Annotated in this window: 21 protein-coding genes (2 of these 21 cut by a window edge); 10 read left to right on the top strand and 11 right to left on the bottom strand. The window is 73.6% G+C overall.

Translation table 11 applies throughout. From position 1 onward, the window contains the following. The 4 genes in view from OO60_RS47705 to OO60_RS08330 are tightly spaced (at most 37 nt apart) and all read right to left on the bottom strand, a layout consistent with a single transcriptional unit that may run on beyond the window. Positions 1 to 10,473: the 5' portion of a type I polyketide synthase gene (locus OO60_RS47705; protein WP_033261138.1), read on the bottom strand. It extends 4,161 nt beyond the left edge of the window; 10,473 of the gene's 14,634 nt are visible here — the first part of the coding sequence; its start codon is at positions 10,471 to 10,473; its stop codon lies beyond the left edge, outside the window. Between the two features lie 20 nt (positions 10,474 to 10,493). After that, entirely contained in the window at positions 10,494 to 29,750 is a 19,257-nt protein-coding gene (locus OO60_RS47700) for a type I polyketide synthase (protein ID WP_033261137.1), read from the bottom strand. 37 nt (positions 29,751 to 29,787) lie between these two features. Beyond that, positions 29,788 to 32,541 carry an acyltransferase domain-containing protein gene (locus OO60_RS08335; RefSeq protein ID WP_051767654.1) on the bottom strand — a complete coding sequence of 918 codons (2,754 nt, stop codon included), beginning with the start codon at positions 32,539 to 32,541 and terminating at the stop codon, positions 29,788 to 29,790. A 23-nt stretch (positions 32,542 to 32,564) separates the two neighbouring features. After that, positions 32,565 to 34,046 carry an FAD-binding oxidoreductase gene (locus OO60_RS08330; RefSeq protein WP_081655779.1) on the bottom strand — a complete coding sequence of 494 codons (1,482 nt, stop codon included), beginning with the start codon at positions 34,044 to 34,046 and terminating at the stop codon, positions 32,565 to 32,567. A gap of 201 nt (positions 34,047 to 34,247) precedes the next feature. Here OO60_RS08330 and OO60_RS08325 point away from each other — a divergent pair, with 201 nt between their 5' ends. Genes OO60_RS08325 through OO60_RS08305 form a run of 5 tightly spaced genes read left to right on the top strand, consistent with a single transcriptional unit; the run spans position 34,248 to position 42,192 of the window. Then, positions 34,248 to 35,039 carry a hypothetical protein gene (locus tag OO60_RS08325; protein ID WP_003069915.1) on the top strand — a complete coding sequence of 264 codons (792 nt, stop codon included), beginning with the start codon at positions 34,248 to 34,250 and terminating at the stop codon, positions 35,037 to 35,039. Positions 35,040 to 35,065: 26 nt separating this feature from the next. Continuing rightward, entirely contained in the window at positions 35,066 to 36,487 is a 1,422-nt protein-coding gene (locus OO60_RS08320; RefSeq protein ID WP_003069912.1) for a methyltransferase, read from the top strand. Then, positions 36,474 to 39,233, top strand: coding sequence for a condensation domain-containing protein (locus OO60_RS08315; protein ID WP_033261136.1), 2,760 nt, complete (start codon positions 36,474 to 36,476; stop codon positions 39,231 to 39,233). Before OO60_RS08320 ends, OO60_RS08315 begins: the two co-directional genes overlap by 14 nt. After that, positions 39,230 to 40,975: a non-ribosomal peptide synthetase gene (locus OO60_RS08310; protein WP_003069903.1), complete on the top strand. Its 1,746-nt coding sequence runs from the start codon at positions 39,230 to 39,232 to the stop codon at positions 40,973 to 40,975. Before OO60_RS08315 ends, OO60_RS08310 begins: the two co-directional genes overlap by 4 nt. Positions 40,976 to 40,986: 11 nt before the next feature. Next, on the top strand, positions 40,987 to 42,192 hold the full coding sequence (locus OO60_RS08305) for a cytochrome P450 (RefSeq protein WP_162146211.1): 1,206 nt from the start codon (positions 40,987 to 40,989) through the stop codon (positions 42,190 to 42,192). Between the two features lie 185 nt (positions 42,193 to 42,377). On the opposite strand, the gene OO60_RS08300 is transcribed toward OO60_RS08305, so the two are convergent. The 3 genes from OO60_RS08300 to OO60_RS08290 form a co-directional block, all read right to left on the bottom strand. Next, the gene (locus tag OO60_RS08300) at positions 42,378 to 44,777 is read right to left on the bottom strand and encodes a beta-glucosidase family protein (protein WP_051767653.1); all 2,400 of its coding nucleotides are present in this window, start codon (positions 44,775 to 44,777) and stop codon (positions 42,378 to 42,380) included. Positions 44,778 to 44,924: 147 nt separating this feature from the next. Further along, complete coding sequence (locus OO60_RS08295; protein WP_155848863.1) at positions 44,925 to 45,233, bottom strand: hypothetical protein; 309 nt, start codon at positions 45,231 to 45,233, stop codon at positions 44,925 to 44,927. A 13-nt stretch (positions 45,234 to 45,246) separates the two neighbouring features. Next, the gene (locus tag OO60_RS08290) at positions 45,247 to 46,560 is read right to left on the bottom strand and encodes a sensor histidine kinase (RefSeq protein ID WP_003069892.1); all 1,314 of its coding nucleotides are present in this window, start codon (positions 46,558 to 46,560) and stop codon (positions 45,247 to 45,249) included. Between the two features lie 300 nt (positions 46,561 to 46,860). On the opposite strand from OO60_RS08290, the gene OO60_RS08285 reads away from it, so the two are divergent. The 5 genes from OO60_RS08285 to OO60_RS08265 all read left to right on the top strand — a co-directional run bounded on the left by OO60_RS08285 (position 46,861) and on the right by OO60_RS08265 (position 51,403). Further along, the gene (locus OO60_RS08285) at positions 46,861 to 47,532 is read left to right on the top strand and encodes a VC0807 family protein (RefSeq protein WP_003069890.1); all 672 of its coding nucleotides are present in this window, start codon (positions 46,861 to 46,863) and stop codon (positions 47,530 to 47,532) included. Positions 47,533 to 47,571: 39 nt separating this feature from the next. After that, positions 47,572 to 48,765, top strand: coding sequence for a macrolide family glycosyltransferase (locus tag OO60_RS08280; protein WP_003069888.1), 1,194 nt, complete (start codon positions 47,572 to 47,574; stop codon positions 48,763 to 48,765). Positions 48,766 to 48,875: 110 nt separating this feature from the next. Then, positions 48,876 to 49,868 carry an ABC transporter ATP-binding protein gene (locus tag OO60_RS08275; protein ID WP_003069885.1) on the top strand — a complete coding sequence of 331 codons (993 nt, stop codon included), beginning with the start codon at positions 48,876 to 48,878 and terminating at the stop codon, positions 49,866 to 49,868. After that, complete coding sequence (locus tag OO60_RS08270; RefSeq protein ID WP_003069882.1) at positions 49,865 to 50,668, top strand: ABC transporter permease; 804 nt, start codon at positions 49,865 to 49,867, stop codon at positions 50,666 to 50,668. Before OO60_RS08275 ends, OO60_RS08270 begins: the two co-directional genes overlap by 4 nt. A gap of 75 nt (positions 50,669 to 50,743) precedes the next feature. After that, on the top strand, positions 50,744 to 51,403 hold the full coding sequence (locus OO60_RS08265; RefSeq protein ID WP_033261134.1) for a response regulator: 660 nt from the start codon (positions 50,744 to 50,746) through the stop codon (positions 51,401 to 51,403). A 67-nt stretch (positions 51,404 to 51,470) separates the two neighbouring features. Here OO60_RS08265 and OO60_RS08260 read toward each other — a convergent pair whose 3' ends face one another. From OO60_RS08260 to OO60_RS08245, 4 genes are all read right to left on the bottom strand, one after another. After that, positions 51,471 to 52,523, bottom strand: a complete 1,053-nt coding sequence (locus OO60_RS08260) for a DegT/DnrJ/EryC1/StrS family aminotransferase (RefSeq protein WP_003069877.1) — start codon at positions 52,521 to 52,523, stop codon at positions 51,471 to 51,473. An 11-nt stretch (positions 52,524 to 52,534) separates the two neighbouring features. Continuing rightward, positions 52,535 to 53,884: a glycosyltransferase gene (locus tag OO60_RS08255; RefSeq protein ID WP_155848862.1), complete on the bottom strand. Its 1,350-nt coding sequence runs from the start codon at positions 53,882 to 53,884 to the stop codon at positions 52,535 to 52,537. Between the two features lie 5 nt (positions 53,885 to 53,889). Further along, on the bottom strand, positions 53,890 to 54,918 hold the full coding sequence (locus tag OO60_RS08250) for a GDP-mannose 4,6-dehydratase (protein ID WP_003069872.1): 1,029 nt from the start codon (positions 54,916 to 54,918) through the stop codon (positions 53,890 to 53,892). 269 nt (positions 54,919 to 55,187) lie between these two features. Next, on the bottom strand, positions 55,188 to 57,671 hold the 3' portion of the coding sequence (locus tag OO60_RS08245) for a helix-turn-helix transcriptional regulator (protein ID WP_003069870.1). It continues 369 nt past the right edge of the window; the window shows 2,484 of its 2,853 coding nt (coding positions 370-2,853); its start codon lies beyond the right edge, outside the window — the gene reads right to left on this strand; the stop codon is at positions 55,188 to 55,190.

Raw genomic sequence — 57,671 nt, 5'->3', positions numbered from 1 at the left:
GCGCGGCGAGATGTCGAACAGCTCCGGGTCGAACCGGCTCGCTTCGGCCACGAACCCGCCGCTGCGGGTGGAGATGCGGCCCGGGGTTCCGGGTTCGGGCGCGTACAGCCCGTCGAGGTCCCAGCCGCGGTCGGCGGGGAACGGCGAAATCGCGTCGCCGCCGTCCGCCACCAGGGACCACAGGTCCTCCGGCGAGGCGACCGAGCCCGGGTAGCGGCAGCTCATCGCGACGATGACGACCGGGTCGTCGCCGGTCGCCACGACCGGGACCACCGGCGCCGCCGGCGTGACGTCGCCGAGGAGCCCGGCCCGCAGGAAAGCCACCAGGGCGGCCGGGGCGGGGTGGTCGAACACGAGCGTCGCGGGGAGCCGGAGGCCGGTTGCGGTGCCGAGGCGGTTGCGCAGCTCGACCGCGGTCAGCGAGTCGAAGCCGAGTTCGGCGAACGAGCGGTCCGGTGCGATGTCGCCGGCGGTGTCGTGGCCGAGCACCGCGGCCACGTGGTCGCGGACCAGGTCCAGGAGACGGCGGTCGCGTTCGGCCGCGGGCAGGGGCCGCAGGCGGGCGGCCAGGTCGCCGTCGCCCGCGGCGACGGCGGCGGTCCGGCGGGTGGTGCGGACGAGCCCGCGCAGCAGCGGCGGCACCGGGCCGTCGGCCGCGGAAAGGTCGAGCCGGGCCGGGATCGCCAGTGTCTCGCCGCGGGCGATGGCCGCGTCGAACAGGGCCAGGCCGTCGGCGTCCGACAGGCCGGACATCCCGCCCCGCGACATCCGGGCCAGGTCGGCGGCGCCGAGGTGGCCGGTCATGCCGCTGGCCTCCGCCCACAGGCCCCAGGCCAGCGACACGCCGGGGAGGCCGAGGGCGCGGCGGTGCGCGGCCAGTGCGTCGAGGGCGGTGTTCGCGGCCGCGTAGTTGCCCTGCCCAGCGGTGCCGAACACGCCCGCGGCGGCCGAGAACAGCACGAACAGCGCCAGATCCGCGTCGCGGGTCAGCTCGTGCAGGGTCATCGCGGCGGCCACCTTGGGCCGCAGCACGTCCGCGAGCTTGGCCGGGTCGAGGCTGGTCAGCAGGCCGTCGTCGAGCACACCGGCAGCGTGCACGACCCCGGTCAGCGACCGGCCGGCCAGCAGCCCGGCCAGCGCGTCGCGGTCGGCGGCGTCGCACGCGGCGATCGTCACCTCGGCGCCCAGCGCGGTCAGGTCCCTGGTCAGGTCCCCGGCGCCGGGCGCGTCCGGGCCGCGGCGGGACAGCAGCAGCAGCCGCCGGACGCCGTGCGCGGTCACCAGGTGCCGCGCGATGCGGGCGCCGAGCGTGCCCGTGCCGCCGGTGACGAGCACGGTGCCGTCCGGGTCGAGGGGCCGCGGCAGGGTGACGACGTTCTTGCCGACGTGCCGGGCCTGGCTGATGAACCGGAACGCCTCCGGCACCTGCCGCACGTCCCAGGTCCGGCGCGGCAGCGGCGTCAGCACGCCGGCCTCGAAGAGCCCGGCGAGTTCGCGCAGGATCTCCTGCAGGCGCCCGGGTCCGGCCTCGATGAGGTCGAACGCGCGGTAATGGACACCCGGGTGCGCGCGGGCGACTTCGGCGGCGTCCCGGACGTCGGCCTTGCCCATCTCGACGAACCGGCCGCCGCGAGGCAGCAGCCGCAGGGAGGCGTCGACGAATTCCCCGGCGAGGGCGTCGAGCACGACGTCGACACCGCGTCCTGCCGTCGCCGTCCGGAAGTGGTCCTCGAAGGACAGTGACCGCGAGTCTCCGATGTGGACGGTGTCCAGGCCCAGCTCTCGGAGCACGTCGTGCTTTCCGGCGCTCGCCGTCGCGAACACTTCGGCGTTCTTCCACCGGGCGAGCTGGACGGCGGCCATGCCGACGCCGCCCGCGGCCGCGTGCACGAGCACGGACTGCCCCGCCTGCAGGCCGCCCAGGTCGAACAGGCCGTAGTAGGCGGTGGCGAACGCGACGGGGACCGACGCGGCTTCGGCGAAGCTCCAGCCGTCGGGCATCGGCGTCACCAGGCGGTGGTCGGTGACCGCGACCGGGCCGAGCGCGCCGGTGAACAGGCCGGTGACGCGGTCGCCGGCGGCGAGCCCGCGCACCCGTGCCCCGGTTTCCAGCACGACCCCGGCGGCCTCGCCGCCCATCAGCGCCTGCCCCGGGTACATACCGAGGGTGATCAGGACGTCCCGGAAGTTCAGCCCGGCCGCCCGGACCCCGACGCGGATCTCGTCCGGGCCGAGCTCGGCCTCGGGAACGGGGAACGCCGCCAGGCCGTCGAGGGTGCCGGTGCCGGTGGTGCCGACGCGCCAGGCGCCGCCTGCGGGCAGCGTCAGCTCGGTCGCCGGGCGGGCCAGCCGCGCGGCGAGCAGCGTCCCGGCGCGGGCCGCGACCTGCGGTTCGCCCGAGGCGAGGGCGGTGCCGATGGCGGCTTCGGAGTCCGCCCGCTCGTCGACGTCCAGGAGCACGAACCGGCCGGGGTGCTCGGACTGGGCCGCGCGGATCAGGCCCCAGACCGGGGCCTGGGCGAGGCCGGGCACCGGGTCGCCGGGCAGCGCGGCGAGCGCGCCGGTGGTGAGCACGACCAGCCGGGACGCGGCGAACCGCTCGTCGGCCACCCACTCCTGAGCGGTCGTGAGGACCTGCTCGACATCGGTCACCGGCAGAACGACGGCGTCCGGCACGACCTCGAGCTCGGCCAGTCGTGAGTGGTAAGGCGGGTTAGAACCCGCCTTACCACTCACGACGGCCGTGGTGAGCGGGACCCACTCCGTGCGGAACAGCGCATCCGGCACTTCGTCCACAGTGGACGACGTCACCTGGAACGCGAGGGCGCCGATGCTCGCCACCGGGTTCCCGGCGGGGTCGGTGGCCGCGACCGACACCGCGTTCGGCCCGGCCGCGGCCAGCCGCACGCGCAGGGCGGTGGCCCCGGCGGCGAACACGGCGACGTCGGTGAAGGCGAACGGGAGCCGCGCGCGGCCGTCGTCGGGGAAGAACCCGCCGAGGCCCAGTGCGTGCAGGGCGGCGTCGAGCAGGGCCGGGTGGACGGCGAACGCGTCGGTGGCGGGCAGGGCCACCTCGGCGAACACCTCGCCGTCGCCGCGCCACGCCGCGCGCAGGCCGCGGAAGGCGGGGCCGTAGTGGTAACCAGCGTCCGCGAGGGCGGTGTAGTGGGCGTCGACGTCGAGGGCTTCGGCGCCGGCGGGCGGCCACTCGGCCGGGGTCGCGGCGGGTTCGGGCGTGCCGGGGGCCAGGACGCCTTGGGCGTGCCGGGTCCAGCGCGCGCCGGGCCGGTCGGGGCGGGCGCTGACGGTGATGCCGCGGCGGCTGTCGTCGCCGGGTTCTTCGACGACGACCTGCAGCTGGACGCCGCCGGTGGCGGGCACGGCCAGTGGCGTGCCGAGGGTGAGCTCTTCGACGGTGCCGCACCCGGCGTGGTCGCCGGCGTGGACGGCGAGTTCGGCGAACGCCGTGCCGGGCAGCAGGGCCGTGCCGAGGATGTCGTGGTCGGCGAGCCAGGGGTGGGTCTGCCGGGCCAGCCGTCCGGTGAGGACGAGCCGGCCGTCGTCGGCGAGGGTGGTCGCGGCGCCGAGCAGCGGGTGGTCGACGGCGCCGAGACCGAGCCCGGCGGCGTCGCCGGTGCGGGCGGCCGGGCGGGGCCAGTACTGCTTGCGCTGGAAGGCGTAGGTGGGGAGGTCGACGGCGCAGGCGTCCGGGAACGCCGGGGTCCAGTCGACGGCGACCCCGGTGACGTGCGCCTCGGCCAGTGCGGCGTGGAAGCGGGTCAGGCCGCCGTCGTCGCGGCGGAGGCTGCCCAGTGCGACGACGTCCTCGCCGAGGGCCATGGTCAGGACGGGGTGGGGCGAGGCCTCGACGAAGGTGCCGAAGCCTTCGCTCTTCAGCCGCTCGATCGCGCGGTCGAGGCGGACCGTGCTGCGGAGGTTGGTGTACCAGTACTCGGCGTCCACCTCCTCGTTCCACTCCCCCGTCACCGTCGAGATGAAGGCGGTTTCGCCGCGGCGGGGCGTGATCGGCGCCAGGACGTCGAGGATTTCGGCGCGCAGCTGCTCGACCTGCGCCGAGTGGGAGGCGTAGTCCACCGGCACCCGCTTTGCGCGGATCCCGTCGGCTTCGCAGGACTTGATCAGCTCGTCCAGAGCGCCGGGTTCGCCGGACACCACGACCGCGGCGGGGCCGTTCACCGCCGCGATCGACAGCCCGCCGGTCAACCGCGCTTCGACCGCGGCCAGGGGCGCGGCCACCGAGACCATCCCGCCGCGGCCGGCCAGCGCCAGGATCGCCTTGCTGCGCAACGCGACCACCCGGGCACCGTCCTCAAGCGACAGTGCACCCGAGACGACCGCCGCGGCGATCTCCCCCTGGGAGTGGCCGACCACCGCGTCCGGCACCACGCCGAAGGAGCGCCACAGCTCCGCCAGCGACACCATCACCGCGAACAACGCAGGCTGCACCACGTCGACCCGGTCCAACGCCGCCGCGTCGGCCAGGACATCGCGGAGCGACCAGTCCACGAAGGACTCCAGGGCGGTCGCGCACTCGTCGAGCCGCGCCGCGAACACCGGCGACGACTCCGCCAGTTCGAGGGCCATTCCCGGCCACTGCGAACCCTGGCCCGGGAACACCAGGGCGACCTTGCCCGGCGCTTCGGCCACGCCGGTGACGACGTTCGCCGCCGGGGTGCCCGCGGCCAGGGCGGTCAGGCCCGCGGCGAGGTCTCCGACCACGACCGCGCGATGCGGGAGGGAAGCCCGCGTGGTGACCAGCGAAAAGCCGATGTCGGCGGCGGAGTCGCTGGGGTCGAGCAGCGCCTGCGCCTGTCCCCGCAGGGCATCGGCCGACCGCGCCGACAGCACCCACGGCACCGGTCCCGTCGCCGCACCCGGCTCGGTCTCGCGCGCGGGAACGGCCTCCAGGACGGTGTGCGCGTTCGTCCCGCTCATGCCGAACGACGAAACCGCGGCCCGCCGCGGCCGGTCGGCGGTCCACTCGCGCGCCTCCGTCAGCAGCTCGACCGCACCCGCCGACCAGTCCACATGGGACGAAGGCGCGTCGACGTGCAAGGTCCGCGGCAGCACGCCGTGCCGCATCGCCATGACCATCTTGATGACGCCCGCCACCCCGGCCGCCGCCTGGGTGTGGCCGATGTTGGACTTCACCGAGCCCAGCCACAGCGGCGTTTCCCGGTCCTGGCCATAAGTCGACAGCAGCGCCTGAGCCTCGATCGGGTCGCCCAGTGTCGTGCCGGTCCCGTGCGCCTCGACCACGTCGACGTCCGCTGTGGACAGACCGGCGTCGGCCAAAGCGGCGCGGATGACCCGCTGCTGGGCCGGGCCGTTGGGGGCGGTCAGGCCGTTGGACGCGCCGTCCTGGTTGACCGCCGAGCCGCGGACGACGGCCAGCACGCGGTGCCCGTTCCGCTGGGCGTCCGACAGCCGCTCCAGCAGCAGCAGGCCCGCGCCTTCGCCCCAGGCCGTGCCGTCCGCGGCGTCCGCGAACGCCTTGCAGCGGCCGTCGGGCGCGAGGCCGCGCTGACGGCTGAACTCGACGAACGTGCCCGGCGTGGCCATCACCGTGACTCCGCCGGCCAAGGCCATCGAGCACTCGCCGAGCCGCAGCGACTGGACGGCCAGGTGCAGCGCCACCAGCGACGACGAGCACGCCGTGTCGACGGAGACGGCCGGGCCCTCCAGCCCGAAGGTGTAGGCCAGCCGGCCCGAGGCGACGCTCGCCGCGTTGCCGGTGGCGAGGTGGCCCTCCAGGACGTCGGCCGAGTTCAGGAGCAGCGTCGTGTAGTCGTGGCTGTTGGTGCCCGCGAACACGCCGGTCCGGCTGCCGCGCACGGTCGCCGGGTCGAGGCCCGCGCGCTCGAACGCCTCCCACGCGAGCTCCAGCAGGAGCCGCTGCTGCGGGTCCATCGCGAGGGCCTCGCGCGGGGAGATGCCGAAGAACCCGGCGTCGAACCCGCCTGCCGCGTCGAGGAACGCGCCCTCGGTGACGGTCACCGAGCCGAGGCGGGCCGGGTCGGCGTCGTAGAGGTTCTCCAGATCCCAGCCGCGGTCCGCCGGGAAGCCCGAGACCGCGTCCGCGCCTTCGGACACCAGGCGCCACAGGTCTTCCGGCGACGCGACCCCGCCCGCGTACCGGCAGCTCATCGCGACGATGGCGATGGGTTCGTCGGCGGCGGTCACCGTCGTGGTGACGCGTTCGGCCGGGTCGCCCAGGACCCCGGCGCGCAGGTGCCCGGCCAGCGCGAGCGGTGTCGGCCAGTCGTAGACGAGCGTCGCGGGCAACGCGAGCCCGGTTTCGGCGCGCAGGGCGTCCCGGAACTCGAGCGCGGTCAAGGAATCGAAGCCGATCTCCTGGAAGGCGCGGTCCGGGGCGACGGCGGCCGCGCTCGGGTGGCCGAGCACCGCGGCGGCCTGGTCGCGGACGAGCTGCAGCAGCACCTCGTCGGCGACGGCCGGGGTCAGGCCGCGCAGCCGGGCGACGAGACCGCCGTCCGCGGGAGCCTCCGGCTCGGGAACGGCTTCGGGGATCGTGGTGAGCAGCGGGCTCGGCCGCCGGGAGGTGAAGGCCGCGGCGAACCGGGCCCAGTCGACGTCGGCGAAGGTGACGTTCGTGTCGCCGCCCGCGGCCCGCAGCAGCGCCGAGACGGCCGCACCCGGGTCCAGCGCGCGCAAACCGCGGCGCAGCAGGTAGTCCTCGGCGTCGTTGTCGGCGGCCATCCCGCCGTCCGCCCACGGTCCCCAGGCCACGGCGGTCGCGGCCAGGCCGCGGGCGCGGCGGGCTTCGGCGAGCGCATCGAGGTAGGCGTTGGCGGCGCCGTAACAGCCCTGCTGCCCGCTGCCCCACACCCCGGCGATCGAGGAGAAGAGGACGAACGCGTCGAGGTCGGTGTCGGCGAGCAGTTCGTCGAGGTGCCGCGCCCCGGTCGCCTTGGCCGCCCACTGCGCGGCGAAGTCGTCCACTTCGGACAGCGGCGCGGACCGGACGATCCCGGCCGTGTGCACGACGGCGGTGAGGCCGGGGCTGACCCGGTCCAGGAGTTCCGCCACGAACGCCCGGTCCGCGACGTCGCCGGCGGCGAACGTCACGCGGGCGCCGAGCTCGGCCAGTTCGGCGCTCAGCTCGGTGGCCCCGGGCGCGTCGGCGCCCCGGCGGGAGACGAGCACGAGGTGGTCGGCGCCTTCGCGGGCGAGGCGGCGGGCGACGTGCGTGCCCAGCGCGCCGGTGCCGCCGGTGACGAGCACGGTGCCACGCGGGGTCCACGCCGGCCCGGCGGGTGGGGCGTGCTCGAGGCGGCGGCCGAAGGATCCTTCCGCGCGCAGCGCAACCTGATCCTCGTCGCCGCCGATCAGGGCTTGGAACTTCACAGGGTCCACAGTGGACGCTACGTCGATCAAACCGCCCCAGCGGTCGGGGTGCTCGAGGGCGGCGACGCGGCCGAGACCCCAGACCGCGGCCTGGTCCGGATCCGGCGCCGGGTCGGTGTCGGTGACCCGCACGGCTCCCGAGGTGACGCACCACAGCGGCGCGTCGATCCCGGCATCGCCGAGGGCTCGGAGGAGGTCGACAGTCCTTTCCGGACCGGCGCCGCTGAGCACGACGACCGGCTCGGTACCGCGGAGGTCGTCGGCAGTGACCGGGCCTTCGAGCCGCACAATCCGCCCGTCCCACCCGGCCAGGGCAGCTTCCAGCTGTGGGGACGGGTCCACAACCAGGCAGTCACCGGACGGCACGGGGGCATCGGCGGGCGCCAGTGGCGTCCACGTGACCCGGTACCGGCCGACGGTCTCGGCACGGCGTTGCCGGACGGCCGCCAAAGCGGGACGCAAGGTCTCTTCGGGGAGGCCGAGTTCGGCAGCGAGGGCGGCCACGTCGAGCGGGCCTTCGCCGGGCGTCGGCCAGAACCGCTCACGCTGGAAGGGGTACGTCGGCAGGTCGGCGCGCGGGCCGGCGGGCAGGGAGGCGGCCCAGTCGACGGCGCCGCCGCGGACCCACACCCCGGCGAGCGCGGTGCGGAGGGTCCGCTCCTCGGGCCGGTCGCGGCGCAGGGCGGGAAGGGCGGCGCTGCCGACCATCGCGCTGAGCACGCCGTCGGGGCCGAGTTCGAGGAAGGTGCGGACCCCTTCGGCTTCGAGGGTGGCGACACCGTCGGCGAACCGGACGGCTTCCCGCACGTGCCGCACCCAGTAATCCGCGGTGAACGGCTCCGCGAGAGCACCGCTCACATTCGAGATCACCGGTATTTCCGCCGGGTGATAGGTCAAGGTTTCCGCGACCGCGCGGAACTCGGCCAGCATCGGGTCCATCAGCGGCGAGTGGAACGCGTGGCTCACCTTGAGGCGCTTGGTCTTCGGGAACTGCGCCGCGATCGCCAGCACCGCGGCCTCATCACCCGAGATGACCACCGACTCCGGGCCGTTCACCGCCGCGATCGAAACACCCTCGGTCAACGTGATGGCCGACTCCGGCGCAGCGATCGACACCATCGCGCCACCCGCGGGCAGCGCCTGCATCAACGACGCCCGCGCCGACACCAACCGGCACGCGTCCTCAAGAGACAGCACCCCGGCCACGTGCGCGGCCGAGATCTCCCCGATCGAATGCCCGGCGACGAAGTCCGGGCGCACGCCGAACGACTCGGCCAGCCGGAACAGGGCGACTTCCAGCGCGAACAACGCGGGCTGGGTGAACTCCGTCCGTTCCAACCGCTCGGCGTCGTCGAAGACCTCGCGCAACTCCGGGCCGAACTGCGCGCACACCTCGTCGAAAGCCGAGGCGTAGACCGGGAAAAGGTCGTACAGCTCCCGGCCCATCCCGGCCCGCTGGGCACCCTGGCCGGTGAACAGCACCGCCAGCCGGGCGTCTTCGCGGACCTCCCCGGTGACCACGTGCGAGCCGAGGACGACCGCGCGGTGCTCGAACGCCGTCCGGGCGGCCAGTGTCCGGGCGACGTCCGCGGGATCGGCCGCCACCGCGGCGAGCTGCGAAAGCTGCGCCCGCAGCGCTTCCGGGGACTTCGCCGACAGCACCCACGGGGTCAGCGTCCCCGTCAGCGCCTCCGCGGGCACCGGCTCGGCGGCCGGAACGGACTCGAGAACGGTGTGCGCATTGGTGCCGCTGACGCCGAACGACGACACCGCGGCCCGCAGCGGGCGATCGGCCGTCCACTCACGCGCCTCGGTCAGCAGTTCGACCGCCCCGGCCGACCAGTCCACGTGGGACGAAGGCGTATCGACGTGCAACGTCTTCGGAAGGACGCCGTGCCGCATCGCCATCACCATCTTGATCACCCCGGCGACGCCCGCCGCAGCCTGGGTGTGCCCGATGTTCGACTTCACCGAACCCAGCCACAGCGGCGTTTCCCGGTCTTGACCGTAGGTGGCAAGGAGCGCCTGGGCCTCGATCGGGTCGCCCAGCGTCGTCCCGGTCCCGTGCGCTTCGACGACGTCGATGTCCGAAGTGGACAACCTGGCGCTGTCCAACGCAGCCCGGATCACCCGCTGCTGGGCCGGGCCGTTGGGTGCGGTCAGGCCGTTGGACGCGCCGTCCTGGTTGACCGCCGAGCCGCGGACGACCGCGAGCACCGGGTGGCCGTTGCGCTGCGCGTCCGACAGCCGCTCCACCAGCAGGACACCGGCGCCTTCGCCCCAGCCGGTGCCGTCGGCCGCCTCGGCGAACGCCTTGACACGGCCGTCCGGGGCGAGCCCGCGCTGGCGGCTGAACTCGACGAACGTCCCGGGCGTGGCCATCACGGTGACCCCGCCGGCCAGCGCGAGGTCGCATTCGCCCTGCCGCAGCGCCTGCGTCGCGAGGTGCAGGGCGACCAGCGACGACGAACACGCCGTGTCGACGGTCAGCGCGGAGCCCTCGAAGCCGAACAGGTACGCCAGCCGCCCCGAGACGACGCTCGCCGCGTTGCCCGTGCCGAGGTAGCCCTCGACGTCGTCGGCCGACGACCGCAGCAGCGTGGCGTAGTCCTGGCCGTTGGAGCCGACGAACACGCCGGTGCGGCTGCCGCGCAGCGACGCCGGGTCGATCCCGGCGCGCTCGAACGCCTCCCACGACGTCTCCAGCAGCAGCCGCTGCTGCGGGTCCATGGCGAGCGCTTCACGCGGGGAAATCCCGAAGAACCCCGCGTCGAAGAGGTCCGCGTCGTGCAGGAAGGCGCCTTCGCGCGCGTACGTCGTGCCCGGACGGCCGGTGTCGTCGAACAGCGACGCCGTGTCCCACCCGCGGTTGGCCGGGAACGCCGAGACGGCGTCCCCGCCGCGGGCCACCAGGTCCCACAGCCCTTCCGGCGAGCGCACGCCGCCGGGGAACCGGCAGGCCATCGCGACGATGGCGATCGGCTCGGTCGCGGCCTCGACGAGCTGCCGGTTCTGCCGCCGCAGCCGCTCGGCCTCCTTGACGGAGGCGCGCAGCGCGTCGAGCACCTTCTCGGGCGTGGCCATGGTTCAGCTCCAGGAGTGGGTCATCGGGAATCGGTACCGTCCAGCGCCAGCCGGACCAGGGCCTCGGCGTCCAGGTCGTCGACGTCGCCGGCGTCGCCGTCCGCCGCGTCGAGCCCGGCCAGTTCCAGCAGGGCCGTCATCAGCCCGGCGTCGCGGAACCGGGCCAGCGGCACGGTGGCCAGCGCCGCCCGGATGCGGGCTTCCTCGGGGTCGGCCGCGGCGCCGGGCCGCAGGAGGCCGAGGAGGTGCGCGGCCAGCGCGGCCGGGGTGGGGTGGTCGAACACGGCCGTCGCGGGCAGCGCCACGCCGGCCGCGGCCGCCAGGCGGTTGCGGAATTCCACCGAGGTCAGGGAATCGAAGCCGAGCTCGGTGAACGGCCGGGCCGCGCCGACGGCGTCGGCCCCGCGGTGTCCCAGCGCGACCGCCGCTTCGGTGCGGACCAGGCCCAGTAGCGTCCGCCGTGCGTCCACTTCGGACAGCTCGGCCAGCTGCCCGCGCAGGTCGGTGCCGGGGATTTCCGCTGCCAGGACCTGCCGTGCGTCCGGGACACCGTGCAGCAGGGCACTCGGACGGGCGGAGGTGAAGGCGGGCACGAACCGCGTCCAGTCGACGTCGGCCAGGGTCAGCGTGGTCTCGTCGCGGCCGACCGCGGCGGCGAGCGCGCGGAGGGCGAGGGCGGGCCGCAGCGGTGTCAGGCCGCGGCGCCGCAGGTAGTCCTCGGCGTCGTGGTCGGCCGCCATGCCGCCGCCGGCCCACGGGCCCCAGGCGAGCGCGGTCGCCGTCCGGCCCGCGGCCCGCCGCCGGTGGGCGAGCGCGTCGAGGTGGGCGTTGGCCGCACCGTAGGCGGACTGGCCGCCGCTGCCCCAGACCCCGGCGATGGACGAGAACAGCACGAAGGCGTCGAGTTCGGTGTCGCCGAGCAGGGCGTCGAGGTTTTCGGCGCCGGTCACCTTGGCGGCCAGGATGTCCGCGAAGGGCCCGAGGTCCGGGTCGGCCAACGGCGTCGCTCCGCCGGTCCCGGCCGCGTGGACGACGGCGGTCAGGTCGTCGCGGATCTCGTCGAGCACCGCGGCGAGGGCGGTCCGGTCGGCGACGTCGCAGGCCGCGATCGTCACCTGGGCGCCCAGGCCGGCCAGTTCGGCTTCGAGGGCGGCCGCGCCCGGCGCCTGCCGGCCGCGGCGGCTGGTGAGGACGATCCGGGCGGCGCCCGCGGTGGCCAGCCAGCGGGCGACGTGGGCACCGAGGGCGCCCGTGCCGCCGGTGACGAGCACGGTGCCTCGCGGCTGCCACGGCCGTCCGGCGGGGACGCCGGTGACCGGGGTGAGCCGCCGGGCGTACCGGCCGTCCGGGCGGAGCGCGACTTGGTCCTCGGCCGGGTCGGCCAGGGCCTGGACCAGGAGTTCGCCGATCCGGTCGGCGAACTCCGCGGGCAGGTCGATCAGGCCGCCCCAGGCGTTCGGCCGGTCGAGGGCAGCTGCGCGGCCGAGCCCCCACACCTGGGCCTGGGCGGCGTCGGCGGCCCGGGTGACTGTCCACACGGGAGTGTCCGGAAGGGACCGCAGCAGGGCGAGGGTCGCCGCCACCGCGGGCGGGACGGCGCCCGTTCCCGGGGTGAGAGCCAGCAGAGAGAGGACAGCGTCGACAGTCCGGCCCGCTTCGGCGAGGGCGCCGTCGGCCGGGTCGTCGAGCCGCGTGACTTCGACTCCGCGTGCGGTGAGGGCCGCTTCGACCTGGTCGCCCAGGCGGGTTTCCGCGGCCGGGACGGCCAGCAGCCAGCGCCCTGACGGCGTCGCGGCGGTTTCGGGGACCGATTCCCAGCCGATCCGGTACCGCCATCCGTCCACGACGGACTCTTCGGTGTGCTGCCGCCGCCAGGACGACAGCGCGGGGAGCAACGCGGTCAGGGACGCGCGCTGGTCGTCGTCGATGGCCAGGGCGCCGGCCAGCTCGCCGACATCCTCGCGCTCGACGGCCGACCAGAACGCGGTGTCCGACGCCGGGGAGGCCGGTTCCAGCCAGTAGTGCTCGTGCTGGAAGGCGTAGGTGGGGAGGTCCACGCGCCCGGCGGGGGCGAAGACCGTGGTCAGGTCGGCGGAGGCACCGTTGGCGAACAGGGTCGCCAGGGCGGTCAGGGCCGCTTCGCCGTCGGGGCGGTCGCGCCGCAGGGACGGCACCACGACAGCGTCTCCGGCCAGGCTGTCGCGGGCCATCGAGCTGAGGACGCCGTCGGGTCCGAGCTCCAGGAAGAACCGGGCGCCGTCGGCCTCCAGGGTTCTGACGCCGTCGGCGAACCGGACGGCTTCCCGGACGTGCCGGACCCAGTAGTCCGCGGTGAACGGCTCGGCGAGAGCACCGCTCACATTCGAGAGCACCGGTATTTCCGCCGGGTGGTAGGTGACCTTGTCGGCGGCCGCGCGGAACTCGTCCAGCATCGGATCGAGGTGCGGGGAGTGGAAGGCGTGGCTGACGCTGAGCCGCCTGGTCTTGACGCCCCGCCCGGCGAATTCCGCGGCGACGGCGAGGACTTCGGATTCGTCGCCGGAGACGACGACCGACGCCGGGCCGTTGATCGCGGCAATCGAGACGCGGTCCCCGAGCCGCGGCCGGACGTCGGCCTCCGGCGCCGCGATCGACACCATCGCGCCGCCCTTCGGCAACGCCTGCATCAGCGCGGCCCGCGCCGACACGAGCAGGCAGGCGTCTTCCAGGGAGAACACTCCGGCGACGTGCGCGGCGGCCAGTTCGCCGATCGAGTGCCCGGCGACGAACGACGGCCGGACGCCCCACGACTCGAACAGCCGGTACAGCGCGACCTCGACGGCGAAGAGGGCGGGCTGGGTGAAGCCGGTCTCGTCCAGGCCGGGCGCTTCGCCGAAGACGACATCGCGGACGGGCACGGTGAACTCGGCGCAGATCCGGTCGAACGCGGCGGCATAGACGGGGAACCGCTCGTAGAGTTCGCGGCCCATGCCGGCCCGCTGCGCGCCTTGGCCGGTGAAGAGGATCGCGAGGCGGCCGGAAGCCGCGGTCCCGCGGACGACACCGGGCGAGGACTCCCCGGCGGCTAGGGAGTGAAGTCCAGCGAGCAGGTCGGCTTGGTTGCCGCCGAGCACGACGGCACGGTCTTCGAACCGCGCGCGGGTGGCGAGCAGAGCCCCGGCGATGCTTGTGGGGGTGGTGGTGGATGCGGCGAAGTCACGCGCCTGCTCTTGCTCGGCCGACAGCACCGCCAAAAGCTTCCGGGCCTGGGCTCGCAACGCCGGTTCACCCTTCGCCGACAGCGCCCAAGCCACCGCCGGCGGCTCCGGCGTCACCACCACCGCAGCCGGGGCCGGCTCCGACGGGAGCTCCAGGATCGCGTGCGCATTGGTGCCGGAGATACCGAACGCCGACACCGCCGCGCGGCGCGGGCGGTCCGCCGTTGGCCACGGGCGTTGCTCGGTGAGCAGCTCGACCGCTCCCGATGTCCAGTCCACCCGGGTCGAGGGGGCGTCCACGTGCAACGTCTTCGGCAGCACGCCGTGGCGCAACGCCTGCACCATCTTGATCACCCCGGCCACCCCGGCGGCCGACTGCGTGTGGCCGATGTTCGACTTCAGCGATCCCAGCCACAGCGGCGTTTCCCGGTCTTGACCGTAGGTGGCAAGGAGCGCCTGGGCCTCGATCGGGTCACCCAGTGTCGTCCCGGTTCCGTGCGCTTCCACCACGTCCACATCGGACGGACGCAGGCCCGCGCTCGCCAGGGCCGCCCGGATCACCCGCTGCTGCGAAGGACCGTTCGGCGCGGTCAGGCCGTTCGACGCGCCGTCGGAATTGACCGCCGAACCGCGCAGGAGCGCCAGGACCTCGTGGCCGTTGCGGCGCGCGTCCGACAGCCGCTCCAGGACCACCATTCCGGCGCCCTCGCTCCAGCCGGTGCCGTCGGCGGCGTCCGCGAACGCCTTGCAGCGGCCGTCCGCGGACAACCCGCGCTGGCGGCTGAACTCGACGAAGATGTCCGGTGTGCCGAGGACCGCGACGCCGCCGGCCAGCGCCAGGTCACATTCGCCCTGCCGCAGCGCCTGCCCGGCCAGGTGCAGCGCGACCAGCGACGACGAACACGCCGTGTCCACCGTGACCGCGGAGCCCTCCAGACCCAGGTGGTAGGCGACCCGCCCGGACAGCACGCTGCCCGCGTTGCCGGTCAGCAGGTGCCCTTCGACGCCGTCCGCGGCCGGTGCGCCCGTCGCGTACCCGGAGTGGGCGGCGCCGACGAACACGCCGGTGTTGCTGCCGCGCAGCGTGCCCGGGTCGATGCCCGCGCGTTCGAAGGCCTCCCACGAGACTTCCAGGAGCAGCCGCTGCTGCGGGTCCATCGCCAGGGCTTCGCGCGGCGAAATCCCGAAGAACGCCGCATCGAACTGCGCGGCACCGGGCAGGAAGCCGCCTCCGGTGGCGTAGAACGTGCCCGGGTGCGCCGGGTCCGGGTGGTACAGCTCGTCGACGGGCCAGCCGCGGTCGGCCGGGAACCCGCCGATCGCGTCGCGGCCTTCGGCCACCAGCCGCCACAGGGCGTCCGGCGAATCGACGTCACCCGGGTAGCGGCAGCTCATCGCGACGATCGCGATCGGATCGTCGCCGGCGGCGCGCGCGGCCGGGACCGCCGGCTCAGCGGCGAATTCGCCGTGCAGGAACCGGGCCAGGACTTCGGGGTTCGGGTAGTCGAAGACGAGCGTCGCCGGCAGCGTGCGGCCGAGCGCGGTGGCCAGCCGGTTGCGCAGCTCCACCGACGTCAGGGAGTCGAAACCGGTGTCCTTGAACGCCTTCGCGGGATCGACGGCCTCGGGGCTCGCGTGCCCCAGCACCGCCGCGACGTGCTTGCGGACCAGCTCCAGCAACCGGTGCCGGGCCTCTTCGGGGGCCAGGCCGGTCCAGCCGTCGTCGATGACGGCGGCGGCCGCGGCCCGGCGAACCGGCGTGCGCACGAGGCCGCGCCACAGCGGGGCGGGGTCGCCGGCCGCGCGCAGGGCGGCGAGATCCAGGTGCAGCGGCACGGCGACCGGCGCGCCGAGCCCGATGGCGGCGTCCATCGCGGCCAGCGCGTCCTCCGTGGACAGTGGACGGATGCCCGAGCGCTCGATGCGGCTGCGGTCGCGGTCGCCGAGCTTCCCGGTCATCGCGCTGCTCAGCGCCCACTGTCCCCAGGCGAGGGAAACCGCGGGCAGCCCTTCGGACCGCCGCCGCACGGCGAGGGCGTCCAGCGCGCTGTTCGCCGCGGCGTACCCGCTCTGGCCGGCCGCGCCGACGATCCCGGCGACCGAGGAGAACAGGACGAACCAGGCCAGGTCGTGGTCCCGGGAAAGCCTGTCGAGCGCCGACGCGCCGTCCACTTTGGCGCGAAGCACCGAGGCCACCCGGGCCGGTGTCTGCGCTTCGAGCACGCCGTCGTCGAGGATCCCGGCGGCGTGCACCACCCCGATCAGCGGCTGCCCGGCGGGGATCGCCCGCAGCACGTCCGCCACGAACCCGGGCTCGGCCACGTCGCCGGCGACCACGATCGCCTCGGCGCCGAGCGCGGTCAGTTCTTCCCGCAGCGCGGCGGCACCGGGGGCGTCCGGGCCCCGCCTGCTCACCAGCACCAGCCGCCGGACACCGGGACGACGTGCCAGGTGCCGGGCCACGGCGGCGCCGAGCGTGCCGGTGCCGCCGGTGACGAGCACGGTCCCCACCGGCTCCGGCCGCGGCAGCGTGAGCACGTTCTTGCCGACGTGCCGGGCCTGGCTGACGAACCGGAACGCCTCGGCCGCCCGGCCGAGTTCCCACGCGCGCACCGGCAACGGCGTCAGCTCGCCGCGGCCGAAGGCGGCCAGGAGGTCGGCGAGGATGGCCGCGATCCGGTCCGGGCCGGGGTCCCCGAGGTCGAAACTGTGGTGACCGGGGCCCTCGCGGACGTCGGTCTTGCCCAGCTCGACGAACTGACCGCCGGGCGCGAGCAGCTCCAGCGAGGCGTCGATGAACGGCCCGGTCAGGGAGTTCAGGACGACGTCGACGGGCCCGAACTTCTCCCGGAAGGCCAGGGTGCGGGAGCTCGCCAGGTGGGTGTCGTCGAGGCCGAGCTCGCGCAGCACGGCGTGCTTGCCCTCGCTCGCCGTCGCGAACACCTCGGCGCCCTTCCAGCGGGCCAGCTGCACCGCGGCCATCCCGACCCCGCCGGCCGCCGCGTGGATGAGCACCGACTGCCCGGCGCCGAGCCCGCCGAGGTCGAAGAGGCCGTAGTAGGCGGTCACGAAGGCCACCGGCACGGTCGCCGCCTCGGCGAACGTCCAGCCGGCCGGGATCCGCGCCAGCCGGCGGGCATCGGCCGTGGCGCGGGGCGCGAAGGCGTCGTCGACCAGGCCGAACACGCGGTCCCCGACGGCGAGGTCGCGGACCCCGGAGCCGATTTCGACGACCACGCCCGCCGCTTCGGAACCAAGCCGCGCTTCCGGGTCGGGGTACATGCCGAGGGAGATGAGCACGTCCCGGAAGTTCAGCCCGGCCGCGCGCACCTCGATCCGGACGTCGCGCTCGCCGAGCGGCGCCTCGGCCGTCTCGGCCAGTGCCAGGCCGTCGGTGGTGCCGGTGCCGGTGGTGACGAGCTGCCACGCGCCCGCGGCGGGCGGGGTCAGCGGCAGCGCGCTCGCCCGCCGCAGCCGGGGTGCCGACGCGGTGCCTTCCCGGAGCGCCAGCTGCGGTTCGCCGAAGGCGTCCACAGTAGACAGCAGGTCACCGGACCGCGGGTCGTCGTCGACGTCGACCAGGAGGAACCGGCCCGGGTGTTCCGACTGCGCGGACCGCACCAGGCCGCCGGCGGCCGCCGCGGCCAGGTCGCCGTCGGCCGCTCCGCGGGTGACGAACACGAGCCGGCCCGGCCGCTCCTCGGCGAGCCAGGTCTGCAGTCTTTCCAGGACCTCGACGGTGGTTTCGCGGACGTCGTCCCCGGTGACGGGCGCGAAGACGAGGTCCTCGCCCGCCGCCGCGGGGTCGGCGGTGACCGGGGTCCAGACCGGCTCGAACAGCGTGCCGGGGACGGTTTCCGCGGGCGCGGCGACCGCGCGCAGCAGCAGCGAGCCGACGGTCACCACGGGCGCACCGGTGGCGTCCCACGCGGTGAGCGCGACGGCGTTCTCCCCCGCCGGCGACAGCCGGACCCGCAGCCCGGTGGCGCCGGTGGCGTGGACCGCGGCGCGCGTGAAGGAGAACGGGACCCGGGCCGAACCGTCGTCCGGGGTGACGATGCCGAGGCCCAGCGGGTGCAGGGCGGCGTCGAGCAGGGCCGGGTGCACCGCGAAGCCGGCGGCGTCGAACGGCTCGGGCAGCGCCACTTCGGCGTACACGTCGGTGCCGTTCCGCCAGACGCGGGTGAGGCCGCCGAAAGCGTCGCCGTAGTTGAAGCCCATCGCGGCGAGCCGCGGGTACAGCCCGGTGATGTCGACCGGCTCGGCTCCCGGCGGCGGCCACTCGGCGGCGCTTTCCCGGGGCAGGGGCGCGGGGCTGACGCTGCCGGTGGCGTGCTGCGTCCAGTCGGCGTCGGCGGACCGCGAGTGCACCGCGATCGGGCGGCGCCCGGCGGCGTCGGCCGGGCCGGCCGAGACCTGGACGGTGACCGCGCCGCGGGCGGGCAGCACCAGGGGCGCGGCGAAGGTCAGCTCGTCGACGACCGCGCAGCCCACCTGGTCACCGGCCTGCACCACGAGTTCGAGCAGCGCGGTGCCGGGGACCAGGACGGTCCCGGCCAGCGCGTGCCCCGCCAGCCACGGGTGCGTCTCCAGCGACAGTCGTCCACTGAGGACGGTACCTTCGCCGCCGGCCAGGTCGACCGCCGCGCCGAGCAGCGGGTGCTCGAGCGTGCCCATGCCGACCGCGCCGAGGTCGCCCCGGGCCGTCCGGGCACGCGGCCAGTAGCGCTCGCGCTGGAAGGGATAGGTCGGGAGGTCGATGCGGCGGCCGCCGGGGAAGAACGCGGCCCAGTCGACGTCGACACCGTGGACGTGAACAGTGCTCAACGCCGAGAGCAGCGCTCTCTCTTCGGAGCGGTCGCGCCGCAGGGCCGGGACGGCGGTGCCGTCGACCAGCGCGCTGAGCACGCCGTCGGGGCCCAGCTCCAGGAACACGCCGACGCCCGCGGCTTTCAGCGTCTCGAGGCCATCGGCGAACCGGACGGCTTCCCGGGCGTGCCGCACCCAGTAGCCGGCGGTGAACGGCTCAGCGAGAGCACCGCTCACATTCGAGAGCACCGGTATCTGCGCCGGGTGGTACGTGAGGGTTTCGGCGACCGCGCGGAACTCCGCCAGCATCGGATCCATCAGCGGCGAGTGGAACGCGTGGCTGACCTTCAACCGCTTGGTCTTGGGGAACTGGGCGGCGATCGCCAGGACCGCCGCTTCCTCGCCGGAGATCACCACCGAGTGCGGGCCGTTCACCGCGGCGATCGAAACGCCTTCGGTCAGGGGAATCTCGGACTCCGGGGCGGCGATGGACACCATCGCGCCCCCGGCGGGCAGGGCCTGCATCAGCGACGCGCGGGCGGCCACCAACCGGCAAGCGTCCTCAAGGGACAGCACCCCGGCGACGTGCGCGGCGGAAATCTCCCCGATCGAATGCCCGGCCACGAAATCCGGGCGCACGCCGAACGACTCGACCAGCCGGAACAGCGCCACCTCCACCGCGAACAACGCGGGCTGGGTGAACTCGGTCCGGTCGAGCAGCTCGGCGTCGTCGAACGCGGCCCGCAGGTCCGGGAAGTGGGCACAGACCTCGTCGAAGGCTCTGGCGTAGACCGGGAAACGCTCGTAGAGGCCCTCGCCCATGCCGGCCCGCTGGGCACCTTGGCCGGTGAAGAGGACCGCGAGCACCGCGTCCGGGTCGGCGGTACCGGTGACGACGTCGTCGCCCAGCAGCACCGCGCGGCGGCCGAGCCGGGCCCGGGTGGTGGCCAGCGAGAAGCCGACGTCCACCGGGTTCGCGTCCGGGAGCCGGGCGAGCAGGGTGCCGAGGGCCGCGTCGTCGTGGGCGGAGAGGACGAACGGCAGCAGCGCGTCCGTCGGCTCGGGTTCCGGTTGCGGCACAGCGCCCGGCGCCTGTTCGAGGATCGTGTGCACGTTGGTGCCGCTGACCCCGAACGCCGAAACGGCGGCCCGGCGCGGCCGGTCGCGCTCCGGCCAGTCGCGGGCTTCGGTGAGCAGCTCGACCGCACCGGCCGACCAGTCCACTTGGGACGACGGCGCGTCGACGTGCAGCGTCTGCGGCAGAACGCCGTGTCGCAGGGCCTCGACCGTCTTGATCACGCCGGCCATCCCGGCCGCCGCCTGCGTATGCCCCAGGTTGGACTTCACCGACCCGAGCCACAGCGGCTCGTCGCGGCCCTGGCCGTAGGTGGCGAGCAGCGCCTGCGCCTCGATCGGGTCGCCCAGCCGGGTGCCCGTGCCGTGCGCCTCCACCGCGTCGACGTCCGAAGTGGACAGACCGGCGCCGGCGAGCGCGGCCCGGATCACCCGCTGCTGCGAGGGACCGTTCGGGGCGCTCAGTCCGTTGGACGCGCCGTCCTGGTTGACCGCCGAACCGCGGACCACGGCGAGAATCGAGTGGCCGTTGCGCTGTGCGTCCGACAGCCGCTCCAGCAGCACCAGGCCGACGCCCTCGCCCCAGCCGGTGCCGTCGGCGGCGTCGGCGAACGCCTTGCAGCGGCCGTCGGAAGCGAGGCCGCGCTGGCGGGCGAACTCCAGGAACGCCATCGGCTCGGCCATGATCGCCACGCCGCCCGCGAGCGCCAGCGAACACTCGCCCTGCCGCAGCGACTGCGCGGCCAGGTGCATCGCGACCAGCGCCGACGAGCACGCGGTGTCCACCGTGACGGCGGGGCCCTCCAGCCCGAAGGTGTAGGACAGCCGCCCGGACATCACGCTGGGCGCCTCGCCGGTGAGCAGGTACCCCTCCGAGCCGGCCTCGAGACCGGCGCCGTACCCGGAGCTGCTGGCCCCGACGAAGACGCCGGTCGCGCTGCCGCGCAGGGCCGCCGGGTCCAGCCCGGCCCGCTCGAACACCTCCCACGAGGTCTCCAGCAGCACCCGCTGCTGCGGGTCCATCGCGAGGGCTTCCCGCGGTGAGATGCCGAAGAAGGCCGCGTCGAATTCGGCCGCGTCGTCCACGAAGCCGCCGACCTCGGCGAATTCCGCGTCGCCGAAGGAGGCCATGTCCCAGCCGCGGTCGACGGGGAACGCCGTCAGCGCGTCGACGCCGCCGGCGACCAGCCGCCAGAGGTCTTCCGGCGAGCGCACGCCGCCGGGGAACCGGCAGCCCATCGCCACGATCGCGATCGGCTCGTCGGTGGCGGCGGCCGTGGTGGTGACCACCGCGGTCTCGGTGCGGCCGAGCAGCAGCCGGTGCAGTTCCGCGGCGAGCGCGGCCGGGTTCGGGTGGTCGAACACCAGCGTCGCGGGCAGGGTCAGCCCCGTCGCCGCGTTGATCCGGTTGCGCACTTCGACGGCGGTCAGCGAGTCGAAGCCGAGTTCGCGGAACGCCCGGGCGGCCGGGACCGCGGTCGCCGAATCGTGCCCGAGCACCGACGCGGCCTGGCCGCGCACGAGGTCCAGCAGCAGCCGGCGCGCCTCGGCCTCGCCCAGCCCGGCGATCCGCCGGGCCAGCGCGGGCCGCTCGGTCTCGGGCTCTTCGGAGAGCAACGCGCGGACTTCGGGGATGTCCTCGATCAGCGGACGCCGCCGGGACAGCGTGAAACCGGGGGTGAACCGGGCCCAGTCGACGTCGGCGACGGCCAGGAAGACCTCCCGCGCGTCGAGGGCCTGGCAGAGCGCCTCGACCGCCGCTTCCGGCGCCATCTCGCGCAGGCCACGGCGACGCAGCTGGTCCTCCAGCTCGACGTCGCCCGCCATGCCGCCGCCGCCCCAGAAACCCCAGGCAACCGAGGTCGCGGCGGCCCCGCGGGCCCGGCGCTGCTCGGCGAGGGCGTCGAGGTAGGCGTTGCCCGCCGCGTACGCGCCCTGGCCGCCGCTGCCCCACACCCCGGCGTTGGAGGAGAAGAGCACGAAGGCGTCGAGGTCGTCGCCGAGCAGTTCGTCCAGGTTGCGGGCGCCGGCGACCTTGCCCTCGATCACGGCGGCGAACTCGGCCGGGGTGGTGTCGAGCACCGCCGTGGCCTGCGGCAGTCCGGCCGCGTGCACGACCGCGCGCACCGGCTCGTCCAGGCCCGTCAGCAGCGCGGCGAGCGCGTCGCGGTCGGCGACGTCGCACGCGGCGATCGTCACCCGAGTCCCCATTGTGGACAGTTCGGCTTCGAGGTCGGCCGCGCCGGGGGCGTCCGGGCCGCGGCGGCTGGTGAGCACCAGGTGCCCGGCGCCGTCGGCGGCCAAGCGGCGGGCGACGTGGCCGCCCAGCGCGCCGGTGCCGCCGGTGATCAGGACCGTGCCGCGCGGCTTCCACCGCTGCGCAGGCGGGGTGAAGGGCGCACGGACCAGGCGCCGGACGAGCAGCCCGGACGGCCCGATCGCAAGCTGGTCCTCATCGTCCACTCCGGACAGTGCCGCCGCCAGCAGCGGCGCGGTCGTGGCGTCCGGCTCGGCGGGCAGGTCGACCAGGCCACCCCAGATCCCGGGTAGCTCCAGGCCGATCACCCGGCCCAGGCCCCAGGTCATCGCCTGGGCGGGCGAGACGCCGGTGACGGCGCCGCGGGTCAGCAGCCACAACGGCGTTTCGCTCCCGGCCATCGCCTTGGCCAGCGCGAGGTTCGCGACGGCTCCGGCGGTTTCGTCGAGGGCGAGCAGCGAGACGACCCCGGCATACCCCTCGGCGCCGGTGAACTCGGAGGTCACGACCGGCTCGGCGCCGTGGGCGGCGAGGGCGGCCGGGACACCGGCGTCGTCACCGCCCGGGACGACGACCAGCCAGCGCCCGGCCAGCTCCGGCGCGGACGGGGTGGCGACCGGCTTCCACTCGACGCGGTAGCGCCAGGAGTCCACTTCGGACGCGGTGCGGGCCCGGTCGCGCCAGCGGGTCAGCGCGGGCAGGACTTCGGCCAGGGTGCTGCCGGGAGCGATGTCGAGGGTGCCCGCGACGGTGTCGAGGTCGAGACCGTCCACGGCGGCCCAGAACGCGGCATCCACGGGATCCGCGGCCGTGGCTGTGCCCGCGTCGAGCCAATAGCGACGACGCTGGAACGCGTAGGTCGGCAGCTCGACGCGGTGGGCGCCGGGGAACGCGGGCGTCCAGTCGACGGCGACCCCGCGCACGTGCGCTTCGCCGAGCGACCGGAGGAACCGTTCGTACCCGCCGTCGTCACGGCGCAGGGAGCCGAGCGCTTCGACGCCCTCGGTCTCGCCGATCGCCGTGGTCAGCACGGGGTGCGGGGAGGACTCGACGAACGTGGCGAAGCCTTCCGCGGCCAGGGTGCTGACCGCGGTGTCGAGCCGGACGGTCTCGCGGAGGTTGGTGTACCAGTACCGCGCGTCCAGCTCGGCGCCGTCGAGCCAGGTGCCGGTGACGGTCGAGAAGAACGCGATGTCGCCGGTCCGCGGCCGGATCGGGGCCAGCACGTCGAGGAGTTCGGCGCGCAGCCGCTCGACCTGCGCCGAGTGGGACGCGTAGTCGACAGGAATCCGCTTGGCACGCAAACCGTCCGCTTCGCACGCGGCGATCAGGGCGTCCAGCGCCGCGGGCGCACCGGAGACGACGACGGCGGCCGGGCCGTTCACCGCGGCGATCGACAACCCGTCCGTCAGCCGGCCCTCGACGTCCGCCAGGGGTGCCGCGACGGACACCATCCCGCCCGCACCGGCCAGGGCCAGGATCGCCCTGCTCCGCAGCGCGACCACGCGCGCACCGTCCTCAAGGGACAGCGCACCGGACACGACCGCCGCGGCGATCTCGCCCTGCGAATGCCCGACGACGGCTTCCGGCACCACGCCGAAAGACCGCCACAGCTCGGCCAGCGACACCATCACGGCCCACAACGCGGGCTGCACGACGTCGACGCGCGCCAGCGCCTCGGCGTCGGCCAGGACGTCCCGCAACGACCAGTCCACAAAGGCCGTCAAGGCAGCAGCGCACTCGTCGAGCCGGGCCGCGAACGCCGGCGACGACTCCGCCAGCTCCAGAGCCATCCCGGCCCACTGCGAACCCTGCCCGGGGAACACGAGCGCGGTACGGCCGGGCGCGACCGTGCCGGTGACCACGTTCGGCGCCGGGAGCCCTTCGGCCAGCGCGGAAAGCCCGTTGGACAACGCCGCTCGGTCACCGGTGACGACCGCGCGGTGCGGGAAGGCAGTGCGCGAAGTGGCCAGCGAGAACGCGATGTCCGCCACGCTGTCCTCGCACTCCCGGAGAGCAGCGGCTTGCGCCTGCAGCGCTTCGGGTGACCTGGCGGACAGCACCCACGGCACGACCGCGGGTTCGGGCGTGGGCGCCGGGCCGGGGTCGCCCTGTTCGAGGATGACGTGGGCGTTCGTGCCGGAGATGCCGAACGACGAGATCGCGGCCCGCCGCGGCCGCGGCCGTTCCCACGGACGCGACTCATCGAGCAGCCGCACCGCGCCGCTGTCCCAGTCCACATGGGACGACGGCGTATCGGCGTGCAGCGTGCGCGGCATCTGCCCGTGCCGCAGGGCCTGCACGGTCTTGATCACGCCGGCGACGCCGGCCGCCGCCTGGGTGTGGCCGATGTTCGACTTGAGCGAGCCGAGCCACAACGGCTCGTCGCGGTCCTGGCCGTAGGTGGCGAGCAGGGCCTGCGCCTCGATCGGGTCGCCCAGCGCGGTGCCGGTGCCGTGCGCCTCGACCAGATCCACGTCCGATGTGGACAGTCCGGCGTCGGCGAGGGCCGCCCGGATGACGCGCTGCTGAGCCGGGCCGCTGGGCGCGCTGAGCCCGTTGGACGCACCGTCCTGGTTGAGCGCGCTGCCGCGCAGCACGGCGAGCACCGGGTGCCCGAGCCGCCGGGCGTCGGACAGCCGCTCGACCAGCACCAGCCCGGCGCCCTCGGCCATGCCCATGCCGTCGGCCCCGGCCCCGAACGCCTTGCAGCGGCCGTCGGCGGCCAGCCCGCGCTGGCGGCTGAAGGCGGTGAACGACGACGGCGTCACCATCACCGCGACCCCGCCCGCGAGGGCCAGCGAGCACTCCCCGCGGCGCAGCGCCTGCGCGGCCAGGTGCAGCGCGACCAGCGACGAGGAGCAGGCGGCGTCGACGGTCAGCGCCGGTCCTTCCAGCCCGAGCGTGTAGGCGATCCGGCCGGACAGCACGCTCGACACGCTGCCGGTGAGCAGGTGCCCTTCGAGGCCGTCCGGGATGTCCCGCATCCGGGCGTGGTAGTCCTGGTAGTTGGCGCCGACGAAGACACCCGCCGGCTCGCCGCGCAACGTGGCCGGGTCGATCCCGGCGTGCTCGATCGCCTCCCACGAGACCTCCAGCAGGAGCCGCTGCTGCGGATCCATGGCCAGTGCTTCGCGCGGCGAGATGCCGAAGAACCCGGCGTCGAAGTCGGCGACGTCGTGCAGGAAGCCGCCTTTGCGGACCGTCGACGTCCCCTGCTCGTCGGCGTCGCCGCCGAACAGCTTCGCGAGGTCCCAGCCGCGGTCGGCGGGGAAGCCGGAGATGGCGTCGCGGCCTTCGGCGACCAGGGTCCACAGGTCGTCCGCGGACCGCACGCCGCCCGGGTACCGGCAGCCCATGCCGATGATGGCGATCGGGTCGTCGGCGTCGGCCGCCCGTGTGACGACGGCGGGCCCGGTGCGGGTGCCGAGAACGGCGTCCCGCAGGTGCGCGGCCAGCCGCCGCGGGGTCGGGTGGTCGAAGACGAGCGTTGCGGGCAGCCGCACGCCGGTCGCGGCGGCGATCCGGTTCCGCACGTCCAGCGCGGTCAGCGAGTCGAAGCCGAGGTCGGTGAACGGCCGGTCCGGGTCGACGGCGGTGCCGCCGTCGTGCCCGAGCACCGCGGCGGCCTGGGTGCGGACCAGGTCCAGCAGCAGCCGGTCGACGTCGTCGCCGGACAGCCCGGCGAGCTGCTGGGCCAGCGGTGTGGCCTCGGGCGCCGGGGCTTCCTGCGGACGGCGGACCTGCGGCAGGTCGTCGAATAACGGGCGGGCGCGGCCGGCGGTGAAGACCGGCAGGAACCGGGCCCAGTCCACGTCGGCGAGCACGGTGAACGTCTCGTCGTGACCGAGGGTTTCGTGCAGCGCGGCGATGGCCGTGGCCGGGTCCATCAGCGGCAGCCCGCGGCGGGCCAGCTGCCCGGAGTCGACGCCCTCGGACATCCCGCCCCGGCCCTCGATCTCCGTCGGCGCCCAGACGCCCCAGGCGATCGACGTCGCGGTCGCGCCGCGGGCCCGGCGCTGTTCGGCGAGGGTGTCGAGGAAGGTGTTCGCGGCGGAGTAGGCCGCGTGGTCGCCGCTGCCCCACACCCCGGCGATCGAGGAGAACAGCACGAACCGGTCGAGGTCGTCGCCGAGCAGCTCGTCGAGGTGCCGGGCCCCGGCGACCTTCGCCCGGACCACCTCGGCGAACCCCGGCAAGCTCGTCTCGGTCACCGGCAGCAGCTCGACCGTGCCCGCGGCGTGGAACACCGAGCGGACCGGCTCGCCGAGGCCGGCCAGCAGCGCGGCGAGGGCGTCGCGGTCGGCGACGTCGCAGCGGGCGAGGGTGACGCGGGTGCCGAGTGCCGCCAGCTCGGCGGCGAGGTCACGGGCGCCGGGCGCGTCCGGTCCGCGGCGGCCGGTGAGGACCAGGTGTCCGGCGCCTTCCGCGGCGAGCCAGCGGGCGACGTGCGTGCCGAGCGCGCCGGTGCCGCCGGTGACCAGGATCGTGCCCTCGGGCCGCCAGTCCCGCGGCCGGTCGCCCCGGCTCGCCGGGCGCAGCCGCCGGACGCGCAGGCCGCCCGGCCGGACGGCGAGCTGGTCCTCGTCGCCGCGGGCGGCGAGGATCCGGCCGAGCCGGTCGAGGTCGGCCGCGCCGGGTTCCGGCGTCAGGTCGATCAGGCCGCCCCAGCGGTCGGCGTGTTCCAGCGCGAGGACGCGGCCGAGGCCCCAGAGCAGCGACTGCTCGAGGCCGGGCAGCTCGTCGGTGGGCCCGGTGCGGACCGCGCCGCGGGTCAGCACCCACAGCGGGGCGGCGATCCCGGCGTCGCCCAGTGCCTGCACCAGCACGAGGGTGAGGATCAGCCCGGCCGGACTCTCCGGGAACTCCGGGTGCGGGCCTTCGTCGGCGGCGAGCAACGACAGCACGCCGTCGTACGGCCCGGTGAACCGCCCGGCCAGCGCGGCGCGGTCGTCGGCCGGGGTCAGGACGAGGGTCTCGACGTCGGCGGTGCGCGCGAGGGTGTCCACGACGTCCTGGCCGCTGCTGCCGTCGGCGCGGACGACCAGCCAGCGCCCCGACGGCGTCGCGGCGGGCAGGTCCGCGGCCTGCCAGGCGATCCCGTACCGCCAGGAGTCCACAGTGGATTCGACGGTCCGGCGGCGGCGCCACGCGGCCAGTGCCGGGAGGACCTCGTCCAGCGGCGCGTCGGCGGCCACGCCGAGGGTGCCCGCGAGGTCGTCGCGGTCCACGAGGTCCCAGAACCCCGCGTCGGCGGGCGCTTCGCGTTCGGTGCGCAGCCAGAAGCTCTCGCGCTGGAACGCGTAGGTGGGCAGGTCCACGCGGCTCGCGCCGGGGAACGCCGGGGTCCAGTCGACCGGGACGCCGGCGCAGTGCGCCTCGCCGAGGGCCCGCTGGAACCGGGCGAGGCCACCGTCGCCGCGGCGCAGGGTGCCCAGCGCGGTCGCCGTTTCGCCGATGGCCATGGTCAGCACGGGGTGCGGGGAGGCTTCGACGAACGTGCCGAAGCCGCGGCCGGCCAGTGCGCGCACGGCGTCGTCGAGCAGCACGGTCCGGCGGAGGTTGGTGTACCAGTACAGCGCGTCGAGTTCGGCGCCGTCGGCCCAGTCGCCGGTGACGGTGGAGAAGAACCCCGTCTCGGCGGTCCGCGGGGTGATCGGGGCGAGGACACTCAGCAGTTCGTCGCGGATCTCCTCGACCTGCGCCGAGTGCGAGGCGTAGTCCACCGGGATCCGCTTGGCGCGGATGCCGTCGGCCGCGCAGGACGCGAGCAGCGCTTCGAGGGCGTCCGGCGCGCCGGAGACCACCACGGCGGCCGGGCCGTTCACCGCGGCGATCGAGAGTCCTTCGGTCAGCCGTCCCTCGACGGTTTCGAGCGACGCGGCCACCGAGACCATGCCGCCGCGTCCGGCCAGCGCGAGAATAGCCTTGCTCCGCAACGCCACCACGCGAGCGCCGTCCTCAAGGGACAGTGCACCCGCGACGACGGCGGCGGCGATCTCGCCCTGCGAGTGCCCCAGCACGGCGTCCGGCACCACGCCGTACGACCGCCACAGCTCCGCCAGCGACACCATCACGGCCCACAGCGCGGGCTGCACGACATCGACTTGCTCAAGGGCCTTCGCATCGGCCAGGACGTCCCGCAGCGACCAGTCCACAAAGGAGCCGAGTGCGGCCGCGCATTCGTCAAGCCGGGCCGCGAACACCGGCGACGATTCCGCCAGCTCCAGGGCCATCCCGGCCCACTGGGACCCCTGGCCGGGGAACACCAGCGCCACCTTGCCCGGCTTCCCGGCGACGCCGGACACCACGGCCTCGTCCGGCGCACCGGCAGCGACGGCGGCGAGCCCGCGAAGCAGCTCGTCCCGGTCGCCGCCGACCACGACGGCCCGGTGTTCGAACCGCGCGCGCGTCACGGCCAGCGAGTAGCCGATCTCGGGCAGTCCGAGATCGTCCACATCGGAGAGCCGGGCCGCCTGCGCGCGCAGGGCTTCCGCCGTGCGGCCCGACAGCACCCACGGGACGACCGCAGGCACCGGAGCAGCCGCCACGGGTTCGACGGGCGGCGCCGCTTCGAGCACGGCGTGCGCGTTGGTGCCGCTGATGCCGAAGGACGACACGGCCGCGCGCCGCGGGTGGTCGCGTTCGGGCCACGCGGACTCGCGGTCGAGCAACCGGAGCGTCCCGGCCGACCAGTCCACTTCGGACGTCGGCCGCCCGGCGTGCTTCGACGCGGGCAGCGTTGCGTGCTGCAGCGCCATGACCGCTTTCATCACCCCGGCGACCCCGGCGGCGGCCTGCGTGTGCCCGATGTTCGACTTCACCGAGCCGAGCCAGAGCGGCTGTTCCGGCGACCGGCCGCGGCCGTAGGTCTCCAGCAGCGCCTGCGCCTCGATCGGGTCGCCGAGCGGCGTGCCGGTGCCGTGCGCCTCCATCAGGTCGACCTGGCTCGCCGCCACCCGGGCGTTGGCCAGTGCGTCGAGGATGACCCGCTCCTGCGACGGCCCGTTCGGGGCGCTGAGGCCGGTGGACGCGCCGTCGGAGTTGACCGCCGAGCCGCGCACGACCGCGAGCACCGGGTGCCCGTGGCGCTGGGCATCCGACAGCCGTTCCAGCACCAGCATCCCGGCGCCCTCGGCGGCGCCGAAGCCGTCAGCGTCCGCGGAGAACGGCTTGCACCGGCCGTCCGGCGACAGCGCCCGCTGCCGGCTGAGCTCGATGAGGATGCCCGGCGTCGCCATCACGGTGACACCACCGGCCAGCGCCAGCGAACACTCGTCGCGGCGCAGCGCCTGCACCGCCCAGTGCAGCGCGACCAGCGACGACGAGCACGCGGTGTCGACGGTGACCGCGGGCCCCTCCAGGCCGAGGACGTAGGCGATCCGGCCGGAGGCGACGCTGGTGATCGTGCCGGTGAGCAGGTGCCCCTCGACCGACTCGGGCACCTGGTGCGAACTCGGCGCGTAGTTCTGCTGCATGGCTCCGACGAACACGCCGGTGCGGCTGGCCCGCAGCGACCGCGGGTCGATGCCGCCGCGTTCGAGGGCCTCCCACGACGTCTCCAGCAGCAGCCGCTGCTGCGGGTCCATGGCCAGCGCCTCGCGCGGGGAGATGCCGAAGAAAGCGGCGTCGAACCGGTCGGCGTCGTGCAGGAACGCCCCGCCGCGCATGGAGAACGTGCCCGGCCGCGACGGGTCCGGGTCGTAGAGCGACGCCCAGTTCCGGTTGGCGGGCAGCTCCCCGACGACGTCGCCGCCCTCGGAAACCAGGCGCCACAACGCTTCCGGCGTCTCGATCCCGCCGGGGAAGCGGCAGCCCATGCCGACGATCGCGATCGGCTCGGTCTCCCGCGCCTCGAAGTCCCGCAACCGCTGCTTGGCCTGGCGCAGGTCCGCGGTGGCCAGCTTCAGGTAGTCGCGGAGCTTGTCCTCGTTCGCCATGTGCCGTCAACTCCGTGCGTTGTCCGCCTGAGGGATCTCAGGACAGGTCGAGCTCCCGATCGAGCAGAGCGAAGATTTCGTCGTCCGAGGCCGCGTCGAGCGGGGCGTCGCCGGCGTCGGTGCCGCCCGCTTCGGCCGCGCCGTCCAGCCGGAACAGCAGGTCGCGCAGCCGGACCTTGACCCGGCCGTGCAGCGGGCCGCCCGGCTCGCCGAACAGCACCTCCTCCAGCCGGTCGAGCCCGGCGAGCACGTCGGTGTCCGCGGGGCTCAGCGCTTCCAGGAGGTGCCCGGCGAGCGCGGCCGGCGTCGGGTAGTCGAAGGCCAGGGTGGTGCGCAGCTTCAGCCCGGTCGCCTCGGCGAGCCGGTTGCGCAGCGCCACCGCGGTCAGCGACTCGAAGCCGAGCTCGGTGAACGCGTCGTCGCCGCCGATCCCGGCCGCGGTGTCGCGGCCGAGCACCGCCGCGGTGTGGTCGCGGACCAGGTCCAGCACCAGTTCCGCGCGGGCGGGCTCGGGCAGCTCGGCCAGCCTCGCGGCCAGGCCGCCCGCGGGACCGGGCCGGGTCGGCGGTTCGGCGTGCGGCGCCCGCACGTACTCCTCGGGCAGCGTCCCCAGGACGACGTTCTCGGCGGAGAACACCGGCCGTCCCACGAGGTCGGTGGCCGAAACCGACACCGAGTCCGGTCCGGTGGCGCGCACCCGGACCCGCAGCGCCTGGGCGCCGGCCGCGTGCAGGGCCAAGCCGCTCCACGAGGACGCGAGCCAGCCGTCGGACTCCGCCGCGGCTGGGAACAGCGCGACCGGCTGCACTGCGGCGTCCAGCAGCGCGGGGTGGATGCCGTAGCCCGCGCCGCTGCCGGCCGGTGCCGGCAGCACCACCTCGGCGAACAGCTCGCCGTCGAGGGACCAGGCGCCGGTCAGGCCGCCGAATTCGGGACCGAGCTCGATGCCGTGCGCCCGCAGGCGGTCGCGGGCGGCTCCGGCGTCCTCGGCGGCCGCTCCCGGCGGCGGCCACGCCCCCGGCTCCGGGCCGGCCGCCGAACCCGCGGTTTCGGCCATGATCCCGGTGGCGTGCCGCGTCCACGGCCCGCCCTGGGCGGCGCCGACCGAGTCGGGCCGGGCGAACACGCCGATCCGGCGGGCGCCGGCGTCGTCGACCGGGCCGATCCGCACCTGCAGGCAGTGCGCCTCTTCGGCGAAGACGACCGGCAGGTGCTGGGTGAGCTCCTCGATCCGGGCGCAGCCCAGCTCGGACGCCGCGTGCAGGGTGAGCTCGACGAGCACCGACGACGGCAGCACGGTCCGGCCGAGCACGGTGTGCCCGGCCAGCCACGGGTGCTGCGCGGCGGACAGGCGGCCGGTGAACAGCCAGCCGCCGTCTTCGGCGAGTTCGACGGCCGCGCCGAGCAGCGGGTGCCCGGCGGCCAGCAGGCCGGCGGCCGCGACCGTGGCGTCCGAACCGGACTCCGGCAGCGCCACCGATTCCGCGCCGCCCGGGAAGGCCGCGGTCCAGTCGACGCTGGCCCCGGAGACGTAGGCCGCGGCGAGAGAGCCGAGGAACGAACGAGGGCCCTCTTCGCGACGGCGGATCGTGCCGAGCACGACGGCCCGGCCGTCGAGGGCGTCGATCGTGTCCTGCACCGCGACCGTGAGCACCGGGTGCGGGCTGATCTCGGCGAAGACGCCGTGGCCCTGCTCGACCAGCCCGCGGGTGGCTTCGTCGAAACGGACCGGGTTGCGCAGGTTGCGGAACCAGTAACGGGCGTCGAGCGCGGCGGTGTCCAGCGGGCCTTCGGTCACCGTCGAGTGGAACGGGACCACAGTGGACACCGGGGCCAGCGGGGCGAGGTCGGCCAGCAGCCGGTCGCGGATGTCGTCGATGTGCCGCGAATGGGCGGCCAGGCCGACCGGGATGCGCCGGGCGCGCACGCCGTCGGCGGTCAGGTCGGCCAGGAGCTCCGCGACCGCTGCGGAGTCCCCGGACACGATCACCCACGAGGGCCCGTTCACCGCTCCGATGTCCAGTCCTTCGCGGCCGGTCAGCCGGGCCCGCACCTCGGCCACCGGCAGCGGCACCGAGATCATGTCGCCGCGGCCGGACAGGGTCGCCTGCGCGCTGCTCCACAGCGCGGCCACGCGCATGCCGTCGGCGTGCGTCAGGGCGCCGGTCGCGCAGGCGGCGGCCACCTCGCCGAGGCTGTGCCCGACGACGGCGGCCGGTTCGACGCCGTGCGCGCGCCACAGCGCGGCCAGCGCCACCATCACCGCGAACAGCACCGGCTGCACGACGTCGGCACCGTCGTCCAGGGTCGGCGCACCGGACCGTCCACGAAGGACATCCACAATGGACCAGTCGGCGAAGCGGCCGAGTGCGGCGTCGCAGCGGGCGAGTTCCGCGGCGAACACCGGCGACCAGTCGAGGAGGTCCAGCGCCATGCCCGGCCACTGCGAACCCTGGCCCGGGAAGACGAACACGACCCGCTCGGCGCGCCGGGCGCTGCCGCGCACGACGTCGGGCGGGTTCTGCCCGGCGGCCAGGGTGTCCAGCCCGCGCCGGCCGTCCTCGCGATCGGCGGCCAGCAGCACGGCCCGGTGCGCCCGGCCGGTGTCCTCGGCGGCGACCGAGCGGGCGAACGCCTCGAACGGCGTGTCCGGGTGGTCGGCGAGGTACCGCGCGAGGCGGTGGGCCTTCGACCGCAGTCCCGCCTTGCTGTCCGCGGAGACGATCAGCGGCACGACGTCGTGCCCGCTGCCGGTGTGCTCGTGCTCGGTGGTCAGGGTCGGGGTGGCCACTCGTTACCTCCCGGGGTCGGTGCTCAGGGGAGCCGCACGGAGAACGGGTTCCGGAACACGTCGTTCGGGTCCCACCGCGCCTTGACCCGCTGCAGCCGTGGGTAGTTGTGCTGGTGGTAGAGCTCGTGCCAGGCCAGCCCGGAGGTGTTCCACCGCTCGTCCTGGACGTCGAAGTCCGGGTTGTTCACGTAGGACCCGTTGGTGCGCTCGTCCGGCACCGGCACCCCGCCGGTCCCCGCGTAGACGTCGGCGTAGAACTCGCGCAGCCACGCCAGGTGCGGCTCGGCCTGCTCGGAGGCGTCCCAGTGCGTGGAGTAGACGAGCTTGAGGATCGAGTCGCGCTGCGCGATCGCCGTCTCGTCCGGCGCGAGGGCGTTCATCCGGCCGCCGCAGCCGACGAACATCACGCCGGCGCGGTGGTTGCCGTAGTCCTCGCGCAGCAGGTGCGCGTACAGCTTCGCGGCCTGCTCGTCGGTGCAGCGTTTCCGCAGGTCGGCGGCCTTGATCTTGAAGCTCAGGGTGTGGTCGCCGCTGTCGGCGATGCCGCCCCACGACGTCGCGTGCAGCCACGGCAGCTCCTGCCGGCTGCTCAGCGCCGGGGCGACGCCGAGGTCGTGGCGGATCGCGGCGAGGTAGTCGTCGAGCAGCGCTGCCGCGTTCGGGGCGGCGCTGTCGATCTGTGTCGACATGGCGACGAACTGGGACGCGCGCGTCCCGCACCACAGGCCGCTGTAGAGGTCTTCGTACGGGGAGCCGGGTTCGCTGTGGCGCTCGTACCACTCGCCGTGGTTGCGCAGCAGGCGCGTGAACGCGGCTTCGTCGAGCATGTCCCACACCCAGACGTCCTGCTGCACCAGCAGCCGGGCGGGCGGGGCAGGCAGGAGTGCCTCGGGGGCGCCGGCCGCGCCGGGGATGCGCAGCCAGTAGCGCGTCACGACGCCGAAGTTGCCGCCGCCTCCGCCGGTGTGCGCCCACCAGAGGTCGTGGTTCTCGTCGCGGCTCGCGACCACCGCCCGCGCGGTGCCGTCCGCGTCGACCACGACGACCTCGACCGCGTGGAGGTGGTCGGAGACGTAACCGAACTTCCGCGACAGCGGGCCGTACCCGCCACCCGCGATGTGCCCGCCCAGGCCGACGCTCGGGCAGGACCCCGCCGGGATGGTGACGCCCCAGCGCTTGTAGAGCGTCCGGTAGGCCTGGCCCACGGTCGCGCCGGGCTCGGCGAAGAAGGCGTCACGCTCGGCGTCGAAGCCGATCCCGTTGAGTTCGGACAGGTCGATGACCACCTGGACGTCCGCGGCGCCGACCATCTCCTCGACGCAGTGGCCGCCGCTGCGGACGGCGATCCGCCGTCCCTCGCGCACCGCCGCGCCGACGGCGTCCACCACCTCTTCGGTGGAGGTCGGCACGCAGACGTAATCGGGCTTGCCGACCCAGCGCTGATTCACCCCGCGCACGAGATCGGCGTACCGGGCGTCGTCCGGCAGAACTGTTACCGCGCCCATCGGTCGCCCTCATTCCCCAGTTTATTCATCGTCGCCGAACACTACGGCGATGCCGCTGACCACTCCAACCCCTAACCCCCCGGAACCACTGCTCACCAGCCTCTTGCTTAGGGGCGCGCTAGGGGTTACCGGCCCGATCCACCGCTGCTAGCTTCAGCGTGCGGAAATCTTTGTTCTGCCAGAAAACAAGGGCGGGAAATCGTGACCGAACTCCATTCATGGCACCCGATCGACGAAAACGCGGACGACAAGGAAGTAATCATCACGGTTGATTTCACGGTCACCGGACGGCCGGAGGCGGGGTTCGCCGAGCTCGCGAAGCACCTCGAGACGCCCTACGGCATCTGGGAGAGCCTGCCGCCCGCGGTCGGCGACGAGACCGGCATGACCGGCGACGACTACCTCGACCGGTGGACCGGCGAGCTGCGCGCGAGCGGCGCCGAGGTCAAGGCGGTGTTCGGCTACTGCGCGTCGAGCGTGTTCGCCCTCGCCATCGCCGAGCGCATCGCGACCTGGCAGGCCAAGCCGCGGGTGGTCCTGTTCGACCCGACCGCCGCGACCGGGTTCACCGTGCTGTACTACGGCTTCTTCCGCGTGGTGGACGCCCTCGCGGCCGTCCTCACCGAGGACGAGGTGCAGCAGGCGCACGCCGCCGGCGAAGCCGCCCAGCGCACCCACGACGACCTCGAGACGCTCACGAAGGAGTTCGTGCGGCTCTACCGCGAGGTCGGCACCACGGCGTTCGAGCGCGTCGAGCTGGACGCCGACCGCGCCGAAGAACTCGTCGCGTGGTTCAGCAGCTACATGACCTACCTCGTGGCCGCCTCCCAGCTCACCGTCACCGGCGACCTCGCCGGTGTCGACGTGATCCGCTCCGCCGAACTGCCCGGCGCGCTGGAGATCGGCGCGCGCGAGATCCGGTTCGACATCGACCACTCCGGCCTGCTCAGCCAGCCGGAGGTCGCGCAGGCCGTCCGCGGCCTGCTCCCCTGACCGCCCGAACTCCCGCAGGAGAGCTGATGCCGACGTCACCGACCGGTCTGGGCACCGGCACGGAAAGCCAAGCCGAAGCCGCGCTCGCCGGGCACCCCGGGGTCGCGCGGGCCAGTGTCACCCGCGAACCCGGGACCGGGCGGCTCGTCGCCCACGTCGTGCCGCGCGACCCGGTCGCCGAAGCCGGCGACGACCGCGCGCGGGTCGACGAGTGGCAGCTCATCTACGAATGGGTCTACGGCGAGCTGCCCGAGGCCGGCGGGCTCGGCGAGAACTTCGTGGGCTGGCACAGCACCTACACCGGGCTGCCGATCGAACTCGCGCAGATGCGGGAGTGGCGGGACGCCACCGTCGAGCGGATCCGGGCGCTGCGGCCGCGCCGGGTGCTGGAGATCGGCGTCGGCACCGGCCTGCTGATGGCCAAGCTGGCACGGGAGTGCGAGGAGTACGTGGCGACGGACTTCTCCGCGACCGTGATCGAGACGCTCACCGGGCAGGTCGCCGCCGACCCCGCGCTGGCCCACGTACGGCTGCACAACCGCGAAGCCACCGATTTCTCGGGGCTGCCGCCGGACCGCTTCGACACGGTGGTGATCAACTCCGTCGTCCAGTACTTCCCCGACATCGGCTACCTCGCGGACGTCCTGCGCCAGGCCGCCGCGCTGGTCGTGCCCGGCGGCGCGGTGTTCGTCGGCGACGTGCGGAACCTGCGGCTGCTGCGGGCCTTCCGCACCGCGGTGCTCTCCGACGAGATCGCCGCCGCGCCGGAGACGGCACGCGAGCTGGTCGAGAACAGCGTCCTCGAAGAGAAGGAACTGCTCGTCGACCCGGACTTCTTCCCGGCGCTGGCCGCCACGCTGCCCGGCATCGCGGCGGCGGACGTCCGGCTGAAGCGGGCCCGCCACCACAACGAGCTGAGCCGGCACCGCTACGACGCCGTGCTGCGCAAGGAGCCCGCGGAGACCGTCGAACCCGCCCACACGCTGGCCTGGAACCCGGCCGCGCTGGAGACGCTGCTGAGCGACACCCGGCCGCCGTCCGCGCGGATCACCGGCGTGCCGAACGGCCGGGTCGCCCGCGAGCTGGCCGCCCTGGCCAAACTGGACACCGGCACCGCGCCCGCCGCGGTGACCGCGCCGGACCCCGAAGACCTGCACGAGATCGGCCGCCGTCGCGGCTACCAGGCCGCGGTGACGTGGTCGGCCGAAGGCGCCGGCCTGGTCGACGTCGTGTACACCCGCGAGCCGGTGACCGTGCCCGCTTCGGCCGCCACGCCCGGGCTGCCCTTCACCGCCTACGCGAACGCGCCCTCGCGCGCCGCGAAGACGAGCACGTTCGTCGCCGAGCTGCGGGCGTACCTGGCCGCGCGGCTGCCCGCCGAGGCGCTTCCGCACGCCTTCGTCACCGTCGAAGACCTTCCCGAAGGGACCGGCCATGCCGACCGCTGAGATTCCGGCGACCCGCAAGGAAGAAGGGCTCTGGCTGCTCGAACGGCTGGTGCCCGGCGAAGGCGTCAACAACGTGCCGGGCGTCGCGCTGCGGGTGGCGGGCCGGCTGGACCGGGCCGTCCTGCAGGAAGCCGTCGCCCAGCTGGTGCGCCGCTACGACGCCCTGCGAACGGTCTTCCACGCCGACGACACCCGGCTCACCAAGTCGGTGCTCACGTCCTTCCCGATCCGCCTCGAAGGCGAAGGCTGCGCCGACGTCGAAAGCGGGCTGCGGGAGCTGATCACCCGGCCGTTCACTTTGGACGGAACGCCGCTGCTGCGCGTCGGCCTGTACCACGGCCCCGAGCACGACTCGGTCGGCGTGGCCGTGCACCACCTCATCTTCGACGGCACGTCGATGTCGATCTTCCTGGAGGAACTCGCCGCCGCCTACGACGCGGTGCTCGCCGGTGACCTCCCGGACGCCGGCCCGCCCGTCCCGCTCTGGCCGGAGTCCGAGCCGAAGCCGGAGAGCCTCGCGTTCTGGCGCGAACACCTGCGCGGCTTCGACTCCGGGGGACCCGGCCTGTGGTGCGGCGGCCAGGAAAGCGCGCAGCCGACCCTGCGCGGCGAGCAGCTCGTCCGCCCGTTCTCCGCGGCCGCCAAGGACGTCGTCACCGCGCTGCAGAAGGAACTCAAGGCACCCGACGTCGTCGTGCTGCTCGCCGCCTACTACCTGCTGCTGCACGCCCACGGCGCCGGCGACGACCTCGCCGTCGGGTTCCCGGTGAACGTCCGCAGCCAGCAGGCCCAGCGCGCGATCGGCTACCACGTCAACATCGTCCCGCTGCGCGTGCGGATCGACCCGGCCGAGACGTTCCGGGTGTTCAGCCGCCGCGTGCGGGACCTGTTCTTCGAGGCCATCGCGCATGCGGACGTGCCGATGGACGTCCTGCTGCCGGAGGTCGAGCGCGCCGGTTCGTCCTGGCGCACCACGATGTTCCGGCACGTGTTCAACTACCTGCCCTTCGGCGGGCGGGCCGCGACGAGCCTCGGCGGCGCGCCCGCCGAAGTCGTCGAAATCGACCCTGGGCACAGCAAGTTCGACCTCGAGTTCGTCATCCTGCCCTCGGCGGAGGAGAGCCGGGTCAAGGCCGTCTACGGCGCCGAGGTGCTCGACCGCGGCGAGGTCGAGCTGCTGCTGGAGCGCTACGACGCCCTGCTGGTCGCGGCGGCGAGCGCGCCGGACCGGCCGCTGCGCGAGCTGGACGACTGGGGCGCCACCGACCACGCCGTGCTCGACGCGCCCGCGGCTCCCGCCGGAACGGACACCGTCCTCACCGCGATCGCCCGGCACGTCGCGGAAAACCCGGGTGCGCCCGCGATCGTGGCCGGCGAAGGCACGACGTCCTACCGGGATCTCTGGCGCGCCGCGGCCGCGGTCACGACCCTGCTGGCCGACGCCGGGACCGGACCGGGTGACGCGGTCGCCGTGACCGCCCCGCGCGGCCCGGACCTCGCGGCCGCGATCCTCGGCAGCTGGCTGGCCGGCGCCACCGTCACCACGGACGTCTCCGACGCGAAACTGGTGCTGGGTGCCGAGCGGATCTCCTACGCCGTCACGGTGACCGTCGACCCGGACGCGGCGGCCGTGTCCCCGGACAGCCGGGCCCTGCCGGGCGTGACCCACCGGGAACTCGCCGACTCGGTCCGGCCGGTCCCGGTGCCTTCCCGGCCGGTGCTGTGGCTGTCCGCGGCCGTTCCCGAGCTGCTCCTGGCCCTGACCAACGGCGTGCCGCTGGTCGTCGCACCGGACGCGGCCCGCACCGACGGCCACCTGCTCGCCGGGCTGCTCACCCGCCACGACGTCGGCCTCGTGCACGCCTCCCCGCTCGTCTGGGCCCGCGTGGCCGAGCACCTCGGCGAAGCGGTCGGCGGCCGCACCGCGCTGATCGGCGCCGAACCCGCGCCCAGCACGCTCGTCCGCACCCTGCGCGCCCTGGACGCCGACGTCCACACCGTGTTCCCCGCCCGCGGCCGCTGGGTGCTCGCCGACGGCGTGCCGGTCGCGGGTCTCGACGCCGACGTCGTCGCCCCGGACGGGCGGCGGCTGCCACTGGGCGTGCGCGGCGAACTGCAGCTCGGCACCGCCACCGGCGTGCTCGCGCACTGGCGCCCCGACGGATCCCTGCACGTCCACGGCCCCCTCGACCGCCAGCTGACGTTCGGCGGCACCCGCGTCGACCTAGCCACCGTCGAGGACGCCCTGACCACGCACACGGACGTCGTCGCCGCGGCGGTCACCCTGCGGCCCGGCGCGGCGGACCTGGTCGCCGTCGTGCAGGCGCCGGCCAAGCCGCAGCTCGCGGCCGACCTGGCCCGGCACGCCGAGACGGTCCTGCCGCCGCGGGCGCGTCCGGCGTGGTACCTGCGGGTCGACGTCCTGCCGGAGACAGCCGCGCACGAGGTGGACCGGACGGCGGTCGCCGAGCTGGCCGCCGCGGCCGGGCCGCCGCCGGAGGCCCCCGCCGAAGCCGCGCCCGACGCCACGACCGGCGCCGTCGTGGCGATGTTCGCGGAACTGCTCAAGCGCGCCGACGTCACCCCGGACACGAACTTCTTCGCCAGTGGCGGGCATTCGCTGCTGGCCGCCCAGCTCGTCCAGCGGATCCAGAAGCAGACCGGGGTCCGGCTGAAGCTGTCCGCCGCCTTCGCCCACCCGACGCCGGCCGCGCTGGCGGAGCTGATCACCGGGAGCGTCCGATGACCCCGTCCTTCAACCCGGCGCCCACTCCCTTCGGCCGGGCCGAAACCATGCACGGCCTGTTCGAGTGGTGCGCCTCGCGGTGGCCCGGCCGCACCGCGCTGCACCACCTCGGCCGGGACGTCACCTACCGGGAGCTGGCGGAGCTCGCCGACGCCTACGCGGCCGAGCTGCAGGCCCGCGGTGTCGAACGCGGCTCGATCGTGCCGGTGCTGCTGCCCCGCTCCCCCGAGCTGTTCGCGACGCTGCTGGCCGTGCTGAAGTGCGGCGCCGCCTATGCCGCACTGGACCTGCGGTGGCCGGTCGCGCGGCTGACCGAGCTGATCGAGCACCTCGGCGGGCCGGTGGTGGCCGCCGAGCGCGGTGCCGCGTGGCCGTCGGTGTGGTCGCCGCCGTCGCAGCCGATCCTCGGCGCCCGCCCGGCCGCGGTCGACGTCGGCCCCGACGACCCGTGCGCGGTCTTCTTCACCTCCGGGACCACCGGCACGCCGAAGGGCGTGGTCACCGCGCACCGCGGCAACGTCCGGCTCTTCGACGACTGGCTGTTCACGCCCCTGGACTCCGGCGCGGTGATGCCGCAGGCGCTCGCGGCGACGTGGGACGCCTTCGGCCTCGACTCGTGGGGCGTGCTGTTCAACGGCGGCACCCTGGTCCTGCTCGAAGACACCCTGGAGCTGGCGACGAAACTGCGTGACCTGATCACGATCCACGGCGTCACCACGATCTTCCCGCCCACCGCGGTGTTCCACAGCATGGTCGACAACGACCTCGACGCCTTCGCCGGCTTGCGCGCGGTGGGCACCGGCGGCGAGAAGCTCTCGCCGCGGCACGCCGCCCGGTTCCTCGAGGCGTACCCGGACATCCCGCTGTACAACATGTACGGCCCGGTCGAGTCGAGCGTCGCGGCCACCTGCCACCGCGTGCGGCCCTCCGACGGTCCCGAGGTGCCGCTCGGCGTCCCCTTCCCCAACACCCAGGCGTACATCCTCGACGGCGACCGGTTGTGCGACGTCGGCGAGAGCGGCGAAATCGCGTTGGGCGGCCGCGGCCTGGCGTTGGGGTACTTCAAGGACGACGAGCTGACCGCGCGGAAGTTCGTCACGATTTCCGGATTGGGGCGCGTGTACCGCACCGGCGACCTGGGCCGCTGGAGCGCCGACGGCCTGCTGCACTTCGAAGGCCGCGGGGACCGCCAGGTCAAGATCCGCGGCCACCGCATCGAGCTGGACGACGTCGAGCAGAACGCGGGGCAGGTGCCGGGGGTCGGCGCGTGCGCGGTGGTGCCGGTGACCGGCGCGGACGGCGCGTACGAGGACCTCTGCCTCTTCTACACCGGAACGCCCGGCGAAGACGAGCTGCGCGCGCAGCTGGCCGAGCGGCTGCCCGGCTACCTCGTGCCCGCGCTCGTGCAGCGGCTGGAACGGCTGCCCGTGCTGGAGGACCGGAAGCTCGACCGCCGGGCGCTGACCGAACTGGCCGCGCGCCTGCGGACGGCGGCCGGGCCTTCGGACGAGGTGCCGCTGTCGGAAACCGAAGCGGCGGTGGCGCGGATCCTGAAGGAGATCATCGGCGTGCCGACCATCGCTGTCGACGTCTCGTTCTTCCGGCAGGGCGGCAACTCGCTGTCCGCCGCCCAGCTGTGCTCCCGGATCAGCCGCGATCTCGGCGTCAAACTGCGGATCTCCCAGGTGTTCGAGGCACCGACCGTTCGGGGCGTGGCCGGGCTGATCGGGGCCGCGTCATGACGGTCCAGGACATGACCACCCAGATGCGGGTGCTGTGGACCCTCGGCGAACTCGGCGACCCGCTGGCCCTGCTGCTGCGCGGGCCGGAAGATCCCTACCCGCTCTACGAACGGATGCGCGCGAAGGGCCCGCTGCACCGCAGCGAGCTCGGCGCGTGGACGACGGTCGACCACGCGACGGCCACGACGGTGCTGCGCGACCGCCGGTTCGGGGTGCTCAAGTCCGACGGCAAACCGATCAGCCCGGTCATCACGACGTTCGACAACTCGATGCTCGGCGCGGACGGCGCCGACCACGCTCGGCTGCGGAAGCTGGCGACGCCGTTCCTCAGCCCCAAGGCGATCGCCGGGTTCCGCGACCGGCTGACCGCGATCTGCCACGAGCTCCTGGACCGCGTCGACACGAGCCGGGAGTTCGACCTGATGGCGTCGTTCGCCGACCTCATCCCGGTGACGGTGGTCGCGACGATCTTCGACATCCCCGAGCCGTTCCTCAGCCGCTACCTCGAGCACGGGCCGAAGTTCGGCACGATCTTCGACGAGATCACGTCGGTGGAGCACATCGCGGAGGTGCAGCGGTCGCTGGACGAGCTCGACGCGCTGTTCACCGAGCTGATGGAACTGCGCCTGGCCCACCCGGGCGACGACGCGATCAGCAAGCTGCTCACCGCCCGCCGCGAGGACCGGCTCACCACGCACGAACTGGTGTCGCTGTGCCAGCTGCTGACGCTGGCCGGCGCGGAGTCGACGGTGAACCTCATCGGCGTCGGCGTGAAGACGATGCTGGAGCGACGCGACCAGTGGGACAAGCTGGTGGCGGACCCGGACCTGGCGCCGCAGGCGGCGCAGGAGTCGCTGCGGTTCGAGGCGCCGGTCCAGCAGTCCAGCCGGGTGTCCACAGTGGACGTCACGGTGGGTGGCACGGTCATCCCCGCGGACACGGCGGTGGTGGTCCTCACGGCGGGCTGCAACCGCGACCCCCGGGTGTGGTCCGACCCCGACCACTTCGACATCACCCGCCCGACGACCCCGGACAACCTCTCGTTCTCGGGCGGCTCGCACTACTGCCTCGGCGCTCCCCTTGCGCGGCTGGAGGCGGACGTCGCGTTCCGCGTCCTGGCCACGAGGCTGCCGGACCTCCACCAGACGGGCCCGGCCGACCGCCGCCGCTCGGCGATCATCCGAGGCCTCCGCCACCTCCCGGTGGCAAACGGCTGACTCAGCCACGGAAACGGCCGGCGCCCCTGACGGGCACCGGCCGTTTCGTCGTGACCAGAGGGGAATCACGCGTGACCAGAAGGGCATCTCGCGTGCTTGAAGGGGCATCATGCGTGATTGTCGGGGCATCGCGCTGATGCCCCGCCAATCACACGTGATGCCCGTGGGGACACGCGTGATGCCCCTCAGCGCACGGCGATCCGGGTGCTCAGGGAGGACGACCCCAACTGGATCGCGCGGGTGCCGCCGCCGCGCTTCCACGCCTTCGCCGGTGCGTCCCAGTAGGACAGCTGGCGGGGGTCGACGTGGATCGTCAGCGTGCGGGAGGCACCGGGAGACAACGTCACCTTCGCGTAGCCGCCGAGGGATGTCGACGGCTGGGGCGCCGTCACCTCCGGGCTCGGGCCGACGAACACCTGGGCCACCTCCGTGCCCGTGCGGGTGCCCGTGTTCCGCACCGTCACCTTCACGTCCAGGCCGCCGTCGGAGGCGTTCGCCGCCGTCAGGCCGCTGTAGGCGAACGTCGTGTACGAAAGCCCGAAGCCGAACGGGAACAGCGGAGCCGTCTTGTGGCCCGCGTACCAGCGGTAACCGACGTTGACGCCCTCGGTGTAGGCCACCTGGCCGTCCTGCCCCGGGTACAGCCCGGCGCCGCCGCTGACCAGCGTGTGTGCCTCGTCCACCGGGAACGTCTGCGTAAGCTTGCCCTGCGGGTTGACATCGCCGTACAGCAGCGCCGTCGTCGCCTCCGCGCCCTTCTGGCCGGGGTACCACATCTCCAGCACCGCGGCCGTCTTGGCCAGCCACGGCATCTTCACCGCGGACCCGGTGTTCAGCACCACCACCGTGCGCGGGTTCGCCGCGGCGACCGCGTCGATCAGCTCGTCCTGATAACCCGGCAGCGAAAGGTCCGGCCGGTCGAGACCTTCGGAGCTGTCGTCGTAGGCGAACACGACCGGCGTGGTGGCCGCCTTGGCCGCCGCCACCGCCTGGGCGATCTTGGCCTGCGCCGCGGCCGGGGTGACCCAGTGCAGGTTGACCTTCAGCGGGTTGACGAAGTCCGCGAACCCGTACAGCAGCACCGTGTGCGGCCCCGCGGTCAGGTGCACGGTGATGCCGGTGTAGCCCGCCGCGATGGAGTCGCCGAACAGGCCGCTCGCCGTGCCGTCCACCTGGAAGAAGCCGCCGCCCCCGGTCGACTGCAGCTGGATGCTGTAGTCGCCTTCGCTCGGCGCGGTGATCGTGCCGTTGTAGAACACGCCTTCCGCGCCCGCCGGCAGCCCGCCGCCCTGGGTGAACGCCGGCGACAGCGCGTCGGCCGGCACGACGTCACCGGCCGGGTCGTAGCCCGGGGTGTACGTCGTCGTGCTGCCCGCCCGCTGCTTGATCAGGTCCACCGGCGCGGCCGGCGCGGCGGACGGCAGCACGTGCGAACTGCCGCCGCCGTTGAGCTTCGGGGTCTTCGCGTTGTAGCCGATCACCGCGACCTTGCCGGACCGGGCGGTGCTCAGCGGCAGCGTGGCCTTTTCGTTGCGCAGCAGGACCGCACCCGCCTGGGCGACGTCCTGCGCGGTCGACGTCAGCCCGGCCAGGTCACGGGACGGGCGGGCCGGGTTGTCGAGCAGGTGGAAGCGGTCCAGCTGGCCGAGGATGCGCCCGACCGCGGTGTCCAAAGCGGACTGCGGGATGGTGCCCGCGGTGATCGCGGCCTTGAGCTGGTCGCCGAAGTACGTCCCGTCCGGCATCTCCTGGTCGAGACCCTTCGGCAGGCTGCCGGGCGTCAGCGACATCCGCCAGTCCGACATCACCCAGCCCTGGAACGCCAGCTGCTCGCGCAGGATCCCGGTCAGCAGGTCGGAGTTCGCGCAGGCGGACGGCCCGTTGAGGTTGTTGTAGGAGCACATCACCGCGCCGGCCCCGGCCTTGACGGCGGCCTCGAACCCGGGCAGCTCGACCTCGTGCAGCGTCTGGTCGTCCATCACGACGTTGATCGTCTGCCGGTCGTTCTCCTGGTTGTTCCCGGCCAGGTGCTTGACGACCGGGACGGTGCCCTGGCCGGCGATGCCGCGCACCTCGGCGCCCGCCATCCGCGACGTCAGCAGCGGGTCCTCGCTGAAGGTCTCGAAATTCCGGCCGCCGTAGGGGATCCGGATCGTGTTGACCATCGGGGACAGCAGCACGTCGGTGCCCAGCGCGCGGGCTTCGCGGCCGACGCCGGCGCCGTAGCGGGTGGCGAGCGACTCGTCGAAGCTGGACGCGAGGGAAACCGGCGCGGGCATGACGACCGACGGTTTGTCGACGCGCACCCCGGCCGAGCCGTCGGCCAGCCGCAGCGACGGGATCCCGAGCCGCGGCACACCCGGCACGTACCCGGCTTCGCCGACGCTGTCCGGATCGTTTCCGCCGTGTACCAGGGAAAGCTTCTCGTCGAGGGTCAGCTCGCCGACGAGGCTCCGCACTCTCGGCGAGAACTTCGCGGCCGGGTCGGCCGCGGCGCCGGAGGCCGCCAGGCCGGACGTCAGCAGCACGCCGGCGAGGACGACCGCCGCCGCGCGCGGGCGCGCCCGGAGAAGATCATTACGCATAGTCACCCCAGAAACCCGCGAAAGGGTTGCCCCTGCCGCTTGTTGGTCCAATTGACGACCAACCTAGGTGACGGCTGCACGGACCGTAACCCCTGTCTTGACCAGCGCGTTCGACCGGTCAATCAGGACGGTGCGATGAACTCCGGGCTACTTCCGGGTGACGTCCAGGCTCGCCTCGCCACCGCGGATCTCCCCGAGGTGCAGGTGGTACCCGAGGAAGTCGAGATCGACGCCCTGGAAGAGGGAAACGCTGAGACCGTTCGACAGGAAAGTCACGGAATTGTTGTCCACTTTCTGCACCGCCAGTTCCTGCCCGCCGAGGTCGACCTTTCCGCCGCTGACGAGGTTGAAATGGCAGGCCCGGTCCGCGCAGCCCAGGTCGACCAAATGGTCGCACCCGGTCACCGAAAACGCGGCGACCACCGCGAACAGGCACACCACAATTGCGTGACGCATGCTGATCCCCCGGTTATTCGGCGTACGGAATGACGATCGTGATTTCGGTCGGCCCGCCGGGCGGGCTGGCACATTCCACGACGCCGTCGAACGCGGCGACCCGCCGCTGGACGCCCGCCAGCCCGGTGCCGCGGCTGAAGTCGGCGCCACCCTTGCCGTCGTCGGCGACGACCACCTGCAGCGCCCCCGGCGGGTGCGTGACGCTCACCCGCACGCGCTTGGCCGCCGCGTGCTTGGCCGCGTTCGCCAGCAGCTCGGCGACCGAGAAGTAGACGGCCGACTCCAGGGCCGCGTCCGGACGGCCGACCAGCCCGACCTCGACGTCGGTGGGCACCGGAGCGTCCATCGCGAGGTCCTCGAGCGCGGCACCGAGCCCGCGGTCGGCGAGCATCGGCGGCTGGATGCCGTGCACCAGCCCCCGCAGCTCCCGCAGCGCGGCGGCGGACAGCTCCCGCGCGCCGGCCAGCTGCCGCCGGACCTCGTCGGGGTCGGTGTCGAGCAGCAGCTCCGCGGTGCCGAGCGAAATGCCGATCGCGATCAGCCGCGCCTGAGCGCCGTCGTGCAGGTCACGCTCGATCCGCCGCAGCTCCGCGGCCTGCGCGTCGATCGCCGCCGCCCGCGTGGCGAACAGCCGCTCGACCCGCCGCGCCAGCAGCGCCCGTTCGTCGGGCGCGAGCAGCCACCGCGTCCAGGTCTCGTGCAGGCCCACCGCGCCCGGCGCGGCCACCAGCCCCAGCACGAGCAGGGCCAGCCCGGCGACGACCGTCGCGGCGATGCCGGCGGGGGTGGTCACCGGCAGCGGGAAGTACCACGCCCCGGCCGCGAGGTGCGCCGCGGTCAGCGGCGCGACCAGCAGGAACGCCCCGAACCCGGCGAGCGCGACCGGGACGGCCGCCAGCAGGCCGCCGGTCAGCGGGTTGACGACGAGCCAGCACAGGTCCCGCCAGGTCGCCGGGTCGGTGAAGAACCAGCGGCCGCGCCGCTGGGCCAGCGAAACCCAGCGGGACTTGTGGAAGTCGTAGCCGTTCCAGTACCAGCCGTTCTCCGTGCGCTCCAGGGCCGGCAACGGAAGATAGGGCGACTCGATCGGACGGCCGTAGAGCGACGGCGCGCATTTGCGGGAAAGGGCGGGCAACAGCCGGCACGCCGGAATGGCGACCAGTACGGTCAGTCCCGCGGCGGCGACGTATTCCGGCAGCCAGATCCGCGCGGGCACCGTGAGAACGCAGACCTGCGCCGCGGCGAACAGCACCAGAACGACCAGCCGCGCCATTCCGGCGAGCCCCCGCCGGACGGCCGAGGCGCTGCGCCGGGGAATCGTCGACATCGCCAGATCATACTCTCCGCGGGAGAGTGTTCCCGGTCGGCTCATCTGTCCCCCATCGTCTCCAGGGGGCCGGACCGGCCCGCTCGCACTCGAGGTCACTCCAGTCTGGGGACGCCACGGGGGCCGCACAATCGGCCAAGCCCACTCATAGGGGTATAGGTAGCCATACCCCTATGTTCGGCCTAACAGGCTCACGCCGACCGGTACCGCGACACTACCGTTGTCCCCGGAGCAGCGCCACGACGCAAGCGAATGGCGTTGGCGAATGAGAACCACCTCGCGAACCACCAGGAGCAAGCAATGAACGAAACCGGCATCCAACGCACCAAGGCCGCCGCGCCGTCGCACGGGGAACCGCGCAACCCGCGGCTGGCGCTGTTCGCTTCCGCGGCCTTCGACCTGATCGTCCCGCTCGCCGTCTACTACATCCTGCGCCAGAACGGCGTCCCGCTGTTGACCGCCGCGATCATCGGTGGCATCGTCCCGGTGGTCCGGACCGTGTACGTCTTCGCCCGCTACCGCAAGATCGACGGGCTGGGCCTGTTCATGGTGACGATGATGGTCATCGGCACCGCGGTCTCGCTGATTTCGGGCGACGCGCGGTTCTTCTTCGCCAAGGACGGCTGGCTCACCGCCATGTTCGGCGTCTGGATGCTGATCACGCTGTTCTTCGAGAAGCCGTTCTTCCTGCACGCCGGGGTCAGCATCGCGCGCACCAAGCGCGGCGGCGCCGGCGCGGAGGTCTGGGAGCGCCGCTGGGACACCGAGCCGCAGATGCGCCACGGCCTGCGCCTGCTGACCGTCGTGTTCGGCATCGGCATGATCGTGGACGCGGTCGTCCGCGTGGTGCTCGCCTACACCCTGCCGCTCGACGACATCAACCTGGTGACGACCGTGCAGTGGATCGTGGTCCTCGGCGGGCTCATCGGCTTCATGGCCTACTACACCCGCAAGCACGACCTGCGTGCCTGAGGGCTTCCGGCCGCCCACCGCAATCCGAGGAGCTTTCCCATGGCACACATCGCGCTGCTGAACATCCCCGCGTACGGCCACGTCATGCCGACGCTGGACGTGGCCGCCGAGCTGGTCCGCCGCGGGCACCGCGTCACCTACGCCACGACGGACCAGTTCGCGGACCTCGTGGCGGCGACCGGGGCGCAGGTCCTGCGCTACGAGTCCTCCCTGACGCCGAAGCCGCGCACCGAGGACCCGCCCGCCGACTTCGCCGCGTGGCTGCCGCTGGTGCTGGTCATGGAAAGCACCGCGACCATCCCGGTGTTCGAGGCCGCGTTCGCCGGCGACGTACCGGACCTGATCCTCTACGACCGCACGGTGTACGCGACCGGGCGGGTGCTCGCGGCGAAGTGGGGCGTGCCCGCGGTCGAGCTGTTCCCGTCCTTCGCGTACAACGACCACTGGTCGCTGGCGAAGTTCCTCGGCGAGGAAAACGGTTTCAGCGAGGAGCACCCGGCCCGGGTCGCTTTCCGCGAGAAGATCGCCGAGCTGACCGCGGCGCACGGCGTCCCGGCGATCTCGCCGGCCGACTTCGCCATCGGGCGCGAGGAGTTCGCGCTCGCCTTCGTCGCCAAGGAATTCCAGTACCGGGGCGAGACTTTCGACGACCGCTACGCGTTCGTCGGCCCGTGCCTGGGCGACCGGGCGTACCAGGGCAGCTGGCAGCCGCCGTCCGACGGCCGTCCGGTGCTGCTGGTTTCGCTCGGCACGGCGTTCAACGACCGGCCGGAGTTCTTCCGCGCCGTCGTGACGGCGTTCACCGGCGAAGACTGGCACGTCGTGCTCTCGATCGGCGCGCTCGACCCGGCTTCGCTCGGTGAGCTGCCGCCGAACATCGAGGCGCACGCCCAGGTGCCGCAGCTCGCGGTGCTGGACCACGCGTCGGCCTTCATCACCCACTCGGGGATGGGCGGGACGATGGAGGCGCTGTACTTCGACACGCCGATGGTGACCCTGCCGCAGAGCGTCGAGCAGGCCGCCGTCGCCAACCGGGTCGCCGAACTCGGCCTCGGCACGAACCTCGCCGGCCAGGAACCGACGCCCGAGCTGCTGCGGGACGCCGTGCGGTCGACGGCGGCCGACGGGCGGATCCGCGCCGCGGTCGCGGCGATGGGCGCGCGGGTCCGCGCCGCCGGCGGCGCCCCCCGCGCGGCCGACGAGCTCGAGCGGCACCTCAAGCACTCTTCCTGACCCGCTGGTTCGGCAGAACCAGCCGCCTGTGGGGAAGGGCCGAGGTTGTCCCCCAGCACCGCGGCCCTTCCTCACCTCTTTCTGCCCCTTTGATTCCCTGGAGGACCAGCGTGCAGGACGCTGTGGTGGTACGGGACCTCGTGAAGAGGTACCCGAAAGCAGAACGGCCTGCGGTCGACGGCCTCGGTTTCACCATCGCCACCGGCGAGGTGTTCGGCCTGCTGGGCCCCAACGGCGCGGGCAAGACGACGACGGTCAGCATGCTGACCACCCGCGCGCTGCCGACGTCCGGCCACGCCGAGGTGGCCGGCATCGACGTCGTCAAGCACGCAACGGCGGCCCGGCAGGCGCTGGCCGTCGTCCCGCAGCGCAACAACCTCGACCAGTCGCTGACCGTGCGGCAGAACCTGCTGTTCCACGCCGCCTACCACGGCATGGGGCGCGCGCAGCGGCACCGCCGGGCCGACGAGCTGATCGAGTGGATGGGTCTCGGCCCGCGCGCGAAGGCCCGGGTCGACGAGATGTCCGGCGGCCAGGCCCAGCGCGTGATGATCGCCCGCGCGCTGATGCACCGGCCGCGGGTGATGTTCCTCGACGAGCCGGCGACCGGCCTCGACCCGCAGTCGCGGCTGTTCGTGCACGAGCGCGTCGCCGAGCTGACGGCGGAGGGCGTCACGGTCGTGGTCACCACGCACGACATGGAGGAGGCGGCCAAGCTGTGCGACCGGGTCGGCATCGTCGACCACGGGAAGCTGCTGGCGCTGGACACCACGGACGCGCTGACGCGGTCCCTGCCCGGCAACACGACGCTCACCGTCGGCGTGGGCCTGGCGGATTCGGCGGCCGAGGCGGACGCCGTCGGCATGGAGCTGAAGCAGGTGCCGTCGGTGGAGCGGGTCGAGCGGCTCGCCGCGGCCGGCCGGGCCGCCGCGGACGAGAAGGCCGTCCAGTTCCGCCTCTACACGGAGGCCGAGCCGGCGTCGCTGCTGCCGGGTGTGCTGGCCGTGCTGGGCCGCGAGCGGTGCGAGGTCACCGGCATCTCGTTCGGCAAGCCCACCCTCGAAGACGTGTTCATCTCCATCACCGGACGGGACCTCCGATGACCGCCGCCACTGTCGCCCAGCCGCAGCCCGGCCAGGCCCGCGCGTTCTTCGCGGTGCTCGGCCGCGACTTCTTCGTCACCGGCCGCGAGTTGCTGCCGTTCCTGGCCCAGATGCTGATCCAGCCGCTGTTCCTGTTGTTCATCTTCGGCAAGGTGCTGTCCCAGATCGGCTACGCGGGCGCGGGGTACGCGCAGATCCTGCTGCCCGGCATGGTGGCGATGAACGCGTTCACCGGGGCGCTGCAGAACACGGCCCTGCCGCTGGTGCTGGACTTCTCGGTGACGCGGGAGATCGAGGACCGCCTGCTGGCCCCGCTGTCGATCCGCCTGGTGGCGGTGGAGAAGATGCTGTTCGGCGCGATCCGCGGCATCATCGCCGGCCTGGTGATGATCCCGATCGGCCTGCTGATCCTCGACGGCGTCCGCTGGAGCCCGGCGGCCCTGCCGGGCGTGGCGGGCGTCGTGGCGCTGGGTTCGCTGGCGGGCGCGGCGGTGGGCATGGTGCTGGGCACCATCGTGCCGCCCCGCCACATCAACCTGGTGTTCACGATCCTCCTGGTCCCCCTGATCTTCACGGGTTCGGGCCAGTTCCCCTGGCTGAGCCTGTCCGGTTTGCGCTGGTTCCAGGTGATTTGCGCGGCCAACCCCCTGACGTACGTGTCGGAGGCGTTGCGGCGGCTGGTGATGCCGGACCAGGTACCGTCGATCCCGCTGTGGATCTCCCTGCTGGTGATGACGGCGGCCACGGCGATCTTCGGCGCGTTCGGCATCGCGGGGTTCCTGAAGCGCGCGCTGGACTGACGCGGTCCGGCGGGGACGGTACGGTTGGGACACCCCAGCCCGGCCCCGCCCGGCCCGGAACCCCAGGAGCGGTTCGTGCGCGTTGTCCTCGCGGAGGATCTCTACCTGCTTCGAGACGGCATGACGCGGCTCCTCGAGGCACACGGGTTCACGGTGGTGAGCGCGGTGGGCAACGCCACGGAGCTGCTGAAGGCCATCGACGACCACGCACCGGACATCGCGGTGGTGGACGTCCGCCTCCCCCCGAGCTTCAGCGACGAGGGGATCAAGGCGGCTTTGGAGGCCCGCCGCCGGCGGCCGGGGCTGCCGGTGCTGGTGCTGTCCCAGCACGTGGAGCAGACGTACGCGCGTGAGCTGCTGGCGGACGGCGCGGGCGCGATCGGCTACCTGCTGAAGGACCGGGTGCTGAACGCGGACCAGTTCGTCGACGCACTCCGCATGGTGGCGGCGGGAGGTACCGCGATGGACCCGGAGGTCATCACGAAGCTCCTGGCCAGCAGGTCACGCCGAGACCCGCTGGACGCGTTGACGCCCCGCGAGCGCCAGGTGCTGGAGCTGATGGCGGAAGGCCGGTCGAACGCGGCGATCGCCCAGCGGCTGACGATCAGCGAGGCCGCGGTGGGCAAGCACACGGCGAGCATCTTCACGAAGCTGGATCTGGCCCAGCACGAGGACGACAACCGGCGGGTGCTGGCGGTGCTGACCTACTTGAGCAGCAAGGTCCGGCAGGGCTGAAACGAGGGCGCCCCCGGCCGGGGTCACGGCCGGGGTCACGGCCGGGGGCGCGCTCGAACGCGGGTGGTCAGCTGTAGAACTTCCGCACCCGCGACACGATGTACTCCTGGTCGTCCTCGCCCAGCGACGTGTAGGTGGGCAGGTACAACCCCGTTTCGGCGAACCGGTTGGCCCGCAGCGAAGTCCACACGGGATCCAGGTACATCGGCTGCCGGCTCATCGGCTTGAAGAACACCCGCGTCTCGATGCCTTCGGCCGCCAGGAACGCCCGCAGCTCGTCGCGCCGGTCGCACAGCAGGTCGTACATCCACAGCACATCGCGCCGCGGCATCAGCGTCACCCCGGGGATGTCCCGCAACCCGGCGTCGTACCGGGCCTCAATGGAAGACCGCAGAGCAAGGATCGAGTCCAATTGGGACACCTGCGCCGTCGCCACCGCGGCCTGCAGATTCGTCATCCGGAAGTTGTAGCCGAGCTTCTTGTGCAGGAACGTGTGGTCGCGGTTGAACGCCATCCCCCGCAGGTGCTTCATCTGCTCCGCCAGGCGCGGGTCGGCCGTCAGGCAGATCCCGCCCTCGCCCGAAGCGATGATCTTGTTGGCGAACAGCGAGAAACACGCGATGTCCCCCACCGGGCGCACGCCGTGCGCCTCCGCGGAATCCTCCACCACGCGCAGGTTGTACTCGTACGCCAGCTCCATGATCGCGTCCATGTCACACTGGCGGCCGTAGATGTGCACCGGCATGATCGCCTTCGTGCGCGGGGTGATCTTCGCCTCGATGAGCGACACGTCGATGTTCAGGTCGTCGCCGCAGTCGACGAACACCGGGGTCGCGCCCGTGTACGTCACCGCCCAGGCCGAGGCGATCATCGTGAACTCCGGGACGATCACCTCGTCACCCGGGCCGATCCCCAGTGCGCGCAGCGCCAAGGTCAGCGCGGTCGTGCCGGAGGAACACGCCACCCCGTGGGAAACTCCGTTGTACGCCGCGAAAGCCTCCTCGAACCGCGCCACGTACGGTCCCTGCGAAGAGATCCAGCCGCTCGTGACCGCGTCGGTGACGTTCGCCAGCTCGTCGCCGTTCAGGTACGGCTGGGACACCGGATACTTGACGGACATGCCGTTTCCTTTCAGAGCGCGGCCAGGACGGTGTCGGCCGCCGCCGAAGCGCCGCCCGCCGAGCGGAACCGGTCCGCCCACTCCTCCGCGCGTGCGGTGAACTCCTTCTCCTCCAGCACGCGGCGCAGCTTCGCCACGATCGCGTCCGCCGACACCGTCTCCTCGTGTGACAGCACCAGCCCGCAGCCGCTGTCCAGCACCCGCGCCGCGTGGTCGTGGCAGTCCATCCAGAACGGCTGGACCAAGCCCGGCTTGCCGAAGTAGATCCCTTCGTACGCACTGTTGCCGCCGCCGTGGTGGTAGTACGCCCGCACGTGCGGGTGGGCCAGGACGTCGAACTGCGACGGGACCCAGTTCTCCAGCCGGACGTTCGGCGGCAGGTTCGCCGGCAGCAACGCGCGCTGCGCCTTCGGCAGCTTCCACAGCAGGTGGTGCTCGGGCCCGATCCGGCGCGCCGCCTCGGCGATCGCCGCCACCTGCGGGGCCGTCAGGCGCATGTGCGTGCCGAACGCCAGGTAAACCACGGACTCGTGCTCGTCCAGCCAGGCCGACAGCGCCGGGTCCGGCGTCACCGCCTCCGGCAGCGGCGGCACGACCGGGCCGACCATCCGCAGGTGCGACGGCGCCGCGTCGAACGGGTACTCCATGCCGAACACCGAATAGCCCAGGATCGCCTGGGCGCGGTCGGCGTAGCCGGACTGGCCCGCCGTGGCGTTGAGGATCCCGGCTTCCTTGCGGGCCTTGGTGAACTGCACCGCCGGCACCTTCGTCAGCATGCCGTGCAGCAGCCGCAGCCGGAACCACAGGTTCGCCAGCTTCTGCCGTCCCGACAGCGAACGCGGCAAGCCCGTGTTCGGGCTCGGGTAGCTCAGCGGCAGGCGCTCGGCGAAGATTTCGCTCACCGAGATCGGTACACTGTAGACGTACGGGATCTCCCGGGCGATCGCCGCGTCCGTCGGGTAGACGCTGGAGGAGTCGATGACCATCAGCGCCGGCTTCACCTCGTCGACGACGGCCAGCGCGCGCTCGTACATCGTCACCATGATGCTCGCGTCGGTGACGCCGCTGAGGTAGGCGACGACGTTCTGCGGCCGCGCGGTCAGGCTGCCCGGCTTCGCGGGCTGCGTCGCCGCGGCGTAGAGGTCCGGGTCCCACTCGCCGGGCGGACGTTCGAGCCGCTCCCCGAACGAGACGAACCGGACCGGGTTGTCCGCGGAGATCGCCTCGATGTCGGCGCGGCGGTCCTCAGTGGAGGCGAAGTACAGGTCGGGCACGCCACGGCGGGCGAGTTCCCCGGCGATGACGAGCAGCGGGTTGATCATGCCGGCGTCGGCGATCGACGCGAAGAGGATGGGCGCCACGGCCGTCACCAGCTCCCGGCGAGCATCAGCTCGCTGTACTTGTGCTCGTTCGACGCCTTCCGCAGGTCGGCCTCGACCATCATCCGCATGAGCTCCTCGAAGTCGACCGACTGCTTCCAGCCGAGCTCGGCGCGGGCCTTTTCCGGGTCGGCGCAGAGGGTTTCGACCTCCGCGGGCCGCACCAGGGCCGGGTCGATGACGACGTAGTCGCGCCAGTTCAGGTCCACCGCGTCGAAGGCGATCTGGACGGCGTCGCGGACCGAGTGCATCTGCCCGGTGCCGACCACGTAGTCCGTCGCCGTCTCCTGCTGCAGCATCAGGTGCATCGCGCGGACGTAGTCCCCCGCGAAACCCCAGTCGCGCACCGCGTCGAGGTTGCCGAGGTAGAGCTTGTCGCGCATGCCCAGCTTGATCTCCGCCACCGCCATGGTGATCTTGCGGGTGACGAACTCGGCGCCGCGGCGCGGCGACTCGTGGTTGAACAGGATCCCGGACACCCCGAACATGCCGAAGGATTCGCGGTAGTTCTTGGTGATGAAGTGCCCGTAGGTCTTCGCGACCCCGTAGGGGCTGCGCGGGTGGAAGATGGTCTGCTCGTTCTGCGGGGTCTCCGCCACCTTGCCGTACATCTCCGACGACGACGCCTGGTAGAACCGGATCCCGCCGCCGGTCGGCCGGGACTTGTCCAGGCCGCACACCATCCGGACCGCTTCGAGCACCCGCAGCACGCCCATGCCGTTCACCTCGGTGGTGAGTTCGGGCTGCTGCCACGACATCGGCACGAACGAGATGGCCGCGAGGTTGTACACCTCGTCCGGCTGCACGAAGTCCACCGCGGACACGAGGCTGACCTGGTCCATCAGGTCCCCTTCCACGAAGTGGAGATCGGAGACCAGCCTGCTGATCCGCGACTTGCGCGGGTTCGCCTGGCCGCGGACCAGGCCCCACACCTGGTAGCCCTCGGCCAGCAGGTGCTCGGCCAGGTACGACCCGTCCTGCCCGGTGATGCCGGTGATCAACGCACGCTTCGCCATGAAGTCGCCTTCCCTTTGCCACGTAACGAGTAAAGCTCCCGCCGTGGCGTCGTCCGGCCGCCGTGCGAGCAGCTCCGGTGAACCTCGCCGCCGCGAAAATCGCGCCGGATCCGGTGCCCGGCAACGACGTTCACGCTCGCCTGACGCCGTTTCTTTGTCAATGAATCCGGTGCCAAGTCAATGGCCCGGCGGCGAAACCTAGGGGCGCACCTATAGGGGTCCGAGAAACGCCGGAAGCCGGGACCCCGCGGGGTCCCGGCTTCCGATCGTCAGCGCACCGGCGGCACCGGCCTCAGTGGACGGCGCACCGGCGGCGCCGGTGCCCGGTGGTTGACCGCCACCGGCGGCCGGGGCCCGCCCGGGCCGCGCTCCTGCTGCTCCGGCACCCGCAGCTGCGGTTCGGACGCCAGGTCCCGCCGCCGGCTGACGCTCAGCTTGCGGTAGACGCGCGTCAGGTGCTGTTCCACCGTGCTGACGGTGATGTACAGCTGGCTGGCGATCTCCCGGTTGGTGTGCCCCCGCGCGGCGAGCCAGCCGACGCGCTGCTCGGCGTCGGTCAGCAGCTTGACGTCGGCCGGGGCGACCGCGCCGCGGAGGGAGACGACCACGTCTTCGTCGCCGCCGTCGAGGAACGTCTTCCGCAGCAGCTCGGCGCCGCATTCCTTGGCCAGCACCCGGGCGTCCCGGCCGGCCGTGCGGACCGTCGCGGCGTCCGCGCTCGCCCGGCTCAGCTCGGCGAGCGTCCGGGCCAGCTCCAGCTTGGCGCCGGACTTCTCGAGCACGTCCACCGCCTCCTGCATCAGCTTCGGCCGCCGCGCCGGGTCGGCCACGAGCGCCAGCGTCCGCAGCGTGATGCCCCGGGTGCGGTCGCCGCAGTCCGGGCCGAGCTTCGCCGCCTGCTCCTCGGCCAGTGCCCGGGCCTTCTCGCGGTCACCCAGCTTCAGGTACACCTCCGCGGCGCTGGAGCGCCACGGCACCAGCGACGGCTGGTCCAGGTCCCAGCGGGCCATCTGCTCCCCGCAGGCGAGGAAGTCGTTCAGCGCCGTCGGCAGCCGGCCCGTCGCGAGGTAGTAGTGCCCGCGCGCGTGCAGGTAGTGCAGGCCGAACCGGGTTTCGCCGAGTGCGTCGGGCACCGGCTGGTTGAGCAGCTCCGCCGCCTCGTCGAACCGGCCCATCTCGGTGAGCGCGGCCAGCAGGGTGGCCAGCGGCGCGCCGACGCCGATGCCCCACGCCTCCGGGGTCATCTTCGTCAGCGCGAGCTTCGCGTTGCGGGCCGCGAGCGGCAGGTCGCCCTGCCGCAGCGCGACTTCGGCGCGCAGCTCCGCCAGCGACGCCTGCCAGGTCGGGGCCGGGCGGCCGGCGGCCTGCGCCATCAGGTGGTCGGACCAGGTGGCCGCCTTGTCGAGCCGCTCGGCGTAGATCAGCACCGTCGCCGCGAACACCAGGTGCCGCAGGGTGATGTCGGTCATCCGGGTGCCTTCCAGCACCTGCTCCGCGTCGAGCACGGCGGCCTCGGACGGCCCCTCGCGGACCGCGCTGGTCAGCGCGTCGATCGCCTTGAGCTGCGAGTTCACCGCGAGCCCGAGCTGCGGCGACGGCGTGCCGTCGGTGATCGAGGCGAGCATCGGCTCCACCAGGTGCCGCATCCCCGGCACCGAGCTGGCCAGCCACGACGACAGCGTCAGCAGCTCGCCGCGGGTGCGGCGGTCCCGGCAGTCGACCAGGTCGCCGAACGCGTTCGCGATCTCCACCGCCTCGTCGACCCGGCCGAACCAGAGCAGGAACTCGAAGATGCCGACGACCCGGATGCCGGGCAGGTGACCGGCGCGCGTCGCGTGCACCAGTTCCGGCAGCCGGCGCATCGCCTTCGCCGGTGTGGTCCGCCATTCGATGTCGGCCAGCGACGCCTTGGCGATCGCCCGGTCGCGGTCGTCGGTGCAGCAGCGGCTGGCCAGCGCGATGCAGGCGCGGGCCAGCTCGACGTCGTCTTCGAGCAGCGCCGCCTCCGACGCCTCCGACAGCAGGTGCTCGGTCCACGGCTCGTCCACGGTGCCCGCCACCACGTGCGCGGCGATGGCGGTCGGCCGGGCACCCTGGTCGAACAGCAGGCGGGCGGCCTGGCCGTGCAACGCGGACCGGACGCCGGGGTCGAGCTCCTCGAGCACCGCGACGCGGGCCTCGGGGTGCCGGAACCGGTGCCCGGCGAGGACGCCGGCCGATTCCAGCGCCCGGCGCACCGGTTCGGTGGTGGCCGGCGCGAACGAAACCATGCCGCCGGCCAGGGAGATCTGCGACTGCTCGTCGTCGCCGAGGACGGCGAGCGCCCGCGCGAGTTCGAGCGCCCGCGGCTCGCAGGAGTGCAGGCAGCTGAGCACGGCCTGCCGGTAGGCGGCCCCGGCGACGACCTCGCCGGTGCCGGCCGCCCGCGTGTCGTGCACCAGTGCGGTCGCCAACAGCGGGTTGCCGCCGCTGACCGCGAAGCACTCCGCGGCGAGCGCGCGGGCTTTGCCTTCGTCGAGCTTGCCGGCCAGCAGCACGCCGACACCGTTGCGGGACAACGGTGCCAGCCGCAGCTGGCGGCAGTGCGGCCGGCGCATCAGGTCGACGTGGCGCACCGGGCGCCGCTCGCCCGGGTCGGCCCGCTCGGCGAGCAGCACGAGCACCCGGGCGGGCCGGATGCGCCGGGCCATGTGCTGCAGGAACTGCAGCGACGCGGGATCGGCGTGGTGGGCGTCGTCGACGCAGATGACCAG

It is taken from the genome of Amycolatopsis vancoresmycina, assembly GCF_000716785.1.
GTDB classification, from domain to species: domain Bacteria; phylum Actinomycetota; class Actinomycetes; order Mycobacteriales; family Pseudonocardiaceae; genus Amycolatopsis; species Amycolatopsis vancoresmycina.
This window is presented reverse-complemented; position numbering and strand designations above follow the sequence as displayed.

What these genes read in the sequence shown, in the direction of transcription:
- OO60_RS47700 (WP_033261137.1), bottom strand. Translation starts at nt 29,750, where the DNA reads ATGGCGAACGAGGACAAGCTCCGCGACTACCTGAAGCTGGCCACCGCG.
- OO60_RS08330 (WP_081655779.1), bottom strand. Translation starts at nt 34,046, where the DNA reads ATGGGCGCGGTAACAGTTCTGCCGGACGACGCCCGGTACGCCGATCTC.
- OO60_RS08320 (WP_003069912.1), top strand. Translation starts at nt 35,066, where the DNA reads ATGCCGACGTCACCGACCGGTCTGGGCACCGGCACGGAAAGCCAAGCC.
- OO60_RS08315 (WP_033261136.1), top strand. Translation starts at nt 36,474, where the DNA reads ATGCCGACCGCTGAGATTCCGGCGACCCGCAAGGAAGAAGGGCTCTGG.
- OO60_RS08310 (WP_003069903.1), top strand. Translation starts at nt 39,230, where the DNA reads ATGACCCCGTCCTTCAACCCGGCGCCCACTCCCTTCGGCCGGGCCGAA.
- OO60_RS08305 (WP_162146211.1), top strand. Translation starts at nt 40,987, where the DNA reads ATGACCACCCAGATGCGGGTGCTGTGGACCCTCGGCGAACTCGGCGAC.
- OO60_RS08300 (WP_051767653.1), bottom strand. Translation starts at nt 44,777, where the DNA reads ATGCGTAATGATCTTCTCCGGGCGCGCCCGCGCGCGGCGGCGGTCGTC.
- OO60_RS08295 (WP_155848863.1), bottom strand. Translation starts at nt 45,233, where the DNA reads ATGCGTCACGCAATTGTGGTGTGCCTGTTCGCGGTGGTCGCCGCGTTT.
- OO60_RS08290 (WP_003069892.1), bottom strand. Translation starts at nt 46,560, where the DNA reads ATGTCGACGATTCCCCGGCGCAGCGCCTCGGCCGTCCGGCGGGGGCTC.
- OO60_RS08285 (WP_003069890.1), top strand. Translation starts at nt 46,861, where the DNA reads ATGAACGAAACCGGCATCCAACGCACCAAGGCCGCCGCGCCGTCGCAC.
- OO60_RS08280 (WP_003069888.1), top strand. Translation starts at nt 47,572, where the DNA reads ATGGCACACATCGCGCTGCTGAACATCCCCGCGTACGGCCACGTCATG.
- OO60_RS08270 (WP_003069882.1), top strand. Translation starts at nt 49,865, where the DNA reads ATGACCGCCGCCACTGTCGCCCAGCCGCAGCCCGGCCAGGCCCGCGCG.
- OO60_RS08260 (WP_003069877.1), bottom strand. Translation starts at nt 52,523, where the DNA reads ATGTCCGTCAAGTATCCGGTGTCCCAGCCGTACCTGAACGGCGACGAG.
- OO60_RS08250 (WP_003069872.1), bottom strand. Translation starts at nt 54,918, where the DNA reads ATGGCGAAGCGTGCGTTGATCACCGGCATCACCGGGCAGGACGGGTCG.